Genomic DNA, 48,616 nt, shown 5'->3' with positions numbered 1-48,616 from the left:
CTTGCTAATTTATATGCTTAGGAAAAATGCCCCCTCAACAATTCAGCTTGATCCGAAAACTGGAGGTGTTAATATTATTTTACTGATATAAACAAAAAAGCCTGTAAGTGGTTAGTTTACAGGCTTTTCGCAATATAATCAGTAGCGGGGAGCAGGGTCGAACTGCCGACCTCAGGGTTATGAATCCTGTGCTCTAACCAACTGAGCTACCCCGCCGTTTTGATGATGCAAAGGTAGCAAATAATAATTCGATGATGCAAGTTTTTTTTAAAGAAAATAATTTCCTTTATTGGGCTTCGTTATAATGCTGTACACCTCGTTATCAGAACACCGCCATGTCCAGAACTACCTCTTCCAAAGTGAAATTCACCCGGGAATATGCCATCAATGCTTCGCCTAAGATCCTGTACCCATATCTGAGCACGCCGGCGGGCCTTGGCCGCTGGTTTTCCGAAAAAGCCACGGTGGAGCCGGATAATACGTTCAACTTTATCTGGGATAAAACCGACCACTTTGCCGAAATGAGCAACCACCGCACCAACCGTTCGGTTCGCTTCATTTTTCTCGACGACGACAAGAACCATGTACCGGATGCCGACTACATCGATTTCACGATCGAAACCAGCGAACTTACCGGCGAACAGTTTCTGCGTATCACCGATTACTCTGCCGACCAGGACGAAGAAGAAATGGAAGAGCTTTGGAGTAATTTAATTCAGAGCCTGCGCGAAATAGTAGGCGGGTAATACTTTTTTAACCCGAAACCCTACTAATTTTGCACCCCGGCCCTGCGGCGTTTTTGCGGAGGCCCTCTTTTGCATGAAGAAACTAGATAAACTTATATTAAAATCCTTTTTCGGGCCCTTCTTCCTGACGCTGGCCGTAGTAGAATTTATTCTGCTTACCCAGTATATGCTGAAGTATCTCGACGATTTGGTAGGCAAAGACCTGGGCATGGCTGTTATTGTGGAACTGCTCATGTACTTCAGCATGAACATGCTGCCGGTGGCCTTGCCATTAGCCGTGTTGCTGTCCTCGCTGATGACCTTCGGGAACCTGGGCGAGCACATGGAGCTTACCGCCATTAAAACGTCCGGTATTTCCCTGATCCGTACGTTGCTGCCGATCTTCGTTTTTACGATTTTCGTTTCGATCTTCGCTTTTTTCTTCAACAACAATATCGTTCCGAAAGCCAACCTGAAAGCCTATAGCTTGCTTTGGGATATCCGGCAGAAAAAACCTTCGCTCGATCTGCGGGAAGGTTCCTTTTACAACGGAATTCCGGGTTACAGCATCAAGATCAATAAAAAATACCCCGACGGGCAGACCATTGCCGGTGTGATAATCTATGACCATTCGAAGGGGAGGGGTAATACTGCGGTAATCCTGGCTGACTCCGGAAAAATGTCCACCGTTCACAACGATCAGTATCTTTCCATCGAGTTGTTCAATGGCAAAACATTCGTGGAAGAAGCAGTAGAAAACGTCCGCGACGACGCCACGCCTTTTTTGCGGCAGCGTTTCAAGGAGAACCGCATCATGTTCAACCTGTCGTCTTTTAACCTGGACCGCACGCGCGAAGAGTTGTTTGCCGAAAACAAAATGATGAAGAATATCAGCCAGCTGCATTACGTAACAGATTCGCTGCGGCGGCAGGTTGTCCGGGAAGAGAAACTGGTTTCGAATAACGTGGCTCCCTATTATTCCTACTTCCGCAACAAGGTATCTTTATCGGGTAAAATTGATACGGCGAAAATGGAAGTAAAAAAGGCGGTTCCTCCTATAACCGTGAACACCATTCAGATTGCTACGAATAAAGCCCGGAACCTGCGGAGTTTTACCCAGAGCTACGTGGAGCGTTTGCAGAACACCGCCCGCGATTCCAACAACTTTGAAATCGAGATCTACCGGAAATATACCCAATCGGCGGCCTGCCTGGTTATGTTCCTGATCGGGGCGCCCCTGGGAGCCATTATTAAGAAAGGCGGTTTAGGCGTGCCGGTACTTATTTCCATTCTGTTCTTCATTACCTTTTATGTAATGAGTATTCTGGGCGAGAAATGGGGGCGGGAAGGCTTGCTGCCGGTTTGGGAAGGCATGTGGATGGCCAACCTGGTACTGCTGCCGATCGGTTTGTTTTTCCTCTACCAGGCCCGGAACGATTCGGCCTTGCTGGAGGTTGATATGTACAGAAGGTTCCTGAATAAACTGAAACGGAATAAGCTTTAAAAGCCTGATCAAACTTCACCGTTTCGCTGGTAAAAACGAAGGTTGAACCGGCTCTGAAAATTAAAGTTTCAGAATATTAGAAAAATATTTTAACAAGCGTATTTTTTCTTTACCTTTGCACTTTAAACCAAACAAGCTGCACAATAAAATTTTTTAATTGATGAAATTAACAACAGAAACCAAGAAAGAAATTTTTGCGAAAAGCGGTTTTAACAAGACAGCCACTGACACTGGCTCACCTGAATCTCAGATTGCCTTGTTTACCCATCGCATTAACCATTTAACCGATCACCTGAAGGTGAACAAAAAAGATTTCTCTACCCGCTTAAGCTTATTGAAACTGGTAGGTAAGAGAAGAAGCTTACTGAATTATCTTTACAAAAACGATATTACCCGTTACCGCTCTATTATCGCTGAGTTAGGTATCAGAAAGTAATAAAAAATTAAATTAAAGATTAGGGAATTCCGGACAAGAATTCCCTAATCTTTTTTAGTGCCGGCCGTTGCCACAAATAACGCGCCAAATGCAAAGCTGCCAAAGGGGGAGCTTTGTTTATGAGATGCAAACGCTATAAAGATGTCTTACAACGCAATTAACAAAACCATTATCATGGCCGACGGCCGTGAGATCAACATTGAAACCGGCAAACTGGCTAAACAAGCCGACGGCTCGGTGGTAGTACGGATGGGCAACACCATGTTGCTGGCTACGGTAGTTTCCTCGCCAACCGCCAAAGAAGGCGTAGATTTCCTGCCGCTTTCCGTAGATTACCAGGAGAAATTTGCTTCCTCCGGTAAAATTCCCGGTGGTTTCCTGAAAAGAGAAGCCCGCCTTTCTGACTATGAAATCCTGATTTCCCGGTTGGTTGACCGGATTCTTCGCCCGATGTTCCCGGAAGATTACCACGCGGATACCCAGGTGATGATCAACCTGATCTCGGCCGATGCCGAAGTGCTGCCGGATGCCCTGGCTGCTTTAGCCGCTTCTGCCGCCCTGGCAGTTTCCGATATTCCTTTCAACGGCCCGATCTCCGAAGTTCGCGTGGCCCGCATCGATGGTCAGTTTGTAGTAAACCCTAAAACTTCAGACATTGCCCGCGCCGATATTGAATTGATCGTAGGTGCTTCTTACGACAGCGTGGCGATGGTAGAAGGCGAAATGAACGAAGTTTCCGAAGCCGAAATGCTGGAAGCGATCAAAGTTGCCCACGAAGCCATTAAAATTCAGTGCAAAGCGCAAATGGAGCTGGCCGAAATGGTTGGCAAAACCACCAAACGCGAATATTCGCACGAAAACCACAACGAAGAATTACGCGAGCGTATCAAGCGTGAACTTTACGACAAAGCGTATGCCGCTGCCAAATTAGGCAACCCGAACAAAGCGGAACGCAAAAAAGCATTCGGTGCTCCTAAAGCGGAATTCATCGAATCTTTAGGCGAAGACCATACCTACGATGCCGGCATGATCGGTACGTATTACCACGACGTGGAAAAAGAAGCGGTGCGCAACATGATCCTGAACGATCGCGTGCGCCTGGACGGCCGTAAACTGGATGAAATTCGTCCGATCTGGTCTGAAGTGAATTACCTGCCTTCTACCCACGGTTCTGCCATTTTTACCCGCGGCGAAACCCAGTCGTTGACTACCGTTACCTTAGGTACGAAACTGGATGAGCAGCTGATCGACAGCGCCATGGTTTCCGGTACCAATAAATTCATGCTGCACTACAACTTCCCGGGTTATTCTACCGGCGAGGTGAAGCCTAACCGTGGCCCTGGACGCCGCGAAGTGGGTCATGGTAACTTAGCTATGCGTGCGCTGAAAAAAGTATTGCCTCCGGTAGAAGAAAATCCATATACAATCCGTATTGTTTCCGATATCCTGGAATCGAACGGTTCTTCTTCTATGGCTACCGTTTGCGCGGGTTCGCTTGCGCTGATGGATGCCGGTGTGAAGATCAAAGCGCCGGTTTCGGGTATTGCCATGGGTTTAATTACCGATATCGAAACCGGTAAATTTGCCGTGCTTTCCGATATTCTGGGAGATGAAGACCACTTAGGCGATATGGACTTTAAAGTTACCGGTACCAAAGCCGGCATCACGGCCTGCCAGATGGACATTAAAGTACAGGGCTTATCTTACGAAGTGCTGACCCAGGCCTTAGAGCAGGCAAAAGCTGGTCGTTTGCATATTCTGGGCGAAATGGAAAAAACCATTGCTGCACCTGCTGCCGACTACAAACCGCACACCCCGCGTTCCTTCAACATCATTATCGATAAAGAATTTATTGGTGCCGTGATCGGGCCAGGCGGTAAAGTAATTCAGCAGATCCAGAAAGATACCGGCGCTACTATCATTATCGAAGAGAAAAATGAGAAAGGCCACGTTAATATTTTCGCTACCAACCAGGAAAATATGAACGATGCCGTAAGCCGCATCAAAGCGATCGTGGCAGTTCCGGAGATCGGCGATGTTTACATCGGTAAAGTAAAATCTATTCAGCCTTACGGCGCTTTCGTAGAGTTTATGCCGGGCAAAGATGGCTTGCTGCACATTTCCGAAGTGAAGCACGAGCGTCTGGAAAGCCTGGAAGGCGTACTGGAAATCGGCGAAGAACTGAAAGTGAAACTGATGGACATCGACAAGAAGACCGGTAAGTTCAAACTTTCGCGCAAAGCCTTATTGCCAAAGCCTGAAGCTAAAAACACGGAGGCAAATCCCCAATAACTGATGAGTTGAATCTGCAAAGGTACATCTGCGTATGCGGCTGTACCTTTAGCAGTTTAAATTGCTGTAAACGAGTAAATTATTTCCGGAGGAAACCGAACTTTATAGGCGGAAACCGGCGTTCTTTATTTCGAGCCAGGAATGTAATATAATAAAATAAAATAACTTTTTCAATAATACCCCAATGAGACAACTCAAAATCAGTAAGCAGATTACCAACCGCGAAAGCCAGTCGCTGGACAAGTACCTCCAGGAAATAGGTAAAGTGGACTTGCTTACCCCCGACGAAGAAGTAACGTTAGCTCAGCGGATTAAAGAAGGCGACCAATTTGCGCTTGAAAAACTGACGAAAGCTAACTTGCGCTTCGTGGTTTCGGTTGCCAAACAGTATCAGAACCAAGGCTTATCGTTGGGAGATTTAATTAACGAAGGAAACTTAGGCCTTATTAAAGCGGCAAAGCGTTTTGATGAGACCCGTGGTTTTAAATTCATATCCTACGCGGTATGGTGGATCCGTCAGTCTATTCTGCAGGCTTTGGCCGAACAGAGCCGGATCGTACGTTTGCCTTTGAACCGGGTAGGATCCCTGAACAAAATTTCCAAATCTTTCTCCGAACTGGAGCAGAAGTTCGAACGCGAGCCAAGCCCGGAAGAGATTGCAGAAGTACTGGAATTAACCACTTCGGAAGTAGTAGATACCCTGAAAATTTCCGGCCGTCACGTATCGGTAGATGCACCTTTTGTACAAGGTGAGGAAAACCGCTTACTGGACGTACTGGAAAACGAAGACGAAGAAAGCCCGGATACCGGCCTGATGAACGATTCGTTGCGCAAAGAAGTACAACGTGCCCTTTCTACCTTAACCAAGCGTGAAGCCGACGTAATTACCCTTTATTTCGGACTGAATGGTGAGCATTCATTAACGCTGGAAGAGATCGGAGAGAAGTTCAACCTTACCCGCGAACGCGTACGTCAGATCAAAGAAAAAGCGATCCGTCGTTTACGTCATACTTCCCGGAGCAAGGCTTTAAAACCATATTTAGGCTAAGCAAAACGATACTGTTTTTACCCCAAAACCTCAGCTCCAAAGGCTGGGGTTTTTTTTCATTAATTGATCGGTAGAGACGTAATTCATTACGTCTTATACATTATGTCTTTCACAGCATTGCGACAGTATTGTGCGTCTTTTTCCTGCCGTTGTTGGTGTTTTCACCAACAACTTCTACTGCAGGTATTTTCTTGGCGGAGTTGAGTTGTTGGTGAAAACACCAACAACGGCGTAAACGGTGTAATATCCGGAATTTAGACGCAATAAATTGCGTCTCTACCGGGTTCTTTCATTAGACAATGCTATGGTTCAGGCGTGAAAAACCAATTGCCCATCGGCAGAAGGCTGAAAGGTTTCGGGATAAAATTTGTAATATTGTATCTGAATTTTTGAACTGATCTTTTACAATGACTGAAAACGAACACGTAAGATGTTTAATAATTGGCTCCGGACCGGCCGGCTATACGGCGGCAATTTATGCTTCCCGGGCTAATTTAAAGCCTGTTCTATATCAAGGTTTGCAGCCGGGCGGCCAGCTTACCATTACTAACGACGTGGAGAATTATCCGGGTTATCCGGACGGCATTAACGGCCCCCAGATGATGGAGGACTTTAAGCGGCAGGCGGAGCGCTTCGGTACCGACGTACGTTACGGCATTGCTACCGACGTGGACTTCAGTAGAAAACCCCATAAGGTTACCATCGACGACCATAAGGTAATTACGGCCGATACGGTTATCATTTCTACCGGCGCTTCGGCCAAATGGCTGGGGCTGGAATCGGAAGCACGCCTGAATGGCAACGGGGTTTCGGCTTGCGCAGTTTGCGACGGTTTCTTTTACCGCGGGCAGGAGGTTGCCATTGTGGGCGCCGGCGATACCGCGGCTGAAGAAGCAACTTACCTGTCTAATCTTTGCTCCAAGGTTTACATGATCGTGCGTCGCCATGAGATGAAGGCTTCTATCATTATGCAGGAACGCGTAAAGAAAACCCCGAACATTGAGATCCTCTGGAATACGGTAACCGATGAAATTTTAGGAAACGAAGTGGTGGAAGCCGTACGGGTGAAGAATATCGTTACGAACGAGCTTCGCGAAATTCCTGTCAGCGGTTTCTTTGTAGCCATCGGCCATCAGCCAAACTCCGATATCTTTAAGAAATACCTGAAGCACGACGAAAACGGGTACCTCCGCACCATTCCGGGAACTTCCCAGACCAACGTAGACGGCGTATTTGCGTGCGGCGATGTACAGGACTTTATGTACCGCCAGGCCGTAACGGCTGCGGGCTCCGGTTGCATGGCCGCGCTCGATGCCGAACGTTACCTCGCCGCTCAAGGTATTCATTAAATTTTTCTTTTTCCGGCCCGGAAACATACTAAACGAACCGATTGAAAGTTTAGGAAATATGTTGCCTTTTTACTCGTTTAAAAAGGCAACATACTCGTTTCCAGTGCCCTTATTACTTTTTGAATGCGTAATTTTTCCTTTAGATTACTGTTGCTGTTCTTTTTGGTTTTAACCGGTTTGCAAGGGTTTTCCCAAAGCCGGAATTTGCCCCCTAAAAAGGCCCCGGCAAAGAACAAACAGGCAGGCAAGAAAGATCTTTTTAAGATCAAAGCGCCGAAGATCCAGTATGTGCGTCCCGATACTTCTATTCTGATCGAGTACGACGAGTTTCCCGAGGATTCTTCCGATGCCGGCCGTTCTATCTTCTTTAACCCGGCTAAAAAGCTTTCCATCCTGAACGAAGATACCACTACGCTCGACTTGGGTGAACAGCAGATCGTGGAAATGTCGGATGAGATCCTGATCGATAGTACCTGGATAAAGGTTGCCGGCTATTACGCCATCTGGGATACGCACAATATTAACCCGTACCGCAAAGACGGCCGCAATATCAAAGATTCTCTGCACATTCACCTGGTAGACCATAGCAAGCAGCGTTACTCCAAAATGCCGCTTACCACTACGCCGATCACCTCCGATTTCGGTTACCGGGGTTATCGCTGGCATTACGGTACCGATATCGACCTGGATATGGGGGATACCGTTTATGCAGCATTTGACGGTGTGATCCGAATCTCGAAATACGATGGCGGTGGCTACGGTAATTACCTGGTAGTGCGCCACTACAACGGTCTGGAAACCCTGTACGGCCACTTGTCACGGCCATTGGTTAACGTAGGGCAGTTCGTAAAATCCGGTCAGGCAATTGGTATGGGCGGAAGTACCGGCCGTAGTTCCGGTCCGCATTTGCATTACGAAGTGCGCTACGAAGGCAACCCGATCGATCCGGAGCATATTTATAATTTCCCGGAGTACAAGCTGAAGAAAGAAGACTTTGTAATTACTTCGGCGCTGTTCAACTATTACAACACGGCTTTAAAATACAAGAAAAGTGCGCGCGGACGGGCTACGCGCGTAAGATCTTCAGCGTATCATAAAGTACGTTCCGGCGATACCATTTCGCAAATTGCCCGGAAGTACGGCGTTTCCCAGGCCCAGATCATGCGGCTGAATAAGATTTCCGGGAAAACTACTTTAAAGCTTGGCCGTAGCTTGCGTATCCGTTAAGTTAAATTCCTGCTATGAAATTAGACCTGCTTGCTTTTGCCGCGCACCCAGACGATGCTGAAATGTCATGTGGAGGCACCCTGATTGCGCACGTAGCCATGCGTAAAAAAGTTGGCATTGTAGACCTGACCCGCGGCGAGCTTGGAACCCGGGGCACCCCCGAAATCCGGAAGCAGGAATCCGAAGCGGCTACCAGGATCATTGGTTTGCACGTGCGGGAAAACTTGGAATTAGCCGACGGCTTTTTCGAGGTAAACCAGGAAAATAAGTTAAAAGTGGTTCAGGTGCTTCGCAAATACCAGCCGGAAGTCGTGTTGCTGAATGCCATTTCCGACCGGCATCCGGATCATGGACGCGGTTCTACCCTGGTTTCGGAAAGCTGCTTTTTAGCGGGCCTGAAAATGGTGGAAACAGTAGGGGAGAACGGCGAAAAACAGGAACATTGGCGACCCAAGCAGGTGTATCACTACATTCAGGACCGGATGCATACGCCCGATTTTGTAATGGATATTACGCCTTACTGGGAGCAGCGCATGGAAGCGGTTAGAGCCTACGGTTCCCAGTTCTACGACCCGAACAATCCGGAAGAAAATACCTACATCTCCAGCCTCGAATTCCTGAAGTTCCTGGAAGCCCGGAGCCGCGATATGGGCCATTTAATAGGCGTGGAGTTCGGCGAAGCCTTCACCAAAGAAAGGTTTATTGGCGTTCGGAGTTTATTTGATTTGGTTTAGAGCTAATTTCGGCGTTCAGCTGCAATGGTTTTATTCGCAAAGTCGAAGAACCAGAAAAAAATTAGGATTACATTATTGCGTCATCCCGAACGCCAGTCGAGGGAACTTATGGAGCCGCATAACTAGAATTAACCTGTAAGCCAAATCTTGCTACGCTCGCTTTGTCATTGTAATTTCCATAAGATTCTTCGACAAGCTCAGAATGACGCAAATTTTCTTACTTGCAGATTTTTAAGTTTAACCCTACGCTACTGAACAACACACTGTTGATTTAAAATAATAAGCCTGAGAAAATCAATTCTCAGGCTTTCGTTTTTCAGCCTAAAACGGTACCGTTCAGCACAAAAAAACCTGTGAGGTTTTTAAAATCTCACAGGTTTGATTACAATTTGAACTTTCGTGCCTTAAGAATGCAACCGGTTCTTTTTCCAGTTGGAAGTAGCAACCGCTGAGGCTTCGGCATTGGCTTTCACGTCCGGCTTTTTCTTGTCCATCAGCATGGCAGCCAGAGCAGCGGCAATCTCCGTTTCCGCCGGATTGATTTCCGGTTTCAGCATGTCCGGGGTGAAATAGCGATCGATGAATTTGGTGTCGAAGTTGCCGGAAATGAAGGCTTCGTGGTTTAAAACGAATTTACCGAAAGGCAACGTGGTTTCGATACCGGTGATCTTATATTCGTCGATAGCGCGGAGCATTTTTTCAATGGCTTCCTGGCGGTCTTTGCCGAAGGTTACCAGTTTGGCGATCATCGGGTCGTAGTAGATCGGAATTTCCATGCCTTCTTCAAAACCATCGTCTACCCGCACACCTAAGCCTTGCGGACGCTTGTACTGCTCCAGCTTTCCGATATCTGGCAGGAAGTTGTTTTTCGGATCTTCGGCGTACACGCGGAGCTCCAGCGCGTGGCCGTTAATGGTTAGGTCTTCCTGTTTAAAAGAAAGGGGGGCGCCTTCGGCAATTTTGATCTGTTCTTTTACCAGGTCGAGGCCGGTGATTTGTTCGGTAACCGGGTGTTCTACCTGCAAACGGGTATTCATTTCCAGAAAGTAGAAGTTCAGGTTTTCATCCATTAAGAATTCTACCGTACCGGCGCCGTGGTAATTGCAGGCTTTGGCTACGTTTACGGCGGCCTGGCCCATGGCTTCGCGAATTTCCGGCGTTAAAATAGCCGAAGGCGCTTCTTCAATTACTTTCTGGTGACGGCGCTGAATGGAGCATTCCCGCTCGAACAAATGCACAATATTGCCGTGCATATCGCCCAGCACCTGTATCTCGATGTGGCGCGGCGAACCAACGTATTTTTCAATGAAAACGGCACCGTCGCCGAATGCGGAAATGGCTTCGCTAACAGCCATTTTCATTTGTTCTTCAAAGATTTCGGCGCCGGTTACTACCCGCATGCCTTTACCGCCACCGCCGGCAGATGCTTTAATCAGGATCGGGAAACCGATATTGGTCGCTACTTTCTTGGCTTCTTCCAGGTCGGTAATGGCGTCTTTCGTGCCGGGTACCATCGGGATGTCGTAATTGGCTACGGCGGCTTTGGCGGCCAGTTTGCTGCCCATGAGGGTAATAGCCTCCGGCGAAGGTCCGATAAAAATTAAACCGGCTTCGGTTACGGCTTTGGCAAAGTTGGCATTCTCCGATAAAAAGCCGTAGCCCGGGTGAATGGCATCTACGCCTAATTCTTTGCAGACCTCGATAATTTTGTCGCCGCGTAAGTAAGATTCTGCCGATTTTGGGCCGCCAATACAAACGGCTTCGTCGGCGTAGCGCACGTGCGGCGATTTGCGGTCGGCTTCGGAGTAAACAGCTACCGTTTTAATGCCCATTTCGCGGGCCGAACGCATTACGCGGAGCGCAATTTCGCCGCGGTTAGCCACCAGTATTTTCCTGATTTTAGTCATTCTACTAATTATAATAGAGAGAGTCGAAATAAAGCTTCAAAGAAACAGTATTCTTTTGAAAGTAAAAAGTTAAACAAATGTTTGAGGTTTGATTTGCATTATAATAAACTTAAATTTGTGCACTTTTTACGGTAATTGCTGAATGGTTTTTATCGTCAAATCCGATTTCCAACTATTTAACCTGTATACACAGTGGATATTTTTGAAAAATTAGCAGCCAATCGTGGTCCGTTGGGCAGTCACTCTCACTATGCGCATGGTTATTTCACGTTCCCGAAACTGGAAGGTGAAATAGCGCCGCGCATGAAATTCCGGGGCAAAGAAGTACTTACCTGGAGCCTGAATAACTATTTAGGTCTGGCCAACCACCCGGAAGTACGGAAAGTAGATGCGGAAGCTGCTGCACAATATGGTATGGCTTACCCGATGGGAGCCCGCATTATGTCCGGAAACTCGAACCTGCACGAGCAACTGGAAGAACAATTAGCGGAGTTTGTACAGAAGCCAGCCGGCTTGTTGCTGAATTTCGGATACCAGGGCGTTCTTTCTATTATCGATTCGCTTTGCAACCGCCACGACGTAATTGTGTACGATGCCGAATCACACGCCTGTATCATCGACGGGTTGCGCCTGCACCAGGGCAAACGCTACGTGTATCAGCACAACGATATTGAAAGCCTAGAAAAACAACTGCAGCGCGCAACTAGATTAGCTGCTGAAACCGGTGGCGGTATTCTGGTTATTACCGAAGGCGTGTTTGGCATGAGCGGTAACCTGGGTGCTTTGCGCGAAATTGTTGCCCTGAAAGAAAAATACCAGTTCCGTTTATTCGTAGACGATGCCCACGGTTTCGGTACCATGGGTAAAACCGGCGCTGGTACCGGCGAGCACTTAGGCGTTCAGGACGGCATCGATGTTTACTTCTCTACATTTGCAAAATCCATGGCTTCTATCGGCGCGTTTGTGGCCGGGGAAGAATACGTGATCGATTACCTGCGCTACAACATGCGTTCTCAGATCTTCGCCAAATCCCTGCCGATGCCGTTGGTAGTGGGCGCGCTGAAGCGTCTGGAATTACTGAAAACCAAACCGGAGTTGAAAGATAAACTGTGGGAGATCGTGAATGCCCTGCAAAGCGGTTTGCGCGAAAAAGGCTTCAACCTGGGTACAACCAATTCTCCGGTTACGCCGGTTTTATTAGCCGGACAAATTCCGGATGCCACCCAGTTAACCCTCGACCTGAGAGAGAATTTCAATATTTTCTGCTCTATTGTGGTTTACCCGGTAGTGCCGAAAGACGTTATCATGCTGCGTTTAATTCCTACGGCTGCCCACACGCTGGAAGACGTAAAAGAGACGATCGACGCGTTTGAGAAAATTGCAGCTAAGCTAGATAAAGGCCTGTACTCGAAGCCTGCCGTTACGGCCTAATTATTTTTGCCTGTTTTTGAAAAAAAAAGTGCCTTATTTGCTTGTATTCGAAATATCTGTATATTAGAGCAATCAAATATTAATGTTTAACCAATAACAAACGCACTAATGAGCAAGAACAATTTTGGCCAGGTAAGAGATTTAATCATGTCACTGGAAGCTGATTTCGAAAAATTCTACGACAAGCAGAATTCAGCTGCCGGTACCCGCGTACGTAAAGGCATGCAGGAACTGAAAAACATGGCTCAGGACATCAGAAAAGAGGTTCAGGACATGAAAAACGCAGCTGGCGGCGAAACTGCTTCTGCTGGTTCTGCTTCTAAAGCGAAAGCTGGCGCTTCTGCCGGCGGTGCTAAAAAAGCAGCCGGTTCTACTGCAAAAGCAGGCAAAAAGTAATTAAAACAGTATTTGATCAAACAAAAAAGGTGGCCTCGCAAGAAGCCACCTTTTTTATTGTTAACCGCCGTAGCGGCCTAATTTACGGCAATCAGAAAATAATTTTTCTTTCCTTTCTGCACCACCAGATATTTATTTTGCAGCAATTCGAAAGCCAGTGGCTCTTCCGAATTTTGTACTTTTTCTTTATTAATGCTTACGCCGTTATCGGCGATCATGCGTTTGGCTTCGCCTTTGCTTTTAAAAATGATGCCGTTGGTAGAAGCTGCCAGCAGGTCGCTCACGGTTGGGGTAGCCTCGTAATCGGCGCGGGAAACTGCAATTTGCGGCACGCCTTCAAAAACGGCCAGCAGCATGTCTTCCGGCAGCCTTTTCAGCGTATCCAGGGTTCCTTTTCCGAACAAAACTTCCGAAGCTTCCACGGCGGCGCGGTAATCTTCGGCGGAATGCACCCGGATGGTTACGTCTTCGGCCAGGGCTTTCTGCAGGATGCGGAGGTTTGGCGCCTGTTTGTGTTCAGCGGTTAACCTTTCAATTTCTTCCTGAGGCAGCAGCGTGTACACCTTAATTAATTTTTCAGCTTCCTCGTCGCTCAGGTTCAGCCAGAACTGGTAGAACTTGTACGGGGAGGTCATGGAAGCGTCGAGCCAGATGTTGCCGCCTTCCGATTTGCCGAATTTGGTGCCGTCGGATTTGGTAACCAGGTTGCCGATTAAAGCAAACGCTTTTCCGCCGTCCATTCTCCGGATAAGTTCGGTACCGGTGGTAATGTTTCCCCACTGGTCGGAAGCGCCCATCTGCAGTTTTACGCCTTTGGTCTTATATAAATGGAAGAAATCGTAGCCTTGCAGTAACTGGTAGGTGAATTCGGTGTAGGAGAGGCCGGAAGCCGGGCCTTCTTCTTCCGAAGCCGTGATCCGTTTCTTCACCGAATCCTTGGCCATCATGTAATTCACGGTCATGTGCTTGCCTACGTCGCGAAGGAAACCCAGGAACGAAAAGTCTTTGAACCAGTCGTAGTTGTTTACCATTTCGGCGGAATTGGCGCCGGCGTTAAAGTCGAGGAATTTTTCCAGCTGTTTCCGGATGCCATCCTGGTTCGCGCGCAAGGCATCTTCCGAAAGGAAGCTCCGTTCCGCCGCCTTGCCGGAAGGGTCGCCGATCATGCCGGTGGCGCCGCCTACCAGGGCCATTGGTTTGTGGCCGGCCCGCTGCAAATGCACCAGCAGCATAATGGTTGCCAGGTTGCCGATGTGTAAAGAAGAAGCAGTAGGGTCGAAGCCAATGTAGCCAGTAACCATTTCGTTTTTCAGTAAATCATCGGTGCCGGGCATGGCGTCGAAAAACATGCCGCGCCATTTCAGTTCATCAATCAGGTTTATCATAATTTCGGTTGTTCGATTGTTCGATATTCGATGGTTCGACTTTTTAATGGCTAAAGGCTAGCGTTTAAGCAAAGTCGGAACGCAATTATCCGGCAAAGATATTAGTCTTCGCTTGTTCCTTCATTATAGTTGCGGTAATTTTGTTGGGGAAGGGGTTTCGAGGGGATAAGGATAGCGTTATTATCAGATAAAAAGGCTTGATGACTTTAAAGAATAAAGGTGGACTGATTTCATTATTGGTAGGGTTTCCTTTCGGATTAGTTGCGCTTTATGCTTTTCTATGGATTCTAGCTATGCTAACGGGTGGTGGCTTACGTTTAATGGGAACATTAGCAGTTTACCTAGACTCAATCATTGGGTTGATTTTAGCTTTGCCAATTGTCCTTTGGGTTGGTGGAAAAATTATGGTAAATGATCTTTTGAGTTTAAAATCTAAATGGAAGATAATTTGGAGATATTCCTTAATAATAAACTCTACTATTTGGTTTGTGTTTTTAGTAATTTATCTAATTAGTAAAATTCACTTTGGTAATTTATTAGTTGAAATTATCCCTATTGTGATTTTTTATTTCATTTCAATAATTGTAACTCTATTTACATTTAGTATAATGGTCTATTTCCTTGTAAAAAACAAGGTTAATATTAGCAGATAAAAATTCTAAACGCTATTCCTTTCCTCCCCCAAAAACCAAACAATCAACAATTAACAATCAGCAATTTAAATGGCCGCTCTTACCGCCGACGAAATATTACAGAAGTTAAAGCAGAACCAATACGCGCCGGTTTATTTCCTGCAGGGCGAAGAACCGTATTACATCGATCTGATCTCCGATTACATTGAAAAGCATGCCCTGAGCGAAGCCGACAAAGGTTTCAACCAGGTGGTGATGTACGGCAAAGATACCGATGTGCTGACGATCCTGAGCCAGGCAAAACGCTACCCGATGATGGCCGAAAGAAGCGTGGTAATTGTGAAAGAAGCGCAAAGCATTCCGGACATTGAAAAGGACAACGGGATGAAAGCCCTGGAAGCGTATTTGCAGAACCCGCTGCCGAGCACAGTACTGGTGTTTGCTTTCAAGCACAAAACCCTCGACGGCCGCAAAGCCCTGGCCAAAACGGTAAACAAGCACGCAGTACTCTTAACCACCAAAAAGCTCTACGACAACCAGGTTCCTGCCTGGATCAACAATTACCTCAAAGACAGAAAGCTGCAGGTTTCGCCGAAAGCCGTGCAGATGATGGCCGAATACATCGGAGCAGACCTGTCGCGCCTGGCCAACGAGATCGACAAGCTGACGATCAACTTAAAAGAAGGGCAGACCATCGATGAAAAACTGGTGCAGGAAAACATCGGCATCAGCAAGGACTTTAACATCTTCGAGCTGCAGTCGGCCCTGATCAACGGCGATGCCCTGAAAGCCAACCGCATCATCAATTATTTCGAAGCCAATCCCAAAGCCAACCCGGTAATTCCGAATTTAAGTTTGCTGTTCGGGTTTTTCAGCAAAGTTCTTACCGGTTTCTTTGCCGAAGACAAATCGGATGCCGGCATTGCCAAAGCATTGGGGGTAAACGCGTTTTTTGCCAAAGATTACCTGAACGCCATGCGCACCTTCGGTTATCCGCGCACCAAACAGATCCTGCATTATATAAGAGTAGCCGACCTGCAAAGCAAAGGCATTGAAGGTGGTAACATGACCGATGCGGATATTCTGAAGGAACTGGTTTTTAAAATCCTGCATCCGGTGCCACAGCAGCTTCCGGTGGTATAGAAGGAGCGATTCAAACCTCACAGGTCTCCGAGACCTGTGAGGTTTTTTCCCTTGAAAATCATAGCGTTTGCGCAACGTAGAAGCAGCAGAAAAGTTGTCCGTTTAAGGATAAATAGAACTATTTTCACTAAAAAAAGGAGGAAGTCTACCAGCTTTCAGGGTTTTTATTAATTTTGATTTTCAAACCTGAAATATGCTGAAGAATTACTTTAAGATCTGCTTCTTTTTTATGTTGTTTTTGTCCGGGGCGCCGAAAGCCTGGGCACAAACTGCCGAAGTCCGCGGATTTTTATACGATGAAAAGAATGGCGACCCGCTGATTTACAGCACCGTACTGCTTTACAGCAACGGCAAAATGGTGCAGGGCGCCCAGACCGATGTAAACGGTTATTTCTCCATCACCCGCATTCAGCCGGGCAGCTACATCTTAATGCCCCGCTCCATTGGCTACGATACCCTGGAAGTTCCGATCGTCTTAAAACCCAATGAGATCAAAACCCAGAAATTCTACCTTAAGCAGACCGATCTGAACCTGAAAGAAATAGAAGTGAAGGCCGGCCGGACGGTAAATACCACTACGGTAAACGTAGCGGTAGAGAAAATTACCCCGCGCCAGATCACGGCCTTGCCAAGCATTGGCGGCGAGCCCGACGTAGCGCAGTACCTGCAAACCATTCCCGGCGTAGTTTCTACCGGCGACCAGGGCGGACAGCTTTACATTCGGGGCGGTACCCCGGTGCAAACCCTTTTCCTGCTCGATGGGATGATCATTTACAACCCGTTCCACTCCATTGGTTTATTCTCCGTTTTCGATACCGATATCATCCGCAACGTGGAAGTGTACACTGGCGGCTTTAACGCTGAATACGGTGGCCGGACTTCGGCGGTAATGGACGTAACGACCCGCGACGGGAACCGGAAAAAATTCGGCGGCGTGGTTTCGGTAAATCCGTTCACTTCCAAACTGGTGCTGGAAGGCCCGTTGTCGAAACCAAAGGATGGCGTAAGCAACTCGTCTTTCCTGTTAAGCGGTAGAACTTCTTACCTGGATAAAACTTCTAAAACCCTTTACAAATACGCCAACGAAGACGGGCTGCCTTACAGCTTTACCGATGTATACGGCAAGGCTTCGTTTAACTCTACCGGCGGCAATAAACTTAATTTGTTTGGCTTTAATTTCAACGACCGCGTAAACCTGGCCAGCAATTCCCAGGTAAAATGGGATTCGTATGGTTTCGGTACTGATTTTATGTTGCTGCCTTCTTCTTCGTCTTTATTAATGCGCGGTTTGCTGGCCTATTCCAATTACGATATCGGCATTACCGAACCAATAGCCCAGCCGCGTACCAGCAAGATCAACGGGTTTAATCTGGGCCTGGACTTTACTTACTTCATTAACCAGAACGAACTGAAATACGGGATATCGGTAATCGGAAATAAAACCAACTTCATAGGCTATACCCCAAGCGGCGTAGAACAGAAAGAAGAGCAGAACAACACCGAAATGGCGGGCTTTTTCAAGTACCGCATCGTGAAGAGCCTGTTCGTTTTAGAGCCGAGCATCCGCCTGCATTATTATGCTTCCCTGGCTACTTTTTCGCCGGAGCCGCGCCTTGGTTTTAAATACAATATTTCCGAAAAATTACGTTTCAAATTTGCCGGGGGCTTCTTTACCCAGAACTTTCTTGCTACCCGCTCCGACCAGGACGTAGTAAACCTTTTTGCCGGTTTCATTTCTTCGCCGGAATCTTTGGTAGATGCGGATGGCAAGCGCGTAGAGAATCCTTTGCAGAAAGCCCGCCACCTGATGGCCGGATTTGAGTACGACGTAAACGATAAGGTATCGGTAAACGTGGAGCCTTACATTAAAGACTTTAACCAGTTGGTGAACATAAACCGGAACCGTTTATTTGGCAACGAAGCCCCGTACATTGTAGAATCCGGCATTGCCAAGGGTATCGATTTAGCGCTGAAATATGCCAGTGAGAACGTGTTGTTCCAGGCGGGTTATTCCTTAGCGGAAGTAGACCGGAAATTCGGCAAGCAGGAATATGCGACCAATTTCGACCGCCGCCACAATGCTAACTTACTGGGTACTTATACCTTCGGAAAAGAGAAAAGCTTTGAGATCAGCGGTCGCTGGAATTTAGGTTCCGGGTTCCCGTTCACGCCAACCCAGGGCTTTTTTGAGCGTAACCTCACCGGCAGCATCGATTCCGACCTGACTTCCGAGAACGGCGAATTAGGCATTCTGTACGGCGATATGAACTCCAAACGCCTGCCTTATTACCACCGCCTCGACTTATCGGCTAAAAAGACTTTTAAGCTTAAAAATGCTACGGTTCTGGAAATAAACGCCGACGTAGTGAATGTTTACAACCGCAAAAATATTTTTTACTTCGACCGCATTTCATCGCAACGCGTGGATCAATTGCCGGTTCTGCCAAGTTTGGGTCTGAGATTAAAGTTCTAATATGAAGCTATACCAGAAAATAATTTTTACGTCGGCCATGCTGGGCGGGGCCACTCAATTTGCCGAAGCCCAGCAAACCCAAACGTTTACGAACGAAGAACGCTATCTGCAGGAAGGGCTGGAGCTTTTCGACCGGGAAAAATACGGCGCAGCCCAGCAGGCTTTTGCCAAATACATCAGCCTGATCGGGGACAATACCAAAACCATCGATGCGCAATATTATTACGCCGTAAGCGGTCTGTACCTGTTCCATCCCGATGCTGAACGCCTGATCCTGGATTTTGCTGCCAAGTATCCGGCCCATCCGAAAGCGGGCCTGGCTTATTACGAGTTAGGTTTATTTTACTTCGATAAAAAGAGCTACGATAAGGCTATCGAATTCCTGGAAAAAGTGCCGAAGGAAAACCTCGACGCTGCCCAGGTGCACGAAGCAGAATTCAAGCAAGCCTATTCTTATTTCAGCCAGAAACAGTTCGATAAAGCCAAGCCTTTGTTCGATCGGAATAAAGGCGGGGGCCGGAAGTACAGCTATGCTTCGAGCTATTATTCCGGCTACATTGCTTTGCGTAACGGCGATTATGCCGGTGCAAAAACTGACTTGCGGGTTGCCGAGCAGAACGAGGCTTACCGCGCGGTGGTGCCTTTCCTGTTAATGCAGATCCTGTACAAAGAAGGCAACCTGCCGGAAGTAATTTCTTACGGCGAAAAAGTACTGGCCCAGAAACCGAAGCCGCAAAATGCTGACGAAATTCAGCTATTGGTAGGCGATGCATATTTCAAACAGAACGACTTTAAAACGGCCGTAACGTATTTCAACGAGTACGCCAAAGGCCGGAAGAACATCGAGAACGGCGTGCAGTACAAGATCGCTTACGCCAACTACAAAACCGAGAATTACCCGGTTGCCATTACCAATTTTAAGGACGTAGCGCTTCAGAAAGATTCGTTGGGTCAGAATGCGGCGTACCATTTGGGTTTAAGTTACCTGAAGGCCAACAACAAGCCTTTCGCCATGACGGCCTTTAACCAGGCCCGTAACCAGGAATTCGATAAGCCGGTAACTGAAGCCGCTACCATAAAATACGCCCAGCTGAATTACGAAGTCGGCAATTTCCGGGAAGTGATCAGTGCGCTGTCCGATTTCAACAAGAAGTTCCCGCGTTCCAAAATGTCGGACGAGGCAGATGATATCCTGAGCGAATCGTACCTGAACTCGAACAACTACCTGGAAGCGATCCGCCACATCGAGAAATTAAGCAACCGTTCGGAGCGGATCAATGCCACCTATCAGCGGGTAACCTACTACCAGGCAGTTTCCTATTTCAACGATGGAAAATTCCAGGAAGCCCTGGCCTTGCTCGATAAGTCGCTGCAATATCCGTATGATACTGAAATTAGGGCGGCAAGCTTTTTCCTGAAAGGGGAAGCTTTATCTATTGCTCAGAAGTGGGACGAAGCGGCCAACGCTTACGCCGCCGTTTTCCGGACCAGCAACGCGAACAAAACCGATTACTACATCAAGTCGCGCTACGGCATTGGCTATGCGTACTACAACAACAAGCAGTACGACAAAGCCGAAACGCACTTCAAAGCCTACATCAACGATAACTCCGTACGCGACAACAATCCGAACTTAATGGATGCTACCATGCGTCTGGCGGATTGTAATTACGTGCAGAAAGACTATAACCAGGCGCTGAACCTGTACGACAAAGTACTGGCTTCCAATTCGCCGGATAAGGATTATGCGCAATACCAGAAAGGCGTGGTTTTAGGTTTACTGAACCGGAAGGAAGACGCGGCAAAAAGCCTGCAGGCACTGATTACCAACTATCCAAGTTCGCGTTACGCCGATGATGCCCAGTTTCAGCGCGCCAACCTCGATTTCGAGAACGGTAACTACGCGCCGGCCATTTCCGGTTTCACCAACCTGATCGAGAACCGTCCGCAAAGCAACCTGGTGCCGAATGCCCTGCAGCGCCGCGGTGTGGCTTACGTAAACCTCCGCAAGCACGACGAAGCGATCAACGATTTCAAACGGGTACTCGACAGTTATCCGAATTCCCAGGTAGCCAACAGTGCCTTATATAGTTTGCAGGAAGCTCTTAATACCCAGAACCGGGGCGATGAATTCGATCCGTACCTGGCAAAGTTCAAGGCAGCTAATCCTTCGAACAAAGCGCTGGAAAGCGTTGAGTTTGAGTCGGCTAAGAATCTGTACTTCAAGGAAAACTACAAACAGGCCATTCCGAAATTCGAAGCGTATTTAAAAGCTTATCCGAACAGTGTACTGGCAGCTGATGCCCGTTATTTCCTGGCCGATGCGTACTTGCGCAATAACGACCGGGCTACAGCCAAAACCAGGCTCCGCGACGTGGTAAACGAGAACCGTACCGAATACCTGAGCAAAGCCCTGAACAAAATTGCTGACCTGGAATTTGAGGATAAGAACTACGCCGAAGCGCTGAAGTATTACAACCGCCTCCGCGATGTTTCAGCCAACCGCCGCGAACAAGGAAACGCGATGATCGGGATGATAAAAAGCTATTACCTGGCCGGCGATTACGAGAATACCAAGAAGACCGCCAACGACCTGCTGAAGCAAGGAAACGCCGCGCTGAACGCAACCAATTCGGCCATGCTGTACCTGGGTAAAGCCAGTTACGCGCAGGGCAAACTGGATGAAGCCTTGACCCAGTTAAACAACGCCATTACAGCTACCGACGAGAACGGCGCCGAAGCCCAATTCCTGATCTCGGAGATCCTTTTCAAGCAGAAACGCTACAAAGAATCTACCGATGCGGCCTACAAAGTATCGAGCAACTACGGAAACTACGAGTACTGGCTGGGCCGGGCCTTTATTGTAATTGCGGATAATTATGCGGCCCAGGGCGAAACCTTCCAGGCGAAGGCAACCTTAAATTCCGTGATCGAAAATTCTCCTTTTAAAGAAGTGAAAGAAATTGCCCAGGCGCACTTAGCAGATATTGACAAAGGCGGCGCTCCTGCAGAAGAACCGGCGGGAAAAGGCAAAAAGAATGACAAGAAACAGAAGCAAAACTTAAACGCAACGCAAGGAGATTCTATTCGATGAAAAACACCATAAAATTATCCGGACTGGCTTTATTGTTTGCTTTTGGTCCGGTTGCCGGTTTCCAGGCGTTTGCGCAAACCGGCGGCAAACTGGATAATACCGAAATCAAGATCGAGAAAAGCAAAGTGCTGGAACTGCCGGAAGCCAGCCGGAACTACGAAAAATTCCGCATCGAACCGCCGGAGAAGAAAACCAACACGGTTACCTACCGCTTCAACGATTATAAACTGCCGGACCAGGATGTGCCGCTTTCAGCCCGCGTGTTAACCATTAAGCAGGAAGACCTGAAAAAACTATATGGCAACTACATAAAAGCCGGTTTCGGGAATTACAGCACGCCGTACCTGAAAGGTTATTTCCACAACAAACGCAGCGACCGGGCCTCCTTTGGCGGTTACGTAAGCCACGTTTCTTCCAACGGCCCGGTAGATAATTCGGACGTAAGCAATTCTGAAATCGGCGCGCACGGCGAAAGCTATATGGGGAACATCACGGTTGGCGGCCGCGTGGGCTACGAACGCGATGGTTACAAATTCTATGGTTACAACCCGGATTTGCCTTCCCCTGATATAATCCGCAAAATCGACCAGAACTTTAACCGGGTGAACGGGGAAGCTTATATCAACAACAAAACCCAGGCGAATTCGAAAATGCAGTACGGCGTGAAAGCCGGCGTGAAATATTTTTCCGATGCCTTCGATGCTTCCGAAGTGAACGGTTACGGCGGCCTTGACCTGCAGTACTTCCTCTCCAATAAATCGCGGGTGGAAGTGCTTTCGGACCTGTCTTTTATTTCTTACAAAGATGGCGACGATATCAGCCGGCCGTATTTCAAGATTGCGCCTTCGTACCAGGTAGACCTCGATAAGCTGGATGTATCAGTAGGCGCGATCCTAGGCTACACCGGCGATACGATCAACAACGGCGATAAGCTGAATTTCTACCCGAACCTGCGCTTAGGCTACGAAGCCATTGAAAACAAACTGGTGCTGTTTGCCGGCGCCACCGGCGATCTGCAGCGCGTAACGCTTTACGACCTGACCCGGGAGAACCCATGGCTGAAGGAAACGCCAAGTTTGATGCCGGAACTGGCCTCGAACCGTCTGCTGATCTCCGATACCGATAAGCAGCTGGAGCTTTACGGCGGCGTAACCGGAAGCTTAATTCCGAACGTGCAGATAACAGCGCGAGTGGCTTACCAGAACTACAAAAACCTGTATTTCTTCAACCACAATCCTTTGGATTCGGCCCGCTTTATTCTGGAATACGATCCGGAAAACACCAATGCCCTTAATTTTTACGGCGAAGTGGTTTACAACAAAGCCGAGAAATTCCGCCTGGGTGTGAAAACCGATTACTACAACTGGAGCACTGGCAAGCTGGAGCACCCGTTCTACCTGCCGGCTAACCGCACTACCGTTTTCGGAAGCTACAATATCTACGACAAGATTCTTTTTAACGCGGAACTTTACTATATTGGTAGCAGTTTCGGCAAAATTTACCGGGGGTTGGGCGAGCAGGTAATTGTGGAATCGGACAATATTGTGGACCTGAATTTGAAAGTAGATTACCGAATCTCAGAAAAATTTTCAACTTTTGTAATGCTGAACAACATTCTCGGCAAGAAATACGAACGTTTTGTGAACTACCCGACCAAGGGCTTTAATGCTATTGTAGGTTTAAGTTACACTTTCTAAGAGGTTTATGGTTTTAAAACAGATTCAGGACTTATTACACGACCACGATTGCGTCATCATTCCGGACTTCGGCGGATTGATCGCGCAGTATGCTTCATCGAAAATTCATCCGGTAAAACATACTTTTACGCCACCGTCGAAGAAAATTGCTTTCAACGAAAAACTGAAGCATAACGACGGTTTGCTGATAAGCCATCTGGCGCAACACCTGAAAGTGCCTTCCGAACAAGCCCAGCAAATGGTGAACCAGTTCGTAGGCAACATGCAAACCAACCTGGTTAAGAACAAACGTTTCGAATTGCAGGGTATCGGAATTTTCCGGTTAAATGCCGAGCACAAGATCGAGTTCGAATACCTGGAAGGGGAGAACTTCCTGGCCGATAGTTTCGGGTTGCCGGAACTGGAAGCCCGGCCGATCATACCTTCCGAAGCTACAACCTTGCGTACCATCCGGCAGAAAGCCGCGGCTTCGCAAAAAGCGCCAACGGGCGGCCGTTTATCGCGGTTTTCCCGCAAATATGCTACCGTTGCCGGAACCGTGTTGCTGGGCAGCTTAACCGTTGCCATGGTATACGTGGTTTCTTTGCAGCCGGAGCATAATTTAAGCTCTCTGAACCCGGTTACCTTATTCAGCAGCGGCTCCGAAAGAACGCTCACGATTAAAGAAAAGGTAGCTGAAACCGATCAAAAAGAGGTGGGGCTTGCCATAGAAGAACTGCCGGTTACGCCGGAAGAAAATTCAATAGCCGCCGTAGAAGCCGATTTTTCAGAAGCTTTTCCGGAAGAGGCAGCAGCGGTAAACGAAGAAGTTGCTTTGGCTAAAGTTTCTTCCCATGAGATTGCGTTCGATGCCAAAACCGAAACGCCGGTAAACGCTACCGAAGCTGCTCCAAAAAGCGCTGCTGAGAAACCGGAAGCGCCGAAGGAAAGAATCGAAACAGCTGCCGCAACTGCTACGAAAAAAGCGGAAGCAAAATTGGTTGCCAATTCGGTTAAACCCGAAGCTGTAAAAGCTGCTCCGGGGGCTTTAGCCAAAACTGCTGGAAAAGAAACGGTTAAAACTGGCGTGAAAGCGCCGGAAAAAAATAATGCTGAATCGCCGGCTTCGCATACAATTAATGCCGCTACCGGGCGTTATTTTATCATTTCCGGTGGTTATTTAAGCTTGGCAAATGCCGAACGCAGCAAAGATGAATTAACCGCCAAAGGCGCAGCTTCCGATATCATTTTACCTACGAAGGGCAGCAAACTGCACCGCGTTTCGGTAGCCGAATTCGAAACCATGGAACTGGCCACGGCCAATCTTCCGGAATTGCGCAAAAAATTCGGTAACTCCCTCTGGATACTTAATTATTAATATGAACCCGATTCTCTTACAGATTACAACCATGACTGCCGACACGGCAGCCAATGTGCCAAATGCTGCTCCTGTAACCGGCGCCGATTCCGGCCTTTCCGTTTTCGACCTTATTGTTCAGGGAGGGTGGGTAATGCTACCGATCGTTCTGATGTCAGTAATTGCCATTTACATTATGATTGAACGGTATATTGCCATTAAAAAAGCATTACCAGATCCGGAACCATTCATGCAGGCCGTAAAAACCCAGGTAATCCAGGGCGATCTGAACGGTGCCAAAGCGCTTTGCGCCCGTACCAACACGCCAATTGCCCGCATGATCGAGAAAGGTATCCGCCGCATTGGCAATCCGCTGAAAGACATCGAAACTTCTATCGAGAACGTGGGTAAATTGGAGATCACCAAGCTGGAGAAAAACATTAACGTGCTCGGTATTATTGCCGGTATCGCACCAATGCTTGGTTTCGTAGGTACGATCATCGGGGTAATTAAGATTTTCTACGCTATTTCTGCTACCGGCGACTTCGGTATTGCCCAGATCTCCGGCGGTCTTTACACCAAAATGGTAACTTCTGCTGCTGGTCTTATTGTAGGTATGATCGCCCACATCGGTTACCATTACCTGAGCCTGATGGTAGAGCGCGTGGTATTCAAAATGGAAAACTACGCCGTAGAATTCACCGACCTCCTGCAGGATAATTAATATTTTCAGGATGAAGGTTGAAAGATAAAAGAAGAAGGATATTTTACCTCTTTGTCTTTCTACTTTTATCTTTCATCTTTTATCTGAAAAAGAAAAATGGATTTTAGCCGCAGACGCAAAATTTCGTCGCACGTAGAAACGGGCTCCATGAACGACATCATGTTCTTCCTGATGCTGTTCTTCCTGATCGTTTCTACCATGGTAAACCCGAACGTGATCAAGCTTATGCTGCCTAACGCCAAATCGGACGTGCAGATGGTGAAGCAGCCCATCACGGTTTCGGTGAATGCTGCCGGCGAGTATTTTATTGATAAGCAGCCCGTGGCCCCGGAAAACCTGGAGTCGGCTTTGGCGCAATCTTTGAACGGAATCGATCAGCCTACCGTTGTATTGCGAGTAGATAAATCGTTGAACGTACAGAAACTGGTGGACATTCTTGAAATCGGCAATAAGCTGAAAGTAAAAATGGTAATGGCCACGCAGGATTCCAAATAAGAATACTATGCTGGGAGCGAAAGAAAATGATTACAGGAATTATGGCCTGATCGGCACCGTGGTTTTTCACGGCGGCCTGTTAGCGTTATTTTTCCTGATGATGTTCAAAGGGCCGAACCCGCCGCTGGAAGGTGGTTCCGGTATTGAGCTGAATTACGGCGTGATCGGGGAGGAAGGATACGGCGACGTGCAAACCACCGCGCAGGCCAACAATTCGCCGAACCGGGAAGACAGCCGACCAGCCGCTGAAACGCCGGAGCGGGTACCGGAGCCAGTTGCCCAGGAAACGCCTCAGAAAGCCGTGGAAGCAACGCCTGACCGGGTAATTACCGGCGTAGAGGAAAGTGGTTATGCGGTAAAAGAAGTTAAAGAACCGAAGAAAGTAGAAGAGAAGAAGGAAGAAGTGAAAGCGGTTGAAAAACCGAAATCGCTTTATCCGGGCAAATCTGCTAACCAGAACGGCGCCAACGGCACGGCCGGCAGCAGCAACCAGATGACCGGCAACAACAACGGCGACCGTCCGGGCAAAGTGGGCGACCAGGGTAATCCGGAAGGTTCCTTAGACGCAAAAGCCTTATATGGGAAACCAGGTAAAGGCGGCCCCGGAAACGGCGGTAGCCTGAGCATGCCGGGTTGGGGTTGGGACCGTCCGCCGCGCCCGAACGATGATTCCAATGAAAGCGGCCGGATCGTTTTCGACATTAAAGTTGACAAGGAAGGTACCATTTATTACTGTGCCGTGCGGGAAAGCAACGTTTCTCCGGCCCTGACCAAACTTTACAAAGATGCGGTAGTTAAAACCAGCCTTAGCCCGACCAACGTCAGCGGCGAATCGGAAACCGGGGCAAGCGGAACAGTAACCTTTATTATTACGGCCCGCTAGTTTTTTTGCTTCGAAAGAAAATCAGAAAGCCTGTCTCCGGACAGGCTTTTTTGATTTCAAACGCCGGAAAAGTTTTCAGGCAAAATGAATTTCTTGTACTTCATTCCTCCAAGTCAGCATTAACTTATTAGTCCGTCATCCCGAGCGAAGCCGAGGGAAGCCGAGGGAACTTATGGGGCCGCAATTATTAAATAAGCCAAATCTTGCTACGCTCGCTTTGCCATAGAAGTATGCGTAAGTTTCCTCGACAGGCTCGGAATGACTCGAATGAATGGTTTTATATTGCAGAAAAAATTAATGTTGTTGTGTAAATATTCAGACGCCAGACTTTTTTACCGGAAAAGCATAGTGTTTTGGCCGGATAAGGTTAATTTTGCATTGCTTATCAAACGGCTTCTCTATGACCTACGAACAATGTCTGGAATATATGTATGATCAATTGCCGATGTTTCACCGCATCGGCAATGCTGCTTTTAAGAAGTCATTGGATAATATTCTTGCCTTGTGCGAAGCGTTGGATAATCCGCAGCACAAATTCAAAAGCATTCATATTGCGGGAACCAACGGCAAAGGCAGCAGTTCTAATATGCTGGCTGCCATATTGCAATGTTCGGCCTATAAAACCGGACTTTACACCTCGCCCCACCTGAAAGATTTTACGGAGCGCATCCGCATCAACGGCCACCAGATCCCCAAAGACGAGGTGGTTACATTCGTAGAAACTCACAAGGACCTTTTCGAGCGGGTGCAGCCTTCCTTTTTTGAAATGACCGTAGCCATGGCCTTCGATTATTTCGCCCGCGAAAAAGTGGATATTGCAGTAATTGAAGTAGGGTTGGGCGGCCGCCTCGATTCCACTAATATCATTATCCCGGAAGTAAGCCTCATCACTAACATCAGCCTCGACCACCAGAGTTTACTGGGCAACGACCTGCCTACCATTGCTGCCGAAAAAGCCGGCATCATCAAGCACAACGTGCCGGTAGTTATTAGCCAGACGCAACCCGAAACCACCGAGGTTTTCCTGCACAAGGCCCTTCAGGAAAATGCCCCGATCATTTTTGCCGACCAGCAACTGGAAGTGATCTGTACCGACAGTAGTTTCGAAGACCGGACGTTTGATGTATATAAAGGCAGCCACGTCTTTTTGTCGGATTTGAAAGTAGGATTGGCGGGTTCGTATCAGGAGCACAATTTACCCGGTGTGCTGGAGGTAGTGGAAGAACTGAAACGAAAAGGGTTCGATATTCCGGAAAACAGTTTGCGTTTTGCCTTGGAGAATGTGCGGGAACTTACCGGTTTCAAAGGCCGTTGGCAGGTATTGAGCCAGAATCCGCTTATCATTTGCGATACCGGCCATAACGAAGCCGGTTTGAAGGAGGTGCTGGCCCAGCTTGAACGGGCAGGCGCGCCGAAAGTGCATTTCGTTTTTGGCGCGGTGAACGATAAGGACATTACCAAAATTCTGAAATTATTACCGCCGGAATATTCCTACTATTTTTGTCAGCCGAATATTCCGCGGGCTTTGCCGGTAGAGGAGTTAACGAAACTGGCTTCGGAAGCTGGGCTGCGAGGCAATGCTTTCAGCACGGTGATGGAAGCGGTAAATGCGGCGAAAGCGGCGGCTAAAGAAAACGAATTGATATTTATTGGGGGCAGCACGTTTGTGGTGGCCGAAGTGGAAGATTTATAAAATGGGAAGAAGCAAACTCGAGAAATTTAAAGTAATTGGTGAACGCCGGAACGTAGTAGAACCAAGGAAAGAAAATTTCAAGCAATTAAAAGGCCTTTGGTCGGAAGATTTTTTTGGCAACAACCATGAACTGATCCTGGAGATCGGATGCGGCAAAGGCGATTATACCGTGGGGCTTGCGAACCTGTTCCCGAATAAGAATTTTATTGGCGTAGATATAAAAGGAGCGAGGCTCTGGAAAGGAAGTTCTCTGGCTGAAGAAAACGGTTTAACGAACGTGGGCTTCCTCCGGACTTTTATTGAAGAAATAACCGAGCATTTTGCCGAGAACGAAGTAAGCGAGCTCTGGGTCACTTTTCCGGACCCGCGTCCGCGTTTGGGCGAAGAAAAAAAGCGCCTGACTTCGCCGCGCTTCATGAACATGTATAAGCAATTGGTGAAACCGGGCGGAACCATTCATTTTAAAACCGACAACCTGGAGCTTTTCGACTATACCCTGGAACTGTTGCAAAAGGCCGGAGAGAAGAACCTGATCTTTACCCACGATCTGTATGCTTCCGATCTGCAGCACCACACCTTAGGAATCCAAACGACCTACGAACGGAAATTCTTAGGCGAAGGCATTCCGATCAAGTACCTGCAGTTTGAAGTGTAAGGGCAGCTTAGTTTGTTCAGTTAACTATAAACTTTCTCAAAATACTCTTGTCATCCTGAACGCATGTGAAGGAACTCGTCGGCTTCCAGCAAGAATGTTTCTGCAAAATGCTAATGAGTTTTTTCGTAATCGCTCAACATGATAACTATTTTAGAGAAAGGTTTATTTCAATTTTTTCAGAAAGTCCGGTTCAGGCTGGGCTTTTTGCGTTAGAAACGATACTGTTTCCGGCTCTGAAAGTCAGGAACAGTAAAGACTAAAGAATTAATATTCCGTTCATGCAAAACCGATTTCCCCGCATAGATCCCGATCCGGTAGATAAGCAGATCTCCGCCTTTCAGCGGGCGGTAAATATTGCCGGAAGGGCAGGCCTTGATCCGTTCATTCTGATTCTGGTGGGCGTAATTGTACTGGCAAAATTCTGGCCGGAACCGGGCATTCAGGAAGGGCCCCTTTCGCTGACGGAGCTGGCGAACTACGGCGTTTCCTTTATTTTCTTTTTCTACGGCCTCCGGCAGGAACCTGAAAAACTAAAAGCAGGCCTGAGTAACTGGCGCCTGCACCTGGTAGTTCACCTCACAACTTTCGTAGTTTTTCCTTTGCTGGCACTGGCTGGAAAATCCCTTTTCCAAACGCCGGATTCCGAAGTGATGTGGCTGGGGATCTTCTTTCAGGCAACCTTGCCTTCCACGGTTTCTTCGGCGGTTGTAATGGTTTCCATAGCCGGTGGAAATATTCCGGCCGCCATTTTTAACGCCAGTATTTCCAGTACACTGGGGGTTTTCATTACGCCGCTCTGGATGGGCCTTTTTCTGAACACGGCTGAAAGCAGCTTTGATCTGAGCCAGGTTTTTACTAAACTCATTATCCAGGTAATTATCCCGGTAATCCTGGGCATGTTGCTGCATAAAACGTTCGGAAAGTTTGCCGAAAAGCACCGGGCACGTATGCGTTACTTCGATCAGTTAATCATTCTCACCATCGTGTACACTTCTTTTAGCGAAAGCTTTTCCCAAAACATGTTCCGCGACTTTTCCCTTACCGATATTTTTCTGCTGGGGCTTGGCATGGTAGGGTTTTTTCTGGCGGTTTTTTTCCTGATAAACCTGATCTCCCGGCTGCTCGGTTTTAACCGCGAAGACCGGATCACTGCTATTTTTTGCGGCTCGAAGAAATCGCTGGTGCACGGCACGGTAATGGCAAAAGTCCTTTTCGCGAATTCGGTGAATACCGGAATTATTCTGTTGCCCGTGATGCTTTACCACACCCTGCAATTAGTAGCCGGGAGTATTTTAGCCCAGAAGTTTGCCCGGGAAAAAGAGGATTAATGTGCTAATTTCTTAATGTGCTAACGTGCTATTCCCGTTCGTAATGCATCTCCGTTATGCGGAGAGTTAGCGAAGCGCTCTCCGCATTTCCGTAAAGCCAATCTCCCGATTGGCGAATAAAGCAGGTAGGAGAGATGCAAAGTTACTGTTCTAAAAAAAATTATTTTTCGGGTTTAAGCAGGCGGTAATAAGGTTGTAGGTGAAAACACCATATTCGTCATGTTAAAGAAATTTATTATGATTTAGTACTGTAGAGACGTAATATATTACGTCTCCATTCGCGGGACATATTACGTCTCCATTCGGGGTACCAACGGCGGCATTAAGTTGCAAATTTAGCTAGAAGAGGTTGAGACCAGATATGATAATTTGCTGAAATGCTGTGAAAGACGTAATATATTACGTCTCTACAGGGACTCAGGTCTTTAGCCTGATGTCTTATTCGCTTGCTCTGGCAGTGCCACCATTTCGGTAGTACAGATGCTGAAAGGGGAACTTCTGATTATTAAATGGGTTATTTACGCCAATCTGGAGATTGGCTTAACAGAAATGCGTAGAGCGCTTCGCTAACGCTACGCATAACGAACATTGAAAAAAAGAAAACCTCACCTTTAATTAAAAAGGTGAGGTTCTGTCACTGATAAAAATAGCACATCAGCACATTAATCAATTAGCACATTAAACCCTACTCTTCCAGCACTTCAAAGATTTCCTCCAGCTCATCGAAGGTTTTCAGGCCGGGTTTAATTTCGTCGGAACCCTGTAAACCGATGCCGTAAGGCCTCACTTCATCCAGAATGGCCGGTAGGTTTTGCTTTTCAACTCCGAAACCTATAATGATTTTATAAAGACCGGACAAATCGCGGAGCAGGCGGATATTGGTCTCGTCGATGGTGGTAAAATCGTCAGAATACACGAGGAAGAAAGCAACTTCGGCCTTGTACAGGTCCAGCATGTCCAGCAGCTCTGCCTCGATGGTGTCCTTATTGATAAATACTTTTTGAATGACCGGTTTGCCGATTTTCCGAATCTCGTCGATCAGGTACGTTTTATTCAGCTGCACCAGGTCCAGGTTCAGGCTTTTGGCCTGCTCATGAATGTGGTGCCCGGAAGCGTGGTCGTATTCACCCACTAGTTGGATGCCGGCTACCCAGCCGGTTATTTCTTTAAAGGCTTCTTCCGTTAAATGATCCGGGTGGCTTTCGTCCAGGTTAAAACCCATCATATCAGCACCCATGCCAGCGCAATAGCGGGCATCGCTCAGGTTGTTTATACCATTTACCAGTACGGTTGTTTTTAAAGCCATTTCGGTATCGTTTTACAATTAAGGTTAATTCAGAATTTCGATCAAAGTAAGCAGCTTTTTGCCGGATTCCGATACTTTGTCCCGAAAAACATCAGGCAATGGTAAACAGTATCTTTTCCGGATGAAAAAGTAAAAAAGCTAACAAATGCCATCAGGTTTTTCGTTTTCATGTTTAATCAAATCTGTTTCCAGTGTAACATGTTCCAGATTAAGGTACGACAGGCGGAGGCGTATTTCTTCTTTAATTTTTCGAATCTCAGGCGGCACCGTTCCCGGCTCCAGCAACACATGGGCCGTCAGGGCGTTTCGTGTGGTGCTCAGTGCCCATATATGAATGTGATACACGCAATTAACCCCGGGTACTTCTTCCATGGCTTGCAGTACTTTCTGGTAATCTACATTTTCGGGAACGGCATCCAGGCTTAGGCGTATGGTTTCTTTAAGCAGGTTCCAGGTACTGAAAAAGATCACGATAATAATGACAAAACTGATGATGCTGTCGAGCCAGAACCAATTGGTATAGAACATCACAAGGCCGGAAATTACTACCCCCACAGAAACCAGCGCATCAGCGGCCATGTGCAGGTAGGCACCCTTTACGTTCAGGTCTTTGTCCTTGTCCTTATAAAAAAGCATGGCGGTACCAGCATTAATAAAGATCCCGATGCCAGCCACCAGTGCTACCGTTTTACCGGGCACAGCTTCCGGATTTTGGAACCGTTGATAAGCCTCCAGTCCGATGCTGCCGATAGCCAACAGTAGGATTACGGCATTGATCAGGGCAACCAGAATGGTGGACTTCTGATACCCGTAAGTGAATTTCTGAGTAGGTTTGATCTTCACCAGTTTAAACGCCAGCATGGCCAGCCCTAGGCTTACCACATCGCTTAAATTATGACCGGCATCGCTGAGCAAACTTAAGGAATTGATATAAAAACCGGCACCAGCTTCTACCACTACAAAAATAATGTTCAGTACCAGACCCAGCATAAAAGCCCGGTTCAGGTCCGTAAGTAGCGGGGAAGGGTGATGATGATGTCCGTGAGCCATTAAAATTACTTTTCCATTAAAATACGGCTTTTTTGCTAAAGCAGACGGGATATACTCTTTAACTGTGTATGCAATTACAATGCTGGGCTAATTCCGGCCTAAAAAGTTAGTGCAATGGAATTTCCACATACCAAATTTCATTGCCGTCTGCTTTAGCTGACGGTTTTAAAGCATTTAAATTTCGGCTTTAGCCAAACCTTTTAAAGTGTAATTGCAATTATTTGAATGTATTGTTATCTTCAGGCAGCCTGCAATCCGTCAGCTAAAGCAGACGGCAATGAAATTTTTTGGAAAGCCTTAGTTGAAAAGCTGAAAAGAAAGGAAATTTTCCGGTACTAAAAACGTTACTCAAAGGCAAGGAGCAATACCCGGAAAAAGCTATATAAATGCGGTAATGTTGTATCTTTGTAAATTAACCATTTTAAAAAGGGCTTTCAACCCTGTTTTCGATTAAATGAGTACAAAAGGAAGAGTTTTAGTAGCCATGAGTGGCGGCATCGATAGTTCGGTGGCGGCCGTAATGCTCCATGAGCAAGGCTACGAAGTAGTAGGCATGACCATGAAAACCTGGGACTACGCGTCTTCAGGGGGAAGTAAAAAAGAAACCGGCTGCTGCAGCCTCGACAGCATTAACGATGCGCGCAACATTGCCGTGCAGCTGGGTTTCCCGCATTACATTATCGACATCCGCGAGGAATTCGGCGATTATGTAATAAACCATTTCACCGACGAATATCTAGCCGGCCGCACCCCGAACCCTTGCGTGTTGTGCAACACGCACATTAAGTGGGATTCGTTGCTGCGCCGCGCCGATAAACTGGGTTGTGATTTTATTGCCACCGGCCATTACGCCAATGTGCGTGAGGAAAACGGTAGATATGTGATCTCCAAAGGTCTGGACGAAAACAAGGACCAGAGTTATGCGCTTTGGGGAATTTCCCAGCAAAGTTTGGCCCGCACCATCTTTCCGCTGGGCAAGCTGCATAAATCTGAAATTCGCGCATTTGCCACCGAGCGCGGTTTCCACGAACTGGTGCAGAAACCGGAAAGCTACGAGATCTGCTTTATTCCCGATAACGATTACCGCGGTTTCTTAAAGCGCCGGGTTCCGGAATTAGCAGAACAGGTTGCCGGTGGCGAATTTGTGATGGAAGACGGCAGGGTAGTAGGCAAACACGAAGGCTATCCGTTTTACACCGTTGGGCAGCGTAAGGGTTTAGGAATTGCTTTAGGTTTTCCGGCTTTCGTTACACGCATCGAAAAAGACACAAATCGCGTAATACTGGGCAACTACGACGATCTGGCTAAAAACGGTACTACCATCGGTAAATTAAACATGGTAAAATACGCCGATCTGCTGGATAAGCCGACTGCTACCGTAACCAAAGTACGCTACAACGATCCCGGAACCGAAGCCATTATCGAGCAATTCGGCGACAAAATGAAAGTGCATTTCCTGAGCGGCGTGCACGCCATAGCCCCGGGACAGGCAGCGGTATTTTACGAAGGCAACGATGTAATTGGCGGCGGCTGGATCGAAACGAGTTATAACGTATAAAACGCTATTGCTTTATGAAAAAAAACTGGTATTTCCTGATCTTATTGCTGGCCGGTATCTTTTACGGCTGTGACTCAGAAACCGAAGAACTCGGCGACGCGCAAGCCGGCAAAAACTACTATCCGCTCGAGATCGGGAATTACCGGGTTTATAATGTCATGTACAAAAAGTACGAAGACGATAAAGCCAAAGATTCCTCACAATTCCAGATCCGGGAACGGATCGATACCATTTATACCAACCTGGCCGGCGAACCGACCTATAAAATTATCCGCTCACGCCGGGCTACTCCCGACGATTTCTGGGCCGATGATTCGGTGAACACCGTTATCCTTTCCAAAAACCAGCTTATCCGCAAGGAAGGCAACCTGAACCTGGTGAAACTTATTTTCCCGGTTTCGGAAAATAAAAGCTGGAGCCCGAACGTCTATAACTATATAGATTCCACCCAAACACCGAAACCGCACCGCGCCCGCTACACCAACGTAGGGCAAAGCTACACGCTGAACGGCACGAATTATCCGAAAACGGTACGGGTATTGGTAAACGACGAAGAAACTTTTATTAATATAGACAAGCGGGAAGAAGTTTACGCCGAAGGCATCGGACTGATCTATAAAAACTACAACGTAATTAACTATTGCACCCAGCAGCCCTGCAACGGCAACCAGGAAGATTTTGATTACAAAGAGAGCGGCTTTATGCGCATCGAAACGCTCGACTCGTATGGTAAAATAGAATAAACATGAAAAAACTTTTTACGCTGTGCTGTTTATTTCTTTGCAGTTTCCCGAGCCTGGTACAGGCGCAAACCGATAAAAAGTATTTCATTTATTTTAAAGACAAGGCCAATTCGCCTTATTCCGTTAGCCAGCCGGCCGCATATCTTTCCCAGGCTGCCCTGGCCCGCCGTACCCGCCAGAACATTACCGTTAAAACCCGCGACCTGCCGGTAAACCCGGCGTACGTATCCGGAATTAAAAATACCGGCGCTTCGGTTCTTTATAAAAGCAGATGGTTTAACGGAGTTTTAGTTTCTGCCAGTCCGGCCCAGCTTGCTTTAATTCAGAACCTGCCTTTTGTAAACGCTACCTTTGCAACCGAAAAAACCAGTGGCGCAACCCAACCGGATAAAACGGAAAAGCCGGCTAATGCCTTACGCCTGGCCGCCAACCGGAGCGATTACGGGATTTCTTACCGCCAGGCGGAAATGATCGGGGCCACCCAGATGCACGATGCCGGTTTCCGGGGCGAAGGCATGACCATCGCCGTTTTCGATGCCGGTTTCCCCGACGTAAATACCGGTTTGCCTTTTGCGCACCTTTTCCGGAACAACCAGATAAAAGGCACTTACGACTTTGTAGACAACGACCAGACCGTTTACGAGAAGAACTCCCACGGCACCATGGCTTTGTCCTGCATCGGGGCTTACCAGTTGGGTAAATACATCGGTACGGCCTATAAAGCAAATTTCTATTTATTTATTACGGAAGATGTCCGTTCGGAGCACCCGGTGGAAGAATTTAACTGGCTTTTTGCCGCCGAATATGCCGACAGCGCCGGCGTAGATATTATCAGTTCTTCCCTGGGCTATAATTTTTTCGATGAACCTTCCGTAAGTTATTCCTACGCCGATCTGAACGGTGATAAAGCTGTTTCTACCCGCGCCGCGGATTTTGCCGCTGCTACCGGAATTCTGGTCGTAAATTCAGCTGGGAACGAAGGCGAAGATAAAGACTGGCGATATATTATTGCTCCGGCTGACGGAGATTCGGTATTGGCAGTTGGCGCGGTAGATTCCCTGGGATTTAAAGCATCTTTTAGTTCGTTTGGTCCAACTTCCGATGGCAGGATCAAACCCAATGTTTCGGCTCAGGGTAGAATGGCTGCCGTGGTCACCACCAACGGGTATATTGGCCGGAATAACGGCACTTCCTTTTCCTGCCCCATTATTTCGGGCTTAGCCGCCGGGCTCTGGCAGGCCAATCCGCACCTGACCAACATGGAGCTGATCGATCTGCTGCAGCGTTCCGGAACCCAGGCCTCTAAACCGGATAATAACCTTGGATACGGTATTCCTAATTTTCAGCGGGCGTTCCAGTTGTCGTACCCCACCGATATTGTCGTTTATCCCAATCCTTCGGAAGGCAATAATATAGCTTTAGCCTTTCCTAAAAGTTACTGGTCCGCACCGGTAGAAATAAATGTGTATGACCGGATCGGTCGGAAAGTACAGGCATTCACCGTTCCAAAACTTAATACCAAAGGAACACTTAATTTCACCCTGAAATCAAACTTAAAGTCCGGTTTTTATTTTATCCAGACCATTCAGGGAAAACAAGTGAAGAGTATCCGGTTCCTGAAACTTTAACTTACTTTGTACCCAGAAAACAACTTATCGTTTACCTTTAACTTACCTCATGTCCCCGATTATTGCCCCTTCCGTTTTGGCCTCCGATTTTGCGAATTTGCAGTCTGAAGTAGAAATGCTGAACCGTAGCCAGGCCGACTGGCTGCACATCGATATCATGGATGGCCGCTTTGTGCCGAATATCTCGTTTGGTTTACCGGTGCAGGAAGCTATCGCCAGGCACGCTCAGAAGCCGCTGGATGTTCACCTGATGATCGTTGAGCCGCAATTGTACATTGAGCAGTTCAGAAAAGCCGGTGCTTCGCTGATTTCCGTGCATTACGAAGCTTGTACCCATTTGCACCGCGTGGTGCAGCAGATCAAAGATTGCGGAGCCAAAGCTGGCGTTGCACTTAATCCGCATACGCCCGTTTCTGTGCTCGAAGACATAATTGCCGATGTGGAATTGGTTTGCATCATGTCGGTTAATCCGGGTTTTGGCGGGCAGAAATTCATTCAGAATACCTACAGTAAAATAGAAAAGCTGAAAGATCTGATCCTGCAGAAAAATTCACCGGCGCTGATCGAAATTGACGGCGGCGTGAACCAGCAGAATGCTCCTGAACTCCTGAAAAAAGGCGCCGATGTACTGGTGGCCGGAAGCTTCGTGTTCTCGGCGGCCGATCCGGAAAAAACCATTGCCGATTTAAAAAATGTTGCTTACTGACCTAACGGTTGCATGCTGAAAACAAAACTCTTAGTTTTTTTCTTATTTACGTTCGCGCAATTCGCATTCGCCCAGCAGGCGGTGATCCGGGGAACGGTTCAGACCATCGAAAACCAGCCCCTGGAAGCAGCCACCGTTTCGGTGAAAGGAACTACGAATGGCGCCATCACCGATGCCACTGGCAGGTTTGAGCTGAAGCTGCCGGTGGCCGGAAGTTTTACCATTGTGGTGCAGTACCTGAGCTATAAAACCCAGGAAACAAAGGTAAAGCTGGCCGCCGGGGAAATGCGCGAACTGGAATTCCGCCTCGAGCCCGATGCCAAAGTGCTGAACACCACCGAAGTCCGTTCCCGCCGGGAAGATGATACCCGCGAGCAGGTGAGTATCATGAAGCTGGACCCGCGGCTTTCCCGCACGCTGCCTTCGGCTTTCAACGATTTTAACAAGCTGCTGGTAACGCTGCCGGGTGTGGTGAGCAATAACGAGCTTTCTTCTACGTATTCGGTGCGGGGCGGCAATTACGACGAAAACCTGGTTTACGTAAACGGCATTGAAATTTACCGGCCTTTTCTGGTTACCAGCGGACAGCAGGAGGGTTTAAGCTTCGTGAACCCGGACATGGCCGGCAGCGTGGAATTTTCTTCCGGCGGCTGGCAGCCTAAATTTGGCGATAAGCTTTCGTCGGTATTAAGCATCGATTACAAGCAGCCCCAGGAATTTGCCGCTTCCCTGACCGGCGGCCTGACCGGCGGTTCGGCACACGTAGAGGCGGCTTCCAAAAACAAAAAAGTTACTTATTTATTCGGCGCCCGGCACAAAGATGCCCGCTACCTGTTTCACCGGTTGGAGGTAGAAGGGGACTACAAACCGGTTTTCTCCGATTTTCAGAGCTACATCACTTTTAACCTCACCAAAGACAGCGTTCTGAACCCGAACAATCCGGCCAAAACATCTATCGGGATCTTAACTTCTTTTGCCCGCAACCGTTACGAACTGGCCCCGGCAACTTCGGAAACCAGTTTCGGCACGGTTAACCGGGTGGTGCGCCTGAAGATCTTTTACGAAGGCAAAGAGCAGATGGAGTACGAAACCTACCAGGCCGGCGTAAACCTGAAACACCATTTCAGCGAGTGGCTAACTTCGGAACTGATCCTTTCGGCGGCGCACTCCAAAGAACGGGAATACCGCGATACCGAAGCATTCTACTTTTTCTGCGATGTAAATACCGATCCGTCTTCGCCGGGCTTTAACGAATGCGTGCGTTCCCGCGATGTAGGCAGCCGCTACGATCATTCCCGCAACCAGCTCCGGGCTTTAATTGCTACGTTGGAAAACCGCAATACCTACCGTTTCAATAACCGCCATACGCTGCAATGGGGAATTAAGGCCGGCCGGGAAGACATCACGGATCATCTTTCGGAATACAACTTCATCGATTCCACCGATTTTGTGGTGAAGCGCAACCTGCTGAAAACGGATATCGAACTGAAATCTTTCCGGTACCAGGCCTACGCCCAGCACACCGTTTACATCGATTCTTTAAAGACTTTAACTTATGGATTGCGGGCCAACTACTGGGATTTTAACCGGGAGTTTATTCTTTCGCCCAGAATTCAGTACGCGTTAACCTCCCGCCGCAACCCGGCCCTGACGTATAAATTCGCCACCGGCCTTTATGTGCAGCCACCCTTCTACCGGGAGCTTCGCAATGCCCGGGGTGAATTGAACCGTGACCTGAAAGCCCAGCGTTCGACTCACTTTATTGCCGGTACCGAATACCATTTCAGCAAGTGGAACCGCGATTTTAAACTTACTGCCGAAGCTTATTACAAGCACCTGACCAACGTAATTCCGTATGACATCGACAATGTACGCTTGCGGTATTATGCCTTGAACAATGCCAAAGCCTATGCCGCCGGTTTCGATGTGCGGGTAAACGGGGAATTCATAAAAGGGGCGGAATCGTGGTTTAGTTTAGGCGTGCTTAGCACCAAAGAAGACATTGAAGGCGATAAAAAGGATGTTTTAGATGCGGAAGGTAACGTAATCGGCCAGCAGGAGATCGGTTATGTGCGGCGGCCAAGCGACCAGCGGGTTACTGTAGGCGTTTTCTTCCAGGACCACTTACCGAATAACCCGACCTGGAAAATGTACCTGAATATGATTTATGGCAGCAGCCTGGCATATAGCTATCCGGGTGTGCCCAGCGGCAGAGGAGTTTTAGGCGGCCGTTCCTACCTCCGGCCTGATGTTGGTTTTTCCAAGCTCATTACCCTCCGCGATGCCAGTGCCAGCAATAGCAAAAATCCCCTGGAAAGCTTGTGGATCAGTCTGGAAATTCTAAACGTTATTGCGGCAAGCAACCTGGTTTCTTACAGCTTCGTGCAGGATATAAACGGGGCATACTACGCCGTTCCGAATTATCTTTCCGCCCGCACAGTAAACCTGCGGTTTATTGCCAGGTTTAAGTAATTATCCAGGAAGCAGCTAAAGGATTCGAACGGTCATTCCGAGCGAAGTCGAGGAAACTTATGGGAATTACAATGATAAAGCGAGCGTAGCAAGATTTGTCTTACTGTTTAATTCTAGTTATGCGGCTCCATAAGTTCCCTCGGCTAGCGCTCGGGATGACCATCTTTTTAACCTTAGTTATGATGGAAGCTTCAGCAAAGGCCTTGTTTAAAATTTTAACCAGTTTTACTTAACAGGAGCAGGTTCTCAAATCAAGATTTTAAAGTAAACTCCAATAAAAAACGATAGCTTTTTCCTCAGAAAAGCTACCGTTTTTTATTTCTATCTGGAATTGTTTAATTCTGTTTCACCCGCCATTCCTTTAAATCCAGTTCCAGATCCGTGGCGTATTGTTTGAAGGTTTCTTTTTCCTGTTCACCTAGTTTAATGGCTTTTTTTACCAGCACTACGGCTTCGCGGTATTCGTTGTGCTGGGCCATAAGCTGGGCTTTAAGCCAGTTGTTGTAAAAGTTGCTGTTTATCTCAATGGATTTATCGATGAGCTCAAGCGCCAGTTCCGATTCTTTTTTGTTTTGCAGGAAGTAATTCACCGCTTGGGCGTAAATGCGCCAATCGTCTGGTTTGGCCTGGCTGATGGCGCTCTTAATATTGGCAACCGCTTTTTTATCTACTTCTACGTCGATCCGGATCGGAATTCGGATCTTCTCCCAGTTAAGGTTCAGTTCGCCGGAAGTTGGTTTAATGTTGGTAAAAGAGAAGAAGAGGGTTTCGTGGTGGTCGCTGGGGATGGCCTGAACCGGCACCCGCAAGGCATCTTCGCTTTGCTTGTAATCGAAAGCGCCCCATTGGTTTAACTCTTTGTTGAAGATGATGGTCCAGTTATCGTGGGTTTCTGGAATGGTGAAAAGGGAATACGTACCGGCCGGCAACTTTTCGCCCTGCACCACCACATCGTCGCTGAAGGTTACCAGCGTGGCCTCATTAGCACCTGTCCGCCATACTTCGCCGTAGGGTACTAATTTTCCCCAAACTTCCCGGCCCCGGATGCTGGGCGTGTGGTATTTCACCGAAACATCCGTCAGGCCGATGGTCTGGCTAACGCTGGCTTTGGGACTGGCTAAAGGCAAAACCAGTTCCTGAGCCCGGGCGAAAAAGGAAAGGAAAAGAAAGAAACTTAGGAAACACAAATTTTTGGTTTTCATAAGGAGCAATTTTGTGAGAGTAGTAATGAAACAAGCAAGATCCGGAAATGATTCACCAGTAAAAACTGTGCCAGAATTTCGCATTATTCTACAAAGCGGGGTTACGGGTACCCGGCTTGCCGTAAGGGAAATACATTTTCAGTTTCTTAGAGCACGACATACCGCCAGGGTTTAATCCGGGGTCGTTTTGCGGCACGCGGGCATTCAGCTTCTGGAAATATTCTTCCCACACCGGCATAATGGTTTCGGTACCAGGCGTGGCGTAAGTCATAGGGGCCAAATCAAAAACGGGCTGGTTATTATTGGCGGCCTTAAACATATCATAGATCAGTTCGGAACAGTAATAAGCATCGTTATCCATGGCAAATACATCGTCGTAAGGCTTTCCGAGCAGCTTTTCTCCCTTCGCCAAAGCGGTTGCCACTAAATTCTGATACGGTTTTTGCAGCCGGCCGACCGCAACTTTGGGCTTTTTCTCGGCATCGAGCTGGCGGTTCAGGAATTTTTCCAACGGCGTGTAATGCACATTTTTGCCAATGGCTTCCAATACCTCAATTTTTCCGTTCGGCTGAATCTTTACAATACCTACATGGGAAAAAGTAGCGTTGTTGTAGCCTGTCGTTACGCTTTCAATGGCATCGCAAAGGCCGCCGCAATCCAGGTCCTGGAACAGCAGGTCGCCGTTCTTTAGTTTGAATTTGCTCTGCGCCGCAACCGGCAGGTTCAGAAACAGTAGGGAAAACACCGAAAAAAGTAACGTTCTAAAATTCATTTAAAAACAGGTTCCGTTATAAAACAACCGCAAATATAAGCCTTCCGCCGGGTGGTTCCTATATTTTGCAGTTTAATAGGGGAGGAACAATGTAGCGTAGGGTTTAACCCATGCCTTTAACTTAACTTCCGTTGACTGAAGTCAACGGAAATGGATAGCGAATTTTTTAAATGGTAAATTCTATTTTCAGTTTCTAGTGTATCTATTGCCGTTGACTTCAGTCAACGGAAGGCGTTAAGCGCCCTATTGCTCTTCCGGACAAAGATGTCCGAAACAGCGGTTAGATTTAATAGGGAGATTTACCGAAAAAGGATTCTGACAGTAGCGTATGTTTTAAACCCTACGCTACTTTTAGTTCCGGGAAAGCTGCTTTCATCGCAACTGCTAACCTTCAAGCCTGAAAAACAGCTTTCCTAGACTAAGAACCTTTCCGGTTCTGGTGTTACAGCCCTTTCAATTGAATTTTTCATCAAAAGTTCAGACTTCCTTTAAAATCCTCGTATAAGGTGGAAAACAGATTCCGCTTAACCAATTCCTGTCGCTGTGCTTGATATAAAGCTCCTGAACAAACTTAAGATCCTGACCCAACCCGATGATTCCACTTGCGGACCGACGAGCCTGCATGCCGTGTATCAGTATTACCAGGATTTTATTTCGCTCGACGATGTGATCTCGGAAGTTTCTTTCCTTTCGGAAGGGGGGACACTGGCCGTTTTGCTGGCCTGCCATGCCTTGAAACGCGGCTACAAAGCGCGGCTTTATTCCTACAACCTGCACGTGTTCGATCCGACCTGGTTTCGTTCCACCAACGAGAAGATCATCAAGAACCTGCAAGAACAGATGCATTATAAGCACGATGCCAAGCTTCACATGGCTTCCAAGGCATACATCGAATTTCTGCAGCTGGGCGGGGAACTATGCTGCGAGGACCTGACGCCGAAACTTCTGGATGAACATTTCAGCAAAGGCATTCCAATCCTGACGGGGCTGAGCGCCACGTATCTGTACAACTGTGCCAGGGAGCGGACCAATGACCGGGACGAAAGTGTTTACGACGATATCCGGGGCGAACCGCTGGGGCATTTTGTGGTGCTTTGCGGCTTCACGCCCGAAAAAGATAAAATTATAGTGGCCGATCCGTATCAGGAAAATCCGTTTTTCCGGAATAATTACTACCAAGTAAACGTGTCGCGCCTCATCAATTCCATTATGCTGGGCATGGTTACCTACGATGCCAATATTTTAATCATAGAACCCCGGGACAGCAACCTGAAACCAGACCTGGTACCCGAATCCGAAATCATTACTCAATCACTTTCCTGAATAAATGCGCAAGATTGTAATCGTTAATAATCCGAAAGACTGGGATTTTAACATTGAAGACGTTGAAGTAGTGGCAGCGCAAGCATACCTTACCGATCCGGCTTACACCGAAATTAAGAACGCCCGCATTTTTAACCTTTGCCGCTCTTACAAATACCAGAGTACCGGCTATTACGTGTCGCTGCTGGCCGAAGCCCGCGGCCACCGGGCTATTCCGAACGTTACCACCATCCAGGACCTGAAAAGCCAGACGATCGTGCGGAGCATTACGAACGAAATGGACGACCTGATCCAGAAAAGCCTTTCGGATATAAAATCGCGGGTGTTTACCCTGAGCATTTATTTCGGGCAGAACGTGGCCAGAAAGTACGAAAAACTGAGCAAGCAACTGCACGACCTTTTCCAGGCGCCCTTGCTCCGGGCCGAATTTGTATTCAACAAAGAGTGGAACCTGCACAACATTTCGCCCATTCCGCTGAACGAAGTGCCGGAGCACCACCGCAAATATTTAATGAACTTTGCCAAGGCCTACTTTGCCCGTCACCGTTTCAGCGGCGCCAAACCCAAAGCGAAGATCTACGATCTGGCCATCTTAACGAACCCGCTGGAAAGCGACCCGCCAAGCAACCGCAAAGCCATTCAGCAGTTTATCGAGGCCGCGCATACCCTGGGTTTTTCCACTGAACTTATTACCAAAGACGATTACAAACGCCTTTCAGAATTCGATGCTTTGTTCATCCGGGAAACTACTTCGGTAAACCACCATACCTACCGTTTTGCCCGCCGCGCCCACGCCGATGGCCTGGTGGTGATCGATGATCCGGTTTCGATATTGCGTTGCACGAACAAGGTTTATTTAGCCGAACTGCTGACCAAAGCCAAAGTGCCGATCCCGAAAACCATGATCATCCACAAAGATAACCGCGACCAGGTGGTGCAGGAGTTGGGCCTGCCCACGGTGCTGAAGAAACCCGACAGTTCGTTCTCGCAAGGCGTGGTAAAAGTTTGCGACGAAGCCCAGCTGAACGAGGAACTGGACAGCATGCTCACCACGTCGGAACTCATCATCGGCCAGGAATTTATGCCCACCGATTTCGACTGGCGCATCGGCGTGCTGGACCGTCAACCGCTTTACGCCTGCAAGTATTACATGGCCAAAGATCACTGGCAGATCTATAACTGGAAAGGCAAGAAAAACAACATCAGCGGCAACGCCGAAACCGTAGACATTGGCGAAGTGCCTTTTAATGTCATGCACACGGCCCTGAAAGCTGCCAATTTAATCGGCGATGGCTTGTACGGCGTGGACCTGAAGGAAATAAACGGGCAGGCATACGTAATTGAGGTGAACGACAACCCGAGCATCGACTACGGGTACGAAGACCAGTTGCTGAAAAAAGACCTGTACCTGAGCATTTTGAAATCCATTAAACGAAGAATCGAAATTCAAAAGAATATTCCTAATGAGCAGTCCGCGTAAACCCCTGCACTTGTTTGAAGCCTATGGCGTGGAAATGGAATACATGATCGTGAAAAACGACACGCTGGAAATTCTGCCCATTACCGACAAAGTTATTTATGACGTGGCCGGCAAATTCGATTCGGATGTAGAGCTGGGCGATATGGCCTGGAGCAACGAACTGGTGCTGCACGTAATTGAACTGAAAACCAACGGTCCGGCCAGAACGCTAACCGGTTTAATTGAAAAATTCCAGGCCCAGGTAAACCATATAAACCAACTGCTTCAGAAATACAACGCCCGGTTATTGGGCAGCGGCGCGCATCCGTTCATGGACCCGTACCGGGAAATGTGTTTATGGCCGCACGAGCACAACCAGATCTACGAAGCCTACAATAAGATCTTCGATTGCCGCGGCCACGGTTGGGCCAATCTGCAAAGCACGCACCTGAACCTGCCTTTTGCCAACGACGAGGAATTCGGAAAACTGCACGCGGCCATAAGAATTTTAATGCCGATCATTCCGGCCCTCAGCGCTTCTTCGCCGGTGCTGGATAACCAGGTTTCCGGCTTTTCCGATACGCGACTGGAAGTTTATAAAAGCAACCAGAAGCAGATCCCCAGTATTGCCGGCAAAGTAATTCCGGAACGGGTCTTCAGCAAAGCGGAATACGAGCAGAAAATCTTCAAACGCATCTACGCCGACATTGCTCCTTACGACGAAGACGAGATCTTGCGCGACCAGTTCCTGAACTCCCGCGGCGCCATCGCCCGTTTTGATCGGGGTGCCATCGAGATCCGGATCATCGATATTCAGGAATGCCCGCAAGCTGACATTGCCGTTTTAAGTGCCGTGATAGAAACCCTGAAAGCCCTGGTGGCCGAGCGTTGGGTTTCGGTTGCAGAACAGCAAAACTGGAAAGAAGACGACCTTGCTGAAATTCTCTGGAAGGTGGTTAAAGACGGACAGCAGGCAGAAATTAACAATCCCGCATATTTAAAGCTTTGTGGGTATGATAAAGGGGATACCTGTACGGCCAAAGAACTCTGGCAACATTTGTACGACACCATTTTAACCGCTTCCATTCCGGAAGAAAGTACCCGGCAAGCCCTGGCTTTTATCCTGCAGAACGATACCCTTTCTGCCCGGATCGTAAAAGCTCTGAACGGTAATCCTTCTCCGGAAAAGATCAAAGCCGTATATGAACAGTTGGCTGATTGCCTGAAGGAAGGAAAGCAGTTTTTGGGTTAAAAACCATAGCGTATTTCAAACAAAGCGGGTTAATAAACCTCACCGGTTTCTGAAACCTGTGAGGTTTTTCGCCTTTTAAAATTAGATTGAAATGCAGAAAATTCTGATAACCTGTGAACACGGCGGCCGCGATATTCCGGCGGAATACGCATCTTATTTTTCCGATCACGAAGCCTTGCTAGCCACCCATCGGGGCTACGACATCGGGGCACTGAAGCTTTACGAAAAGCTGGTTTCTGCAGGAGCCGATGCTGCCTTTTTTTCGGAAACGAGCCGGCTTTTGGTAGAACTGAACCGCTCCAAACGCCACCCGAATTTATTCTCAATTGCTACCAAAAACCTGCCCAGAGAAAAACAGAACGCCATTCTGGAATACCATTATGTGCCGTACCGGCAGGCGGTGGAAGAAGCAATTTCCGGTTTCATAGAAAAAGACCATAGCGTGCTGCACCTTTCCGTGCATTCGTTTACTCCGGTGCTGAACGGCGTGTTGCGGAATGCGGACATTGGTTTGCTTTACGACCCGAAACGGAAGCGGGAAAATGAGTTCTGTGCCCGCTGGAAGAAATTGCTTTCAGAAGCTAACCCCAATTTAAAAGTAAGGTTCAATTACCCCTACCGTGGCACTGCTGATGGATTTACGACGCACCTCCGGCGCATGTTCCCGGATGAACAATATGCGGGTATTGAGCTGGAAGTAAACCAGAAATTCCCGTTAGAGGAAGCCGAAGTTTGGGAGAACGTGCAGGAAACGATCGTAAAAACTTTTCAAAAAGCCAGATAAAATAACGGAATGAAGGATTGGCTTTAGAGCATGTTTAAATTTTATTTTTGCAAGCGAAAATTTTCAGTACCGGGTTCTGAGGAAGGCTTTTTGGAGCAGCATAGCAGCGCTATGGTGCGAGAAAAAGACAAACCCAGGTTCCGGTAATGGAAATTTGCAGCGCAAAGGATGAATTTAAAACATGCTCTTAGTTTGGTTTAAACAATTCAGCCTTTCCGGACTTTTATTATTTATTGATGTTGTGCAAGCAGGAGATAGGTTCCCCTCTAAAGGCAGGGTTGATTTATTCTTAAGATTCTCCCCTTGAGGGGAGCGGGTGGGGTGTTAACTACCGATTGCTCCTTGAAGAAACAGCTCTTTTTGAGGCTGTCGCCTCACTGAAGTTACAAACTTCAGATTATTTATAGGTCAAAGTTATATACTTAGACCAGCATTTTTGAAAATGAATCGACCCTTCCCTCTAAAGTGGGACCTGAAAAAGCTTTCATAGCATTAGTTAATTATTAATTCCTAATTAAAAGCCATGTGCCGGTTTGTAGCTTATATTGGAAAACCGATTATGATGTATGACCTGCTTTTTAAGCCGAAAAATTCGCTGATTAAGCAGAGTGTAAAGGCCAGTGAAATGGAGGAACCATTGAACGGCGATGGGTTTGGAGTGGGGTGGTATACACCTGAAGCGAATGATATGCCCGGCCGGTTCCTTTCGGTAAGACCCGCCTGGAACGACCGGAACCTGCAATACATAGCCCCGAAAATTACGTCAGATTGTATGTTTGCCCACGTGCGGGCAGCCACAGATTCGCCGGTAAACGAACTGAATTGTCACCCGTTCCATTATGGCCAGTACCTGTTTATGCATAACGGCGACATTGAGGGTTTTCAGAAAATAAAGCGGGAAATGGTACGGCACCTGCCCGATAATATTTATGCCAACATAGAAGGGCTTACCGATTCGGAGCATTTGTTTGCCTTATTTCTGCATCAGTTGGAAAAGCAGCGAGCCAAACAGCTCCCAATAAAAATTGCGAATGCGCTGGAAGATGCCATTGTGGAAGTTGAACAGATAAAAGCCCGCCTGAAGGTTAAGGAACCGAGTTATATCAATGCCTGTGTAACCAATGGCGATATAATTGTTGCCGTGCGGTATGTTTCAGACCTAAGTTTGCCGGCTTCTACGTTGTATTATTCGGAAGGGGCGGTCTATTCCTGCGAAAAGGGTATTTGCCGGATGAAAAAAAGCAAAAATAACAAGGATAACGCTGTGCTCATTGTATCGGAAAAACTAAGCAATAAACGCTCCGACTGGCACGAAATTCCGGTTAACCATATCGTTACGGTAGATAAGAATTTAGAAGTGAATTTGTCTGTGTGTGAACGTACCCTGAAAACCAGGGCCAGCTCCTGATTGCTACCAAAAGTTAACGGCCTGTTTAACAATTCCTTTTTAGAAAGCAAACCTTCAGGTTTTGGAAAAAAAATCGGTTACGAGATTTACTTACACCAGAGTCTCTTTATTGGTCCTGAAGATCTGGCCTGCATGTTTTGATTGTTTTCGGTTAAAAAAATATTGCGCGCTCAAAACGCTGGCAAAAACGAGTAAAAACCAAACCGGTTCTTTAAAGCGCGCACACCCGATCGGTCCCGGCGCGGCGGCCATATAACCCATTAGCACTACAGCAAAAATCCTTACCGCTAGGTCCTGTTTACGGTGGAAGAAACCCCACCAGGCAAAGATTACCGCCATAATCAGATTAATGCCAAAGATCAGCGC

Annotated in this window: 38 protein-coding genes, 1 tRNA gene and 1 pseudogene (1 of these 40 only partly in view); 32 read left to right on the top strand and 8 right to left on the bottom strand. The window is 47.7% G+C overall.

The genetic code is table 11. The annotated features are described in order from the left end of the window. Positions 1-142 precede the first annotated feature (142 nt). Positions 143-216, bottom strand: a tRNA-Met gene (locus F0P94_RS18720). Between the two features lie 119 nt (positions 217-335). Here F0P94_RS18720 and F0P94_RS18715 point away from each other — a divergent pair. From F0P94_RS18715 to bshB1, 8 genes are all read left to right on the top strand, one after another. Beyond that, positions 336-746, top strand: coding sequence for an START-like domain-containing protein (locus F0P94_RS18715; RefSeq protein ID WP_150905921.1), 411 nt, complete (start codon positions 336-338; stop codon positions 744-746). A gap of 73 nt (positions 747-819) precedes the next feature. Further along, positions 820-2,229 (top strand): LptF/LptG family permease, encoded by a 1,410-nt coding sequence (locus F0P94_RS18710; RefSeq protein ID WP_150905919.1) that lies wholly within the window; start codon positions 820-822, stop codon positions 2,227-2,229. 160 nt (positions 2,230-2,389) lie between these two features. Beyond that, entirely contained in the window at positions 2,390-2,665 is a 276-nt protein-coding gene (gene rpsO, locus F0P94_RS18705; protein ID WP_150905951.1) for a 30S ribosomal protein S15, read from the top strand. A 141-nt stretch (positions 2,666-2,806) separates the two neighbouring features. Beyond that, positions 2,807-4,957 (top strand): polyribonucleotide nucleotidyltransferase, encoded by a 2,151-nt coding sequence (pnp, locus tag F0P94_RS18700; protein ID WP_150905917.1) that lies wholly within the window; start codon positions 2,807-2,809, stop codon positions 4,955-4,957. A 184-nt stretch (positions 4,958-5,141) separates the two neighbouring features. Next, positions 5,142-6,005, top strand: coding sequence for a sigma-70 family RNA polymerase sigma factor (locus F0P94_RS18695; protein ID WP_026464485.1), 864 nt, complete (start codon positions 5,142-5,144; stop codon positions 6,003-6,005). 407 nt (positions 6,006-6,412) lie between these two features. Beyond that, positions 6,413-7,354 carry a thioredoxin-disulfide reductase gene (gene trxB, locus F0P94_RS18690; RefSeq protein ID WP_150905915.1) on the top strand — a complete coding sequence of 314 codons (942 nt, stop codon included), beginning with the start codon at positions 6,413-6,415 and terminating at the stop codon, positions 7,352-7,354. A 204-nt stretch (positions 7,355-7,558) separates the two neighbouring features. Beyond that, positions 7,559-8,581, top strand: coding sequence for a M23 family metallopeptidase (locus F0P94_RS18685; protein ID WP_225307291.1), 1,023 nt, complete (start codon positions 7,559-7,561; stop codon positions 8,579-8,581). Positions 8,582-8,595: 14 nt separating this feature from the next. Then, entirely contained in the window at positions 8,596-9,315 is a 720-nt protein-coding gene (gene bshB1, locus F0P94_RS18680) for a bacillithiol biosynthesis deacetylase BshB1 (protein ID WP_150905911.1), read from the top strand. Positions 9,316-9,719: 404 nt separating this feature from the next. Here the strand turns inward: bshB1 and accC are convergent, their stop codons facing one another. Continuing rightward, a complete protein-coding gene (gene accC / locus F0P94_RS18675) occupies positions 9,720-11,222 on the bottom strand; it encodes an acetyl-CoA carboxylase biotin carboxylase subunit (protein WP_150905909.1) in 1,503 nt (500 codons plus the stop codon). A 192-nt stretch (positions 11,223-11,414) separates the two neighbouring features. On the opposite strand from accC, the gene F0P94_RS18670 reads away from it, so the two are divergent. Further along, positions 11,415-12,653 carry an aminotransferase class I/II-fold pyridoxal phosphate-dependent enzyme gene (locus tag F0P94_RS18670; RefSeq protein WP_150905907.1) on the top strand — a complete coding sequence of 413 codons (1,239 nt, stop codon included), beginning with the start codon at positions 11,415-11,417 and terminating at the stop codon, positions 12,651-12,653. Positions 12,654-12,761: 108 nt separating this feature from the next. Beyond that, positions 12,762-12,938: pseudogene (locus tag F0P94_RS19995) on the top strand (histone H1); the annotation flags it as partial. Between the two features lie 188 nt (positions 12,939-13,126). Here F0P94_RS19995 and tyrS read toward each other — a convergent pair. Further along, a complete protein-coding gene (tyrS, locus tag F0P94_RS18660) occupies positions 13,127-14,434 on the bottom strand; it encodes a tyrosine--tRNA ligase (RefSeq protein ID WP_225307290.1) in 1,308 nt (435 codons plus the stop codon). A gap of 200 nt (positions 14,435-14,634) precedes the next feature. On the opposite strand from tyrS, the gene F0P94_RS18655 reads away from it, so the two are divergent. The 12 genes from F0P94_RS18655 (at position 14,635) to F0P94_RS18600 (ending at position 30,587) form a co-directional block, all read left to right on the top strand. After that, positions 14,635-15,087, top strand: a complete 453-nt coding sequence (locus tag F0P94_RS18655) for a hypothetical protein (protein WP_150905903.1) — start codon at positions 14,635-14,637, stop codon at positions 15,085-15,087. Between the two features lie 69 nt (positions 15,088-15,156). Further along, positions 15,157-16,209, top strand: coding sequence for a DNA polymerase III subunit delta (gene holA, locus F0P94_RS18650; RefSeq protein WP_150905901.1), 1,053 nt, complete (start codon positions 15,157-15,159; stop codon positions 16,207-16,209). Positions 16,210-16,402: 193 nt separating this feature from the next. Continuing rightward, on the top strand, positions 16,403-18,682 hold the full coding sequence (locus F0P94_RS18645; protein ID WP_150905899.1) for a TonB-dependent receptor: 2,280 nt from the start codon (positions 16,403-16,405) through the stop codon (positions 18,680-18,682). A 1-nt stretch (position 18,683) separates the two neighbouring features. Next, entirely contained in the window at positions 18,684-21,776 is a 3,093-nt protein-coding gene (locus F0P94_RS18640) for a tetratricopeptide repeat protein (protein ID WP_150905897.1), read from the top strand. After that, positions 21,773-23,473 carry a TonB-dependent receptor gene (locus F0P94_RS18635; RefSeq protein ID WP_150905895.1) on the top strand — a complete coding sequence of 567 codons (1,701 nt, stop codon included), beginning with the start codon at positions 21,773-21,775 and terminating at the stop codon, positions 23,471-23,473. The genes F0P94_RS18640 and F0P94_RS18635 overlap by 4 nt, the downstream gene beginning before the upstream one ends. Positions 23,474-23,480: 7 nt before the next feature. Then, positions 23,481-24,830, top strand: a complete 1,350-nt coding sequence (locus F0P94_RS18630) for an HU domain-containing protein (RefSeq protein ID WP_150905894.1) — start codon at positions 23,481-23,483, stop codon at positions 24,828-24,830. 1 nt (position 24,831) lies between these two features. Beyond that, positions 24,832-25,533, top strand: a complete 702-nt coding sequence (locus F0P94_RS18625; protein ID WP_150905892.1) for a MotA/TolQ/ExbB proton channel family protein — start codon at positions 24,832-24,834, stop codon at positions 25,531-25,533. Between the two features lie 96 nt (positions 25,534-25,629). Next, the gene (locus F0P94_RS18620) at positions 25,630-26,028 is read left to right on the top strand and encodes an ExbD/TolR family protein (RefSeq protein ID WP_150905891.1); all 399 of its coding nucleotides are present in this window, start codon (positions 25,630-25,632) and stop codon (positions 26,026-26,028) included. A 7-nt stretch (positions 26,029-26,035) separates the two neighbouring features. Next, positions 26,036-26,911, top strand: coding sequence for a hypothetical protein (locus F0P94_RS18615; RefSeq protein WP_150905890.1), 876 nt, complete (start codon positions 26,036-26,038; stop codon positions 26,909-26,911). 400 nt (positions 26,912-27,311) lie between these two features. After that, entirely contained in the window at positions 27,312-28,604 is a 1,293-nt protein-coding gene (locus tag F0P94_RS18610) for a bifunctional folylpolyglutamate synthase/dihydrofolate synthase (RefSeq protein ID WP_191907104.1), read from the top strand. 1 nt (position 28,605) lies between these two features. After that, positions 28,606-29,259, top strand: coding sequence for a tRNA (guanosine(46)-N7)-methyltransferase TrmB (gene trmB / locus F0P94_RS18605; RefSeq protein WP_150905888.1), 654 nt, complete (start codon positions 28,606-28,608; stop codon positions 29,257-29,259). A 278-nt stretch (positions 29,260-29,537) separates the two neighbouring features. Beyond that, complete coding sequence (locus F0P94_RS18600; protein ID WP_150905887.1) at positions 29,538-30,587, top strand: bile acid:sodium symporter family protein; 1,050 nt, start codon at positions 29,538-29,540, stop codon at positions 30,585-30,587. 685 nt (positions 30,588-31,272) lie between these two features. Here the strand turns inward: F0P94_RS18600 and trpF are convergent. Both trpF and F0P94_RS18590 read right to left on the bottom strand, forming a co-directional pair. Continuing rightward, positions 31,273-31,893 (bottom strand): phosphoribosylanthranilate isomerase, encoded by a 621-nt coding sequence (trpF, locus tag F0P94_RS18595; RefSeq protein ID WP_150905885.1) that lies wholly within the window; start codon positions 31,891-31,893, stop codon positions 31,273-31,275. Positions 31,894-32,031: 138 nt separating this feature from the next. Beyond that, positions 32,032-32,943 carry a cation diffusion facilitator family transporter gene (locus tag F0P94_RS18590; protein WP_150905884.1) on the bottom strand — a complete coding sequence of 304 codons (912 nt, stop codon included), beginning with the start codon at positions 32,941-32,943 and terminating at the stop codon, positions 32,032-32,034. Between the two features lie 454 nt (positions 32,944-33,397). On the opposite strand from F0P94_RS18590, the gene mnmA reads away from it, so the two are divergent. Genes mnmA through F0P94_RS18565 form a run of 5 tightly spaced genes read left to right on the top strand, consistent with a single transcriptional unit; the run spans position 33,398 to position 40,050 of the window. Continuing rightward, complete coding sequence (mnmA, locus tag F0P94_RS18585) at positions 33,398-34,501, top strand: tRNA 2-thiouridine(34) synthase MnmA (RefSeq protein ID WP_150905882.1); 1,104 nt, start codon at positions 33,398-33,400, stop codon at positions 34,499-34,501. A gap of 14 nt (positions 34,502-34,515) precedes the next feature. Then, complete coding sequence (locus F0P94_RS18580) at positions 34,516-35,244, top strand: hypothetical protein (protein WP_150905880.1); 729 nt, start codon at positions 34,516-34,518, stop codon at positions 35,242-35,244. Between the two features lie 2 nt (positions 35,245-35,246). Further along, complete coding sequence (locus F0P94_RS18575) at positions 35,247-36,872, top strand: S8 family serine peptidase (RefSeq protein ID WP_150905878.1); 1,626 nt, start codon at positions 35,247-35,249, stop codon at positions 36,870-36,872. Positions 36,873-36,921: 49 nt separating this feature from the next. Further along, a complete protein-coding gene (rpe, locus tag F0P94_RS18570; protein ID WP_150905876.1) occupies positions 36,922-37,578 on the top strand; it encodes a ribulose-phosphate 3-epimerase in 657 nt (218 codons plus the stop codon). Positions 37,579-37,590: 12 nt separating this feature from the next. Next, positions 37,591-40,050, top strand: a complete 2,460-nt coding sequence (locus F0P94_RS18565) for a TonB-dependent receptor (RefSeq protein ID WP_150905874.1) — start codon at positions 37,591-37,593, stop codon at positions 40,048-40,050. Positions 40,051-40,385: 335 nt separating this feature from the next. On the opposite strand, the gene F0P94_RS18560 is transcribed toward F0P94_RS18565, so the two are convergent. Next, on the bottom strand, positions 40,386-41,252 hold the full coding sequence (locus F0P94_RS18560; protein ID WP_191907103.1) for a DUF2911 domain-containing protein: 867 nt from the start codon (positions 41,250-41,252) through the stop codon (positions 40,386-40,388). Positions 41,253-41,340: 88 nt separating this feature from the next. Then, positions 41,341-42,024: a YiiX/YebB-like N1pC/P60 family cysteine hydrolase gene (locus F0P94_RS18555; RefSeq protein WP_150905870.1), complete on the bottom strand. Its 684-nt coding sequence runs from the start codon at positions 42,022-42,024 to the stop codon at positions 41,341-41,343. Positions 42,025-42,567: 543 nt separating this feature from the next. On the opposite strand from F0P94_RS18555, the gene F0P94_RS18550 reads away from it, so the two are divergent. From F0P94_RS18550 to F0P94_RS18530, 5 genes are all read left to right on the top strand, one after another. Beyond that, a complete protein-coding gene (locus tag F0P94_RS18550; protein ID WP_225307289.1) occupies positions 42,568-43,347 on the top strand; it encodes a C39 family peptidase in 780 nt (259 codons plus the stop codon). Between the two features lie 4 nt (positions 43,348-43,351). After that, positions 43,352-44,827 carry a RimK family protein gene (locus F0P94_RS18545; RefSeq protein WP_150905868.1) on the top strand — a complete coding sequence of 492 codons (1,476 nt, stop codon included), beginning with the start codon at positions 43,352-43,354 and terminating at the stop codon, positions 44,825-44,827. Continuing rightward, positions 44,811-46,058: a carboxylate-amine ligase gene (locus F0P94_RS18540; protein WP_150905866.1), complete on the top strand. Its 1,248-nt coding sequence runs from the start codon at positions 44,811-44,813 to the stop codon at positions 46,056-46,058. Before F0P94_RS18545 ends, F0P94_RS18540 begins: the two co-directional genes overlap by 17 nt. A 91-nt stretch (positions 46,059-46,149) precedes the next feature. Beyond that, positions 46,150-46,842: an N-formylglutamate amidohydrolase gene (locus tag F0P94_RS18535; protein ID WP_150905864.1), complete on the top strand. Its 693-nt coding sequence runs from the start codon at positions 46,150-46,152 to the stop codon at positions 46,840-46,842. A gap of 625 nt (positions 46,843-47,467) precedes the next feature. Beyond that, the gene (locus tag F0P94_RS18530; RefSeq protein WP_191907102.1) at positions 47,468-48,250 is read left to right on the top strand and encodes a class II glutamine amidotransferase; all 783 of its coding nucleotides are present in this window, start codon (positions 47,468-47,470) and stop codon (positions 48,248-48,250) included. A 90-nt stretch (positions 48,251-48,340) separates the two neighbouring features. Here F0P94_RS18530 and F0P94_RS18525 read toward each other — a convergent pair whose 3' ends face one another. Next, positions 48,341-48,616, bottom strand: partial view of a glycosyltransferase family 39 protein gene (locus F0P94_RS18525; protein ID WP_150905860.1) — the 3' end only. 1,098 nt of this gene lie beyond the right edge of the window; the window shows 276 of its 1,374 coding nt (coding positions 1,099-1,374); its start codon lies beyond the right edge, outside the window — the gene reads right to left on this strand; its stop codon occupies positions 48,341-48,343.

Source organism: Adhaeribacter soli, from assembly GCF_008727925.1.
Lineage (GTDB): Bacteria > Bacteroidota > Bacteroidia > Cytophagales > Hymenobacteraceae > Adhaeribacter_A > Adhaeribacter_A soli.
This window is presented reverse-complemented; position numbering and strand designations above follow the sequence as displayed.

What these genes read in the sequence shown, in the direction of transcription:
- F0P94_RS18715 (WP_150905921.1), top strand. Translation starts at nt 336, where the DNA reads ATGTCCAGAACTACCTCTTCCAAAGTGAAATTCACCCGGGAATATGCC.
- F0P94_RS18710 (WP_150905919.1), top strand. Translation starts at nt 820, where the DNA reads ATGAAGAAACTAGATAAACTTATATTAAAATCCTTTTTCGGGCCCTTC.
- rpsO (WP_150905951.1), top strand. Translation starts at nt 2,390, where the DNA reads ATGAAATTAACAACAGAAACCAAGAAAGAAATTTTTGCGAAAAGCGGT.
- pnp (WP_150905917.1), top strand. Translation starts at nt 2,807, where the DNA reads ATGTCTTACAACGCAATTAACAAAACCATTATCATGGCCGACGGCCGT.
- F0P94_RS18695 (WP_026464485.1), top strand. Translation starts at nt 5,142, where the DNA reads ATGAGACAACTCAAAATCAGTAAGCAGATTACCAACCGCGAAAGCCAG.
- trxB (WP_150905915.1), top strand. Translation starts at nt 6,413, where the DNA reads ATGACTGAAAACGAACACGTAAGATGTTTAATAATTGGCTCCGGACCG.
- bshB1 (WP_150905911.1), top strand. Translation starts at nt 8,596, where the DNA reads ATGAAATTAGACCTGCTTGCTTTTGCCGCGCACCCAGACGATGCTGAA.
- accC (WP_150905909.1), bottom strand. Translation starts at nt 11,222, where the DNA reads ATGACTAAAATCAGGAAAATACTGGTGGCTAACCGCGGCGAAATTGCG.
- tyrS (WP_225307290.1), bottom strand. Translation starts at nt 14,434, where the DNA reads ATGATAAACCTGATTGATGAACTGAAATGGCGCGGCATGTTTTTCGAC.
- F0P94_RS18655 (WP_150905903.1), top strand. Translation starts at nt 14,635, where the DNA reads ATGACTTTAAAGAATAAAGGTGGACTGATTTCATTATTGGTAGGGTTT.
- holA (WP_150905901.1), top strand. Translation starts at nt 15,157, where the DNA reads ATGGCCGCTCTTACCGCCGACGAAATATTACAGAAGTTAAAGCAGAAC.
- F0P94_RS18645 (WP_150905899.1), top strand. Translation starts at nt 16,403, where the DNA reads ATGCTGAAGAATTACTTTAAGATCTGCTTCTTTTTTATGTTGTTTTTG.
- F0P94_RS18640 (WP_150905897.1), top strand. Translation starts at nt 18,684, where the DNA reads ATGAAGCTATACCAGAAAATAATTTTTACGTCGGCCATGCTGGGCGGG.
- F0P94_RS18635 (WP_150905895.1), top strand. Translation starts at nt 21,773, where the DNA reads ATGAAAAACACCATAAAATTATCCGGACTGGCTTTATTGTTTGCTTTT.
- F0P94_RS18630 (WP_150905894.1), top strand. Translation starts at nt 23,481, where the DNA reads ATGGTTTTAAAACAGATTCAGGACTTATTACACGACCACGATTGCGTC.
- F0P94_RS18625 (WP_150905892.1), top strand. Translation starts at nt 24,832, where the DNA reads ATGAACCCGATTCTCTTACAGATTACAACCATGACTGCCGACACGGCA.
- F0P94_RS18620 (WP_150905891.1), top strand. Translation starts at nt 25,630, where the DNA reads ATGGATTTTAGCCGCAGACGCAAAATTTCGTCGCACGTAGAAACGGGC.
- F0P94_RS18615 (WP_150905890.1), top strand. Translation starts at nt 26,036, where the DNA reads ATGCTGGGAGCGAAAGAAAATGATTACAGGAATTATGGCCTGATCGGC.
- F0P94_RS18610 (WP_191907104.1), top strand. Translation starts at nt 27,312, where the DNA reads ATGACCTACGAACAATGTCTGGAATATATGTATGATCAATTGCCGATG.
- trmB (WP_150905888.1), top strand. Translation starts at nt 28,606, where the DNA reads ATGGGAAGAAGCAAACTCGAGAAATTTAAAGTAATTGGTGAACGCCGG.
- F0P94_RS18600 (WP_150905887.1), top strand. Translation starts at nt 29,538, where the DNA reads ATGCAAAACCGATTTCCCCGCATAGATCCCGATCCGGTAGATAAGCAG.
- trpF (WP_150905885.1), bottom strand. Translation starts at nt 31,893, where the DNA reads ATGGCTTTAAAAACAACCGTACTGGTAAATGGTATAAACAACCTGAGC.
- F0P94_RS18590 (WP_150905884.1), bottom strand. Translation starts at nt 32,943, where the DNA reads ATGGCTCACGGACATCATCATCACCCTTCCCCGCTACTTACGGACCTG.
- mnmA (WP_150905882.1), top strand. Translation starts at nt 33,398, where the DNA reads ATGAGTACAAAAGGAAGAGTTTTAGTAGCCATGAGTGGCGGCATCGAT.
- F0P94_RS18580 (WP_150905880.1), top strand. Translation starts at nt 34,516, where the DNA reads ATGAAAAAAAACTGGTATTTCCTGATCTTATTGCTGGCCGGTATCTTT.
- F0P94_RS18575 (WP_150905878.1), top strand. Translation starts at nt 35,247, where the DNA reads ATGAAAAAACTTTTTACGCTGTGCTGTTTATTTCTTTGCAGTTTCCCG.
- rpe (WP_150905876.1), top strand. Translation starts at nt 36,922, where the DNA reads ATGTCCCCGATTATTGCCCCTTCCGTTTTGGCCTCCGATTTTGCGAAT.
- F0P94_RS18565 (WP_150905874.1), top strand. Translation starts at nt 37,591, where the DNA reads ATGCTGAAAACAAAACTCTTAGTTTTTTTCTTATTTACGTTCGCGCAA.
- F0P94_RS18560 (WP_191907103.1), bottom strand. Translation starts at nt 41,252, where the DNA reads ATGAAAACCAAAAATTTGTGTTTCCTAAGTTTCTTTCTTTTCCTTTCC.
- F0P94_RS18555 (WP_150905870.1), bottom strand. Translation starts at nt 42,024, where the DNA reads ATGAATTTTAGAACGTTACTTTTTTCGGTGTTTTCCCTACTGTTTCTG.
- F0P94_RS18545 (WP_150905868.1), top strand. Translation starts at nt 43,352, where the DNA reads ATGCGCAAGATTGTAATCGTTAATAATCCGAAAGACTGGGATTTTAAC.
- F0P94_RS18540 (WP_150905866.1), top strand. Translation starts at nt 44,811, where the DNA reads ATGAGCAGTCCGCGTAAACCCCTGCACTTGTTTGAAGCCTATGGCGTG.
- F0P94_RS18535 (WP_150905864.1), top strand. Translation starts at nt 46,150, where the DNA reads ATGCAGAAAATTCTGATAACCTGTGAACACGGCGGCCGCGATATTCCG.
- F0P94_RS18530 (WP_191907102.1), top strand. Translation starts at nt 47,468, where the DNA reads ATGGAGGAACCATTGAACGGCGATGGGTTTGGAGTGGGGTGGTATACA.